The sequence below is a fragment of the Parabacteroides sp. merdae-related_45_40 genome (genome assembly GCF_001915675.1).
Window position 1 is genome coordinate 1 of the sequence record NZ_MNQY01000135.1, and the last position, 50,791, is coordinate 50,791.

Below are 50,791 nucleotides of genomic sequence, written 5' to 3' on the forward strand. Positions count from 1 at the left end.
TGGGCGAGCGTGAGGAAGAAGCTGAGTACTGTTTCAAGGACTTTCATAAATTAGAAGGATTTTTCAATTTTTAATTCTCAATCTTTAATTTTCTCGATCTGTCGGCAGAGCTTTATCAGCAAGATGCGGTAGGCTTCGCGGTTGTCGCCGTTGACTTCGCTGATGTAACGGCTGTATGAGATGGAACGGGCGAAAGCCTGCGGGTTGTTGCTGACGTCGGCCGCCGGGGTGTAGGCATGGCGGATCAGGCGGGCGTAGTCCATGAAGGAATCCTGCGGAGTGTCGTAGACACGGAAACGGAGGGAGTGGACGCCCAACTCGATACCTTCGCCTTTCCACCAGACGTTTTTCTTGCCGTAGGCGGTGATACCGAAAAAGTTGTGGTGCTCGCGTGCGAGGTCGCTCTGTCCCCAACCCGATTCGATGACCGCCTGTGCCAGGATCACTACCGGATTGATCCGGAAACTTTCTCCCGCCTTGCGGGCAAGAGGGAGATATGACGATATAAAATCAACCTGTTCTGCTTTCATTTTCTTGTTGTTTTTGGACACTGTTTTGATTTTTTACAAACAGCCCCTTTTAATTATATTCTTGTTGTTTTCGCCTGATGATTTGAACGTCTTTTCGGTCATATCCGCCCCTCTCTTCTTCGTCAGATAGCTCGTCTATCCTCCTCGTCAGAGTGACGGATCTGCCTCAAAAAGACTTCTCAAATCATCAGGCAGAAAAATCAAAACAGTTTCTTAGTCTGTTTGAATTTAGCTTCCGGCCTACAGTTCACCCGGTTTCTCCTCCCCGCCTCCGGAAGACGGTTTGTCACCGGCCGGGACCAGGTCGAGATGTTCGAATGTGACATTCTTTTTCACCTGCGTCAGCATGGTCCCCGGCGAGAAGACGATACGCGCCTTGTTGAAGAAAGACGTGTTGAAGTCTGCTTCGTTCTCCACCCCTTTGCTGCCTGCGACCATCCGGAAGTTACCCAGGCGGCCCAGCTGGATCACATCCCCTTCTTCCAACCGTTCCTCCATGACGGACAGGATGCCGTCGATGACCAGTTTCACATCTCCCACGAAGGCGGAGCTGCGCACTGCCACCATGTTACAGAACTTTTCGAATTTCAATTTCTTCAAGGAACGGACCTGTGCATAGTACAGCTTCGACCCCTCGGCTGCGTCTTTGCGCATATCCGGTCTTCTTACCAAGCGATAGTTTAATGACATAAGCGTGATTAGTTTTTAAATGAATACTTTTACGGAATCTTTTTTTCATTATCGATAACAAGACAAAGGTAAGGTCCCGGTACAGGCAGAAATACAGATTGGGGAACATCGGCGAAGATCGATGCGGAAACAGGTAGAAAGAAGTAGGATATAAATGTGATTATCTATTGAATATTGATTTTTATTCCGTATCTTTATAGGACAATGAAACGATGGGAATTATGATCGTAAACGAATTCGAAATCAGAAGTTACGGGTGGCAGGAATTGGCGGTCCTTTACGGGCCGGATTTGATGCCGGAATCGGCCGGGAAACGGTTGTCCAAATGGGTGGGGGCAGACCCGGTGTTAGAGACGGAGCTGCAGGGCTACGGTTGGCGGAAAGGGAAGAAGACGTTGACACCCCGACAGGTGAAGACAATCGTGCAGTTTTTGGGTGAGCCTTGAAACAAGGGACTTCTGTGTACGAAACAAGGGACTTTGACGTGTAAGACCAGGGAGCTTGGGAGACAAAAGACCGGACTTCCGGATGCGGAAGAGGGTACTTTTTCCCATCGATAGGGAGAGGATAAAGGCCGGCCGGCATTGCAGGCAATAAATAGATAAGCATATGAGCAAGTTAAAAAAAAGCGGAAAGGTGACTATTGCCGCTCGTACAAGAAAATCAGAAAAGAGGTACGGGACGCGTCCGATCCGCTGTACGAAATGATCGTTTATGCACTCTTCCTTACGGAGGAGGCCAAGGGGAAGCAGGAGAGGATGTGCGCCGTGGCGCAGAATTTCTTCCAGGAATTCGGGGATGACCTGCATCGTCTGATTTTCGGGATAGAAGAGAAAGCGTATAAGAACCGCATCCCGGTGTCGAAGCCGGAATTTCTGATCGGGATTTTTAAGACGCTGTGGTTGATGGAGGTATTCGGGGACGTACGGCCCCGGTATCTGATCGGTTTTATGTCGGAGACGTTCGATCTGGGCCTGGCGGAGTCTTCCATACGGACCATCTGGTATGACAAATGTGGGATGTATGACCAATTGAGGCCTGTTTTGCAGGAATTTTTTCGGAATTTGTATAGGAAATAACGTGTAAACCCGCTTGCAATGCGCCGCGCCGGCTTTTTTATCCGACATTTTTGGGTATTACAAAACGCCCCTTTCCTGTCGTACCTTTGCCCATGCCGATTGAAAAGGGCGCAAATTAATGAGCTTATATATATATTAATATATTTATTCTAAGATGTAGGATTGAACCGAAACTGACGGAAAACCTCTACAAGTAGCTGAAAATAAATTGTTTATATTGTGCTATTGACTGCACCGTTTTTATTTGGGGTAAAAATGTTTAATTTTAAATCCGTTCATTATGAAAAAGGATATGACGTTTTCGGCCGATTTTGCAAGATGCGGCTATACGAAAGTTTCCCGGCAGGCCATGCAGATTGCTTTTACGCCGGGAGACAAGTGTGAAAAAGAGGCAAAGGTGCTCCTGTGCATATTGGGTTTTGCCTATTTCAAAAAAGGAGAAGTCTCCTTTCATTTCAAAGACTATGCTTGTGAACGAGGCGAGTGGATCACCTCTTATTCGGAACTGGCACGGCGTACGGGGTTGATACGCAGGGCGGCAGTCACGGCTGTCGGACATCTTGTCGAGGCAGGATGGTTGACGGTCACGGCGGTGGGCAGGATGACGAAGTTCACCTTGACCTTCTATGACGCGCCTCCCCAGCCCGACGGCCACGGCTCTCCGCAGGGGGGCGGCGGCGACGGTTTGTCGCTTGCGACAGCCCTCTACATGTACCAGAACGGGACGGTCTATAACACCGGGGAGACTGTCTGATGGGGTTGAATGCCGTACAATCGTATCCGGCGGAGCGGGTCTTGGTGGCTGCTCTGCTGGGACGTCCCGCCTCTTTCCACGAATTGGGCGGACGGGTGACGGAAGAGATGTTTACCGAACCGGGGCTGCGCCTGGTGTTCCGTGCCTTTGCCGAGCTGGCCTCGCGCGGCGAACGGATCGACATGGCGACGGTCGAGGCGGAGATGTTCCGGCTCGATCACCGGCTTTATGGCGAGCTGAACGGAGTCTCTTTCCTAAGCGCCATGTTGCAGGCGGTGCGCAACGACAGCCACATCCACGAATATGTGCGTCTGGTACAGCGCGAATGGATGTTGCGCGGCTGTGTGGCGAGCCTGAACAAACGCGGCCTGGAGGCGCAGCAGCCGGATGTCGACGTGATGAAGCTCCTCGCCGGTGTCACGGACGACATGGACGGCTTGCGTGAACACGCCTCCGGAGGCGTGGATGTCCGGATGGCGGCCGAGGTGGCACGCGAAGTCCTGGCGCGTTCGTTCCGTAACCAGGAGGCACGCGAAAAAGGGGAACATATACAGGTGCGTACCGGGTTCGACGAACTGGACGACTTGACGGGCGGCCTTTACCGGGGCGAACTGGCGGTGCTCTCCGGGCGGCCTTCGATGGGAAAGACGGCGGTAGCTTTGCACATGGCGCTTCAGGCGGCGCGTGCGGGGCGGAATACGCTTTATTTCAGCATCGAGATGAGCGAGGAGGAGGTGACGGAACGTATCCTTTCGATGCTGAGCGGCGTGGAGGCCGGCAAGATCCGTTTCAAGGGGACGAACCGCGAGGAGCGTGCGTTGTTGGAGAAAGCGGCGGCTGAGCTGGCGGGGTTGCCGTTGAGGATCGTCTATTGCGGTTCGCTCGCCATCGACGAGATCCGTGCCGTGCTGATGACGCGCAAGGCACGCCGGGAGCTGGACATCTTCTTCATCGACTATCTGAACCTGATCCATATCCCTTACACACGGGGCAGCCGCAACGAGACGACCGATCTGGCCTTGGGCGATGTGGTGCGGAAGGTGAAGCTGATGGCGGTCGAGCTGGATGTGCCTGCCGTTCTGTTGGCGCAGATGAACCGCGACAGCGACCGGCGCCTGGCTCCTTATCTGCCGATCTTGAGCGACCTGCGTAACTCCGGCGCGATCGAGCAGGTGGCGGACCAGGTGATCTTCGTCTACCGGGCCGAGAAATACGGCATCTTGTACGACAAGGATACGAAAGAGGACCTGCGGGGCGTGGGCTACCTTTTGGTCGCCAAGAACCGTAACGGGGCGACCGGACGGGCGCGTTTCCGCTACAACGTTTCGATGACACGGTTCCTGTCTTATGAAAACCGGTTGTTATGAGAGGCGATTCGTTGAAAGAGAGAATCCTTCGGGTGGCCACGATCGAGGAAGTGGTGGCTGCCTATGTGCCGTTGCAGCGCAGCGGTGCGGGATATGTCGGCTTGTGTCCTTTCCATGCAGACAAGCATCCTTCGTTGCACGTCCATCCGGGAAAACAGTTTTTCAAATGTTTCGCTTGCGGCGAAGGCGGAGACTTGTTCGCTTTCGTGCAGAAGATCGAGGGATGTTCGTTTACGGAAGCGATGGGAATGCTGGCGAAACGGTATTCGATTGACAGTAGGGAGTGGACAGTAGACAATTATGCAGGGAAGAAGAAAAGGACGGACGGAAAGGGGACGACCGGAAAGAGGACAGCCGGCTCCCCGGACAAAACGGCAAATGAAAACAGTGACGACCAATTGTCTGTTGTCAATTCTCAATTGTCCATTCGGACGATTGGCGCCGCCAATCGTCTGTTCGCCTCCCTGTTGCAGCCTTACGTGCCGGAAGACGAGGCTTTGAGGGAGACGTACCGCCTTTTCGGGGTGGGGATCGCTCCTCCGGAAGTGCCGGCGGATTACCGGAAGATGCGGTCGCGGCTGATCTTCCCGATCCGGGACGAGAAGGGAGGGCTGGTGGCGTTTGCGGCCCGCAGGCGGACGGATGGTGAGGAGGGAGCCAAGTATGTCAACTCGCCGGCCAGTCCGGTCTATAGCAAGAGCCGGGTGCTTTATGCGCTGGACCTGGCGGGGGAGGCGATACGGGAGAGGCGGTTCGTCTTCGTCACCGAAGGCTACAAGGACGCCCTGGCGATGCATGCTGCCGGATTTACGAATACGGTGGCGCTCTGCGGGGTGGCTTTCACTGCCGGGCATCTCCGGTTGCTGGCGGGATATACGCAGCGGATCGTCCTGCTGCTGGATGCCGACAGGGCCGGGGAGGCGTCGATGGAAAAGATCGTGGCGATGCTTTCGTGCGGGACAGACTCGGAAGGGGAGCGGTTGGAGCCGGCCTGTTTGTTCGAAGTGAGCCGGATGCAGCTTCCTTACGGAGAGGACCCGGACAGCCTGCTGCATGGATCGGGCTTCGTCTCTTTCCGCCGCCAGATCACCGCTTCCCTTCATTTGGCCTTGCTGGAAACCTACGAACACCACCTGCTTCGGCAGATTGCAAAGACCGTGAGCGATTTATCTCTCTGTCTTTCATGTGAAGACCGAATATCTTTGTTATCTTTGCTCGCAAAACAGAAATCCCGCCTCTCACGTGTGACGATGCGGCTGGGGAGGAATGTGGTGGTGTAAACAACCGGTCACCGATGAATTTGCCGGAGTCATTCGCGGGAGACGGATTGTTAAGTTAAATGGAACATAGTCATAATTATATGCAGTTACAACCTACATTTTCAATCATAACGATTACCTATAATGCCGTGCGCCTGGTGGAGCAGACGTTGTTGAACGTGTTGAGCCAGTCCTATCCGAACATCGAATATATCGTGATAGACGGCGGTTCGACAGACGGAACGGTGGATATCATCAGACGGTATGAATCGGGGCTGGCCTATTGGGTGAGCGAGCCGGACAAGGGGATATACGATGCCATGAACAAGGGGCTTCAAAAGGCGACGGGCGATTATGTCTGGTTCATCAACGCCGGCGATACCCTCTGTTCGTCCGATACGGTCCAGTCGGTCGTTTCCAGGTTGCAGAAGAGGAAGGCTTTGCCGGATATCATCTATGGGGAAACGAATATCGTGGACGAGGAAAGGCGGTCGCTGGGACTGCGCCGCCTCAGGGCGCCGCGGAAGCTCTCGTGGAAGAGTTTCCGGATGGGGATGTTGGTTTGCCACCAGTCGTTCATACCAAAACGTGCGATTGCCCCGTCATATGATTTGCAATATCGCTATTCGGCCGATTTCGACTGGTGTATCCGTTGCATGAAGCAGGCCCGTTCATTCTGTAACACGCACCTCACCCTGTCCGACTTCCTGGACGGCGGTACGAGCACGACGCAAAGAAAAGCATCCTTGCGGGAGAGATATGCGATTATGTGCAAATATTATGGTACTTTTGTTACGGTTTTGCTCCACGGCTGGTTCGCCATCCGTTTTTATACGGCGAAGTGCCTGAAGGGGCGGGTGTAAAGAATATGAATTTTAATGAGACATATATGAAGGATTTGCTGAAGCAATGGGGGAAACATGTTGTTGCCCTGATTTTGTTTTTGGGACTGGTGATGACCTATTTTTCACCGGCGGTGTTTGATGGGAAAGTAATCATGCAGGGCGATAATATCAAGGCGACCGGAATGGGATCAAGCCAGATGGATCAATACGCCGAGACGGCACAGCCGGGTGAGTTCAGTGTCTGGTCGGATGCGATGTTCGGAGGGATGCCGTATGTGACAGGATATGGGCAGGCCGCACCGAGTATGCCTTCTTATTCGATTGTGGATGGTTGGTTGAAAAAGGTGGGATATGGCGATGCGGCTATGGTATTTGTCGGATTGGTGTGTTTCTACCTGCTGATGTGCGTCATGGGAGTAAACTGGTGGCTTGCGATTGCCGGGGCATTCGCTTTTGCATTCGCATCCTATAATATCATTATTATCGAGGCGGGGCATATCGTGAAAGCCTATGTGATCGGTTATATGCCGGTGACGTTGGCCGGTATGGCTTTGCTTTTCAGGCGCTCCTATCTGTGGGGAGCCGTCTTGTTCCTGCTGGGGGTAGCCTTATCCTTGGCGAACGGGCATATCCAGATCACCTATTATCTGGTCCTGCTTTGTCTGCTGATCTATATAGGATATGCAGTCAGAAAGATCAAGGAGAAAGCCTATGGCGAATGGTTGAAGACCTCCCTGATTATGGCCGCTTGCGTCGTATTGGCCGTATTGCCTAATGCGCAGGGGATGTATTCCAATTGGGATCTGGGGCAGCACTCCATCCGTGGCGCTTCGGAGCTGACGCCGAAACCGGATGCTTCGGGCAAAGTGGAGAAGGCTTCCACCGGCTTGGATAAGGATTATGCTTTTCAATGGAGTTACGGCTGGAAAGAGTTGATGACCGTTCTTGTGCCGAATGTATATGGCGGTGGGTCGGGAGGAACGTTGGACAGCTCTTCCGAGTTATACAAGGAGTTGAAGAAAAACGGGGCCCAGGTGGGGAAAGAAGTACAGACCTATACCTATTGGGGAGATAAGATATTCACTTCCGGGCCGGTCTATTTCGGGGCGTTGGTCTGCTTCCTGTTCGTCCTGGGGATGTTCGTGATCCGGAACCCGATGAAATGGTGGCTGCTGGCTGGATCGGTGTTCCTGACATTCCTTGCGTTGGGACGTAATTTCGATTCTTTCAACGACCTGATGTTCCATTATCTGCCTTTGTACAATAAGTTCCGTACAGTCGAGATGGCGTTGGTGATACCGGGATTGGTATTTCCGATCGTCGCTATTTGGGGGTTGCGGGAAATCTTGACCGAAAAAGTGGAGGAGGCTCGTTTGAAAAAAGGATTCCTTTGGGCTTTGGGGCTGACCGGAGGACTTTGTGTGATCCTTTGGCTGATGCCTTCCTTGTTGTTGGATTTCCGGTCTGCATACGATGCGCAGTTCCAGAGCCAGGTTCCGGAGTGGTATTACACGGCCTTGTTGATGGACCGTGCTTCGCTGGCTTCGGCCGATGCGTTGCGGTCTTTGATCTTCATCCTGTTGGGAGCCGGGTTGCTTGTCTGGTTCTGGAAGGCGAAGAACAAGAAGACTGCGGCGACTTTCGTAAGTGCAGGGGTGGCAGTCCTTATTTTGATTGATCTTTGGACGGTGGATCGTCGTTATCTGAATGACAGTAATTTCGTCAGGCAGCAGCCGGCGGAGATGTACAAGGAAACGGTTGCCGACAAGGCGATTTTGCAGGATACGGGTTCGACTTTCCGTGTGTTGAACATCAATAACCCGTGGCAGGAAACGAATACTTCCTATTTCCATCATTCTATCGGAGGGTATCATGCCGTCAAGCTGCGCCGTTACCAGGAACTGATCGACCATCGGCTGGACGGTGAGTTGCGTGGGATTATCAGTGCTTTGCAGAAGGCACAGACGGCTGAAGACGTGATGTCTGCGTTGGCAGCCTGTCCTACCTTGAATATGCTGAATACCCGCTATGTCATCTATAACCCCGAACAGCAACCGTTGAAAAATCCGTATGCATTCGGGAATGCCTGGTTTGTAGACAAGCTGGATATGGTGGACAATGCGGATGCCGAGATAGAAGCCTTGAATACGATCGATCCGCTGAGAACCGCTGTGGTTGATAAGCGTTTCCAAGAAGATTTGGAAGGATTTGTGCCGCAGAAAGATTCAACCGCAACGATCGTGTTGGAAGAATACCGTCCGAACCGTCTGACCTATAAGAGTAAAGCGGATAAGGAACAATTGGCAGTCTTCTCCGAAGTATATTACCAGCCGGGTTGGAAGGCTACGGTCGATGGCAAGGAAGTGCCTCATTTCCGTGCGGACTGGATATTGCGTGGCATGCGTGTTCCGGCAGGCGAACATACGATCGTATTCGAGTTCCGTCCGTCCGGTTATGTGACGGCTGCATACGTTTCTTCCTACAGTTCGTTCCTGATCTTGTTATTGCTGATCGCTGCGATCGGTTGGTCGGGATGGAAATATTGGAAAAAGAGTAAAAATTGATATTGTTCAAAAGCATCACTTTTGACGGTCGTCGTGGTAATAAAGACGATCGTCTTTATCCCGATGAAATCAATGTTCGTATGGGATGAAGACGGTTGTCTTGACAATGACTTTTGGGAGTCTTTTTATTTGTAGAACGTCTTTTGGAATGCCGAAAACTCTTCCTTTTTCAAAACCAGCCTGTTCCAGGCAGCATCTAAAAATCCACAACCGTATCCTGACAGTTGGATAAAGGAGGCGATAATCGACAGGAAGCCGATTTTGATGCTTTTATTCTGAATCGAAGAATCCGCAAAGATAAGCAAACAGAAAAGTCCGAGCGGCAATAAACTCCAAGTGCAGAAGAGGCTTCCGACCAGGAAAAAGAGTACTCCTAATGTAAAGGCCGCCGGCAATAGATGTACCAGTTTAAGCGAGTCCGGATATTTCTTGTACAAATTGATACGGGCGATGCCGGAATTATAAACCTGGCGGAAGAACTTGTGCCAATCCGTACGTCTTTTGTGATATACCCAGGCGGAGGGAAACAGGCATACTTTGTTGCCGTTCTTGAACAGGCGGATACTGAAATCGATATCTTCCCCGAAGCGCATGGGGGAGAAGCCGCCTAACGCTTCGTAGGTGCTTTTCCGGATTCCCATGTTGAAGCTACGGGGGTAGAACTTATCCATCTTCTTTTTTCCGCCACGAATGCCGCCTGTCGTAAAGAAGGAGGTCATGGAGTAGTTGATGGCCTTCTGCACGTCCGTAAAGCTGTCAGAAGCCTTGTCCGGCCCTCCGAAAGCGTCCGCCCCGGTTTCCTTCAGTTCCTTGTTTACCGATTTGATGTAGTCGGGAGGCAGGATGCAATCTGAATCGAGAACGATCAGGTAATCGCCTTTGCTCTGCTTCGCCCCGTAGTTACGGGCATTGCCCGGACCGCCATTAGGAATATAGGAATAGGAAACATCCAACTTATCTTTGAAAGCTTCGACTACATGCTGGCAAGTCTCCTTCGAGCCGTCTTCGACGATGACGACTTCGAAGTTTGTTTCACTCTGCCGTGTAAGGCTGTCCAATAACTCCTCTACCTCGTTGGGACGGTTGTAGACAGGGATGATAAGGGATAAATGGGATGTTGCCATATTTATGAATTCTTTAAGATGTAATATCCGCAGGTTGTATAGAAGTTACGGATATACGGGATATTCAGGAATCTCCATAGTTTTCGAGGATGGAGATTGAATTTCGTTTCGTAATTAGGGTTGATGAAATAGAGGACTTCTTCGACTATCCGGTATTTTTCTTTGTGCACGATCGAGAGAAAACGTTCCAATGAAATGCCGGTATCTTTGATTTCCAAAAGTCCTCCAGGATTGACATTCCCCCATTCCAGCACTTTTTTATATACGGGGCGGGGCAATAGATGGAACCAGGGCAAATGGCTTAGGAGCTTGTTGTTGCAAATCTGCTGGTGACCTCCGAACGGATTTTGCCAGGGTGGAAAGGCTACGAAAATAATACCGTGAGGACTTAAGAACCTCTTTATAAAAGGCAAGAATAATTCTTGGTTGGGGATGTGTTCTATCACATCCCGGATGATGATAATGTCGAACTTGTTGTGCAGTTCGGTTACTTTGTAGATATCCTCGCAGATCAATGTCAAGTTTCTGTTGTTGGGATGTACGCTGTAGATTTCTTTTGCGATTGCAATCTGGCCTCCGTTGATGTCTATGCCGGTCACTTGGCAACCGAGATCCAGAAAGGGCTTTATGTTTCCTCCTTCCCCGCAACCGATTTCGAGAATGTGGGAATCTGCCGTAATCGGTTTATGCTTTTCAATGAAAGGTATTACATATTTTTGTGTCGTAATACTTTGTTCGTTGAAATATAGTTGTCTGTCAGCGTGTCTTTTTTGCATATCTACAAAATAAAAATGAGGGTGTGCCGAAAGCCATCATACTTTTGGGCACACCCTCAGATATATTAATATCTGTAATGTTCGGCCTTATAAGGTCCTTCGACCGGTACGCCAATGTAATCGGCTTGCTTCTGAGTCAGTTTAGACAGTTTGACGCCGATGCGCTCCAAGTGGAGGCGGGCAACTTCTTCGTCCAGGCGTTTCGGCAGGCGGTAGACACCTACCTCGTAAGGCATTGTCCACAAATCCATCTGGGCCAAGACTTGATTTGTGAAGGAGTTGCTCATTACGAAAGAAGGATGGCCTGTCGCGCAACCCAAGTTCACCAAGCGGCCTTCTGCCAACAGGAAGATAGAGTTGCCTGTCGGGAACGTGTACTTGTCAACCTGCGGTTTGATATTGATGTGCTTGATGTTCGGATAGTTCACCAGCTTGTCGACCTGGATTTCGTTGTCGAAATGGCCGATGTTGCAAACGATGGCCTGGTCTTTCATCTGGGCCATATGTTCGATGGTGATGATGTCGCAGTTACCGGTGGTCGTAACGAAAACGTTGCCTTCCTTGACGGCTTCTTCCATTGTCGTCACTTCGAAGCCTTCCATGGCGGCTTGCAGGGCGCAAATCGGATCGATCTCCGTGATCAGGACACGGGCTCCGTAAGAGCGCATGGAGTGGGCACAGCCTTTCCCTACGTCGCCATATCCGGCTACTACCACGACTTTGCCGGCGATCATCACGTCGGTAGCGCGCTTGATGCCGTCGGCCAGTGATTCGCGGCAACCGTACAGGTTGTCGAATTTCGATTTCGTAACGGAGTCGTTGACATTGATGGCCGGAACCAGCAGTTCACCTTTTTCCATCATTTGGTACAGGCGGTGTACGCCGGTAGTCGTTTCTTCGGAGACACCTTTCATTTCGGCGATCGTGCGGTGCCAACGGGTATTGTCTTCAGCCAGGATACGGTTTAAGGTATCCAGGATGACCTGTTCTTCGTGATTGCCACCTTTGCGGTTGATCGTTTCGGCATCGTTCTCTGCCCGGTAACCCATATGAACCAGCAGGGATGCGTCGCCACCGTCATCCACAATCATGTGCGGACCTTTGCCGTCGGGGAAACGGAGTGCCATGTCGGTACACCACCAGTATTCTTCCAGTGTTTCACCCTTCCAGGCGAAAACGGGAACACCATCGGCAGCGATGGCTGCGGCAGCGTGGTCCTGTGTAGAGAAGATGTTGCAGCTTGCCCAGCGAACATCTGCTCCCAACGCAACTAATGTTTCGATTAACACTGCGGTCTGAATCGTCATGTGCAGTGAGCCGGTGATACGAGCTCCTTTCAGAGGTTTCTGATCGGCGTACTTCTTGCGAAGTGCCATAAGTCCCGGCATTTCGTGTTCGGCGATCTCGATTTCTTTACGACCGAATTCAGCCAAACTCATATCTGCCACTTTATAAGGCAGATTAGTTGGAAATAATTGTGACATAAATTGATACTAAAATGTTAATGCTGCAAAGGTAGTAAAAAAAATCATACCGGAGTGATTCCCTGGTCGGCCAATAACTTCAATCCTAAATCCTTCAGTTTGAACTTCTGGATCTTTCCGCTACCGGTCATGGGGTAGGTGTCGACAAAGAATATGTATTTCGGAATCTTATGCCGGGCGATCTTTCCGCGACAGAAGTCCTTGACGATATCTTCCGTCATGGTGACGCCTTCGTGCAGGATGATAAAGGCTCCCACTTCCTCCCCGTATTTCTTGGAGGGAACGGCAGCGACCTGCACATCTTTCACGCCTTTCAGGTGATAGAGGAATTCCTCCAGCTCACGGGGGTAGATGTTTTCTCCTCCCCGGATAATCATGTCCTTGATGCGTCCGGTGATGCGGTAGTTGCCATGTTCGTCTTTCACGCCCAGGTCGCCACTGTGCAGGAAGCCGTCTTTATCGATGACTTCGGCTGTCGCGGCCGGGTTGTTGTAATAGCCTTTCATGGTATTGTAACCTCGGTTGCACATTTCACCTTGTACGCCTACCGGACATTCTTCTCCCGTTTCCGGATCGATCACGCGGACTTCGGTAAATTCGTAGTCACGTCCCACCGTATTGTAGCGGACTTCCGCCGGATCGTCGATGCGCGAATGTGTCATGCCGGGCGATGCTTCCGTCAACCCGTATACGCTGGTCACGCGCATGAACATTTTTTCTTCCACCTGCTTCATCAGTTCCACAGGGCAAAGGGAGCCTGCCATGATGCCGGTGCGGAGGGAGGTCAGGTCGAACATGCTGAACATCGGGTGATTGAGCTCGGCGATGAACATGGTCGGAACGCCGTAAAGGGCCGTGCACCGTTCCTTGTGGATGGAGGCGAGTACGACCAGCGGATCGAATTTTTCGACCATGACTTGTGTGCATCCATGCGTCAAGACGTTCATGGAGGCGAGCACGACACCGAAGCAGTGGAACAGAGGCACGCAGCAGCATAGTTTGTCGTCTGCTGTGAATTTCATGTGTTCTCCTGTCAACAGCCCGTTGTTGGCAATGTTATAGTGCGTCAGCATGACCCCTTTGGGAAAGCCGGTCGTGCCGGATGTATATTGCATATTCACGACATCGTGCGGGGTCACCAGCTTTTTGGCTTCCACCAGTGTCTCGTCACTGACGTTTTCGCCTAAAAGCAGCAGTTCGGGAGTGTTGTACATTCCTCTGTATTTCTCCTGCCCGATGTAAACTACATTCTTCAGAACCGGGAAACGTTTGCTTTTCAGGTAGCCACGTTGTGATTCCTTCAGTTCGGGCAACATGGTATATACCATGTCGACATAACTTCCGTCGAACACGCCGTCGGTAATGCATAATGTATGGATATCCGCGTTTTCGACCAGGAATTCCAGTTCGCTCTGCTTGTAGTTGGTATTGACGGTAACGGCCACTGCTCCGATCTTGGCGGCAGCATACAGGAATGTAAGCCAGTCAGGGACATTGGTCGCCCAGATACCGACATGCGTGCCATGTTTGATCCCGATCGAAAGCATGCCTTTCGCCATCCGGTCTACACGTTCGTTGAATTCCTTCCAGGTGAAACGGAGGTCGCGGTCGGAATATACCAGATATTCCTTGTCGGGGGTCGTCTCGGCCCAATGTTCCATCCACTGGCCGAGCGTCCTGTCTTGTAATTGTATTTCCATAGAGACGGCAGATTAATAGGGGGTGTAGATGACTCCGAGGATTTTCGCCGTATTGTCGGCAGCGGCATGTACGTGGTGGGCGACGATGGAATCGTAGTAGATGCTGTCGCCTTCTTCCAGGATATAGGTATTCTTGCCGTAGTTGATTTCGAGGATGCCTTCCAGTACATAGATGAATTCTTCCCCTTCGTGTGTGGAAAGTACGAAATCCACTCCGTCTTCGCTCGGAGCGACATCGATCAGGAACGGTTCCATATGGCGTCCGGACTTGTCTTGTGATAGGGAATGGTATTCCATGTGCTTGCGTGCTTTGCTGTCGTTGTTGCTAAAACCGATGCTGTTCGTGTCGTTGCTATCTTTCTTGCGGCAAATGACGGGGCCCAGTTCTGCTTGGTCGTCCAGGAATGTGCCCAGGCGTACGCCTAATACGCGGGCTATCTTGATGAGCGGGGCGAGAGACGGAAAGTCTATATTGCCCTCGATACGTTCTATTTGTTCGATGCTCAGACCTGAGCGTTCGGATACTTCCTGGGTGGAAAGTTGTTTGGATTCGCGGATGCTTTTGATTTTAGCTCCTATGATTTTGTTGTTTCCCATGAGCATTATATGTTTATTGTTTATTGAATCTTTTAATTTGTAACAGAACGGCGCAAAATTACATTAAATTTTCATTAAACAAAGGCATTAGGTAAAAGAAAAAAGGATGACCCCCGTGGAGACCATCCTTTTGAACTTCTTGCGAAGAAATTGTTTCTTACTTTCTGATGCCAAGCTCTTTGATGATAGCACGATATCTTTCGATATCAACCTTGATCAGGTAATCCAGTAAACGACGACGCTTACCTACCAACATTTTCAGAGCTCTTTCAGAGCTATGGTCTTTGTGATTAGCCTTCAAGTGTTCAGTCAAATGTGCGATACGAACTGTGAACAGTGCGATCTGGCTTTCTGCAGAACCTGTGTTGGTTGCAGACTTGCCATACTTTTCGAAAATCTCTTTTTTCTTTGCTGAATCTAAAAACATGATTCTTGTGTACTTTAATAAATTAATACTATGTTATCTAAGCGGGGACAAAGGTAGGGATTCATTTTTGATTGACAAATCTTTTTATGTATCTTTTTTTATTTTGAAGTGTCAATGTCATATACTTCTCGCAAATTTATTGTAATTTTGCGGCCAATAAATTAGTTTTCAATGCAAAAGATTAGAAACATCGCGATTATCGCGCACGTAGACCACGGTAAGACAACGCTCGTGGATAAGATGTTATTAGCCGGTAAGCTTTTCCGTGAAGGACAGGCAGAGCCGGATCAGTTCCTGGACAATAATGACCTGGAACGCGAACGAGGGATTACGATCCTTGCCAAAAATGTATCTATTAATTATAAAGGTTATAAAATCAACATTATCGATACTCCGGGACACGCCGACTTCGGAGGTGAAGTGGAACGCGTATTGAATATGGCTGACGGTTGCTTGTTGCTGGTCGATGCTTTCGAAGGCCCGATGCCGCAGACTCGTTTCGTGCTTCAGAAGGCTATCCAGTTAGGCTTGAAACCGATTGTGGTCATTAATAAGGTAGACAAGCCGAATTGTCGTCCGGAAGAGGTGCAGGAAATGGTGTTCGACCTGATGTTCAGTCTTGATGCAACGGAGGAACAGCTCGACTTCCCGACGATCTACGGTTCTGCCAAGCAGGGTTGGATGTCGGAAGATTGGAAAGAGCCGAAGGAAGATATTACCGCTTTGCTGGATGCTATCATCCAGTATATTCCGGAACCCCAGGTATTGGAAGGCTCTTCCCAGATGTTGATCACTTCGTTGGACTATTCCAAGTATGTAGGCCGTATCGCTGTGGGGCGCGTGCATCGTGGCGAACTGCGCGAAGGACAGGAGATCATGCTTTGCAAGCGTGATGGCTCGATGGTGAAATCGAAGATCAAGGAAATCGACGTGTTCGAAGGGCTGGGGCGTACGAAAGTAGATGCTGTCCAGTCCGGCGATATCTGTGCGATTATCGGTGTGGAAGGTTTTGAAATCGGTGAAACGATTGCCGATGCCAATGATCCGGAACCGCTGCCGACGATTGCTATCGACGAACCGACGATGTCTATGTTGTTTACGATCAATAACTCTCCGTTTTTCGGGAAAGATGGCAAGTTCGTGACATCTCGCCATATATATGATCGTTTGATGAAAGAACTGGACAAGAACCTTGCCTTGCGAGTGGTTCCGACAGATTCTGCCGATTCTTGGTTGGTGTATGGACGCGGTGTTCTCCACTTGTCTGTCCTGATCGAAACCATGCGTCGTGAAGGTTACGAGTTGCAGGTTGGTCAGCCGCAGGTCATTATCAAGGAAATCGACGGTGAGAAATGCGAACCGGTCGAACAGTTGACGGTCAATCTGCCGGAAGAATGTTCCAGCCGTATCATCGATATGGTAACCAAGCGCAAGGGTGAAATGACGATGATGGAAAGCAAGAACGACCGTATGCATCTGGAATTCACGATTCCTTCCCGTGGTATTATCGGTTTGAATAATGCTGTTTTGACTGCGTCAGCTGGTGAAGCGATCATGGCGCACCGTTTCCTCGAATACCAGCCGTGGAAGGGAGAGATCGAACGCCGTACGAATGGTTCTATCATCGCGATGGAAACAGGTACTGCCTATGCTTATGCTTTGAATAACTTGCAATCCCGTGGACGTTTCTTTATTGCTCCAGGCGATGAGGTGTATGCCGGACAGGTTGTTGGCGAGCATACGAAAGACAATGACTTGGTGGTTAATGTGACGAAGTCGAAGAAGCTGACGAATATGCGTGCTTCCGGTTCGGATGATAAAGTGTCTTTGGCTCCTCCTACGGTGTTCAGCCTGGAAGATGCTTTGGAATATATCAAAGGCGATGAATATGTAGAAATCACCCCGAACAGCATGCGTATGCGTAAAATCATCCTTGACGAACTTGAACGTAAGCGCCAGGGAAGATAAAAGCTATCACAACATAATCGCGCCGATAATGCAAATCATACTTGGACTTGCGTTATCGGCTTTTTTTGTTTTAATTCCAAATACATGCACTACTAATCCTATTTATATCGGGAGGGCAGTTTGTAAATCGTATTCAAACGTGGTACGGTTGTCGATTGTCAAATTAATAATGAATAATATCAAAAAATAAGGGGAGGCATTTGCGTATACTGATTATTTTTGTCCTATTAAGTAAAAAACTTTAAAGGAAAATGAAGAAAAAAGTATATACAGCGTTCATATGCCTTTGTTGTGCTGTGGTGTCTCTCTTTGCTCAGGAGCGCGTAGTGGAATTAACGAATCCGAACGAAAGCTGTACGAGTATTGCAGCTGGCAAATTGGCGACGACTGATGGTTCGGTCATGACATCGCAGACGTGTGACGGGACTTCTCGTACTTGGATGGAGATTGTGCCTGCCCAAAACTGGCCGGACACCGCAAAACTTGATCTTTATTGGGATCTCCGTCATACGGAAAGCAAAAACGACCGTTTGGGTGTGAAACTGAAAGGTTCTATCCCACAGGTTCCTTATACATTTGCTTATCTGAATACCGGTTATCCTTGTATGAACGAGAAACAGTTGGCGATGGGAGAAACGACTATCGTGGGACGTAAGGAGCTGCGTAATCCCAAAGGCTTGTTCCATATTGAGGATTTGCAGGGGATTGCTTTGCAACGTTGCAGTACGGCACGCGAGGCGGTCTTGCTGATGGGACGTTTGGCAGAACAATATGGCTATCGTGATGGAGGGGAATGCCTGACGGTTGCCGATAAGAGGGAACTCTGGTTTTTCGAGATTACGGGTGCAGGTTCGGAAGATATGGGGGCTTTATGGGTTGCCCGGCGCATACCGGACGACCATGTGACGGTTTCGGCTAATACACCTCGTATTTCCGATGTCGATTTCGGGGACAAGGATAATTATATGTATAGTGAAGGACTGAAGGAGAAAGCACGGAAGTTAGGGTATTGGGACGGGAAAGAGCCTTTCAAGTTCTGGAAAGTAATCCATGAAACGGGGAAGAAGCCTTTTACCATCCGGGATTTTTTTGTTTTGAAAACGCTGGCTCCTTCTTTGAACCTGACGATGGACATGGAGGAGTTACCTTTGTCTGTCAAGCCCGAACAGAATGTTTCTTTGGCGGATATGAACCGTCTGCTGCGTGAAACATATGAGGGAACAGAATGGGATATGACAAAAGACATGATGGTTACGAAGAAAATCAAGGATAAAGATGGAACCGAGCGCGATACGATATATAAAAGCCCGTTGGCACAAAACTGGATGACGAATGATATGTTTGAATTCCTGAATGCACAGCGAGGTGAAAAGAAGATAGAGAAACAGCGGACGATATCGGTTGTCTGGTGTGCTTATTCGTTTGTGATCCAGTGCCGAGATTGGTTACCGGACGAGGTTGGAGGCGTTTGTTGGTGGTCGGAAGATAATCCGGGTGAAAGTCCCCGTGTCCCGTTATTTGCCGGAATGACGGATGTCCCTGAAAGCTTTAAGGTATGCGGGCATAAACGATATCGTCCTGATGCCGCCCTTTGGACCTATCGACGTACAAACCGTTTGGCGCAAGTGAGTTGGGGGCATGGTCGTAAATTAATCGAGCCTGCCGTCCTCTCTTTCGAGCAGAAGGCTGCCGACGAAATGCCTCTGATAGAAAACAAGGTATCGGTCCTTATTCGGGAAGGCAAGAAAGATGAAGCCCAAGCTTATCTTACCCGTTATTCCTTCGATTTTATCTATTCGACTTTGCGTTGTTGGGAGGAAATGGAAGGACAGCTATGGCATAAGTTTGGACGGGGTTTCTGATTGAGGGCTTCTTTTAGTGTGAGTTTTTCTTGGCTTTTTCCCGCTGCTTTTCGATTTCTTTTCGGTAGGAGAGTGGGTTTATGCCTGTTTTGCTCCTGAAAAAGTAAGAGAAATAGTCGGCCGATTCAAAATTGAGCTTCATTGCGATGTCTTGGATCGACATTTCCGTACTGCTCAGTAAATCTTTGATCTTGCTGAGCTTCAGTTGCAGCATGTATTGATGGGGAGCGATCCCAGTGTATTGCTTGAATGATTTCCTGAAATTGGAATAGCTCATGTTGATGGATTCGGCAATATCTTCCGGTGTAAACTTGTCGTAAATGTTTTCCCGCATCAATACGCATGCTTCCTGTATCTTCTGCATAGAAACCGGTCCACAATCCTGATTTTTGTTGATCGAATAGATCAAGCCGATCGTATGCATCGTAATTCCCGCCAAAACAGCTTGGAACCCGGATTTCTGTGCCCTGGCACAGTCAAGCATTTCCCCGAAATGCTTGACGATTTGGTCATTCATGCCGATATGAAATATGGGATTTGCGCGATTAATAATTCCGTTTAATAATTTTTCAAAATAATCACCTTGAAAGGTTACGTAATATTCATCCCAACCTATATTGGCGATAGGTTGGTAGCTATGCCATTGTCCGGGGAAAATAAAGAATGCGTCTCCTTTTGATATTTTCTTTTCAAAGCAGTTGATGGAAGCAAAAGTTCCTTCTCCTTTTACAATATATACCAGGGCGAACTCGTCAATAATTCTGCCCCGGTCGGGATTAAATGTATATCCGATTGGGTGACCTTTAAGGGGATAACTGCCTTTTGGATCAATAGACTGAAATCCTATGCCGCTAATAGACATTCCCCAGATGTTCTCATCATTGTTTGTCGGTAAGTACTTTATGACATTATGTTTACTGCGATCAAAATCCATTTGGTGATTATTTTGAGTATTTCAGAATAAAATGTTTCTCGCTTGAGAGATTACATTTATCTCTGTTTACAAAGATATTAAATTTATTACATCTGTCAAAAAGCAAGGGAAAAATATCATTTTTTCATGATTATAAAGATAATAAAGGCAGACATTTGTGAAAATAAATATCGTTTAACCTAATAAGTTTGGAGATTATGAGAAATCGAATTCTATTTTTGCTATGTTTCCTATGTATAGGATTGCAAGCATTTGCCCAGATTTCTATTTCAGGAAAAGTGGTTGATGCAGGAGGGCTTGAACTTCCAGGCGTAAATGTGATGGTAAAGGGAACAACTATCGGTACATTAACCGATGGTGATGGAAGGTTTACGATTCCAGATGTTCCGGGTAGCAGTAATGCCGTATTGGTATTTTCTTATGTCGGTTTCCAGACACAAGAAATAAAAGTAGGAAATACCAAAAATTTAACTGTGAAATTGCAGGAAGATAATATGGCATTGGATGAGGTTGTGGTGGTTGGTTATGGTACATCCCGTAAAAAAGATTTGGCAGGCTCTATTTCTAGTGTTAAATTGGATGATTCTCCGTTGACGCAGTTGGCAAACGTGAATGCTTTAGTTGCGTTGTCAAGCAAGATTCCGGGTTTTAATTATTCCCCGACAACAGATGCCGGTGGTGATAATACGGCTTCAATGACGATTCGTGGTATGAATTCTATTATTACAGGTCCTTCGGAGGCAAGCTTGAACAAGCCGTTGTTGGTTGTCGATGGTTCTATCTTTAATGGTAGTATCAACGAAATTGCCATGACGGATGTTGAATCCATTGATGTTCTGAAAGATGCCAGTTCTGCTGCCATCTACGGTTCACGTTCTGCAAATGGTGTAATTATTATTACAACAAAGCGTGGTCGTTCTTCCAAACCTACGGTTAATTTGGATGCTTATTACGGAATTCAGAGTTGGACAAGAAAGCCTCAGATGGTAACGGATCAAAATGAATTTTTGAATCGTCGTCGTGAAGCGATGATTGCTGCCGGTTCGATTGATCCGAGCGTAGGTTTGGACCCCGCACAGCTATTGAATGCTGAGGAACTGGAAGTTTACAATGCTGGTGGTTGGGTTGATTGGATTGATGAGGTCTCTCAAAATGCGCAGATTCAGAATTATAATCTGAGTATTTCAGGAAATGCTTCCGATAAAGTGAATTATTATTTGTCGGCCGGTTATATGAAACAGGATGGTCTGATTGTTGGCGATGACTATAAAAAGCTGACTTTTATGGCTAAAATGGACGCAAAAGTTACAGACTGGTTGACGGTCGGTATGCGCGCATCTTATTATAATGCCTCTAATCCTGGTCAGATCGCAAATATTCAGTCTGCAACATGGCTGTCGCCCTATAGCCATAAGTATGTACGTTATGATGGCTATACTGATTGGTATGAAAGATATGCAAATGGAAATGTCGCCAGCCCGTTTTGGAGTTCTTCCGAAACTACTTCCTATTTGTGGACAGATCGTGAGAAGAAATATGATAACCTAAATGGAACAGGATTTGTACAGATCGATTTCCCGTTTGTAAAAGGTCTGAGCTATAAGTTTACCATGAATGCTGTAAAAAATACGAACAATGTTGATATGTTTGTAAATCCCCAGTATTTCTTGGATACGAGAAAAGTTGAGGAATTGGCTGATCCGTATAAGTATACGGCGGAGGCAAATGGTAAATCGGAGATTAACCAGACTTATGCGTGGACAATGGACAATGTGTTCACTTATACGAAAGATTTCGGAAAGAATCATTTGGATGCAATGCTCGGTTATACGCGTGACGCCACTCATCAGAATCAGTTGAAGACTGCTTATAGTGGTTTCAAACTGCCGACTGTATTAGGCTCGTACGGACAAAATTTGGCAACGACTCAGCAGATTAACAAGACATTGAAGGAATGGCAGAATGTCGGTTATATGGCTCGTGTCAATTATAACTATGCAAACAAGTATTATCTGACGGCGAACTTCCGTCGTGATGGTTTCTCTGGATTTGCAAAAGGTAGTAAATGGGCTAACTTCCCAGGTGTGTCTGCAGCTTGGACATTGTCCCAGGAAGATTTTATGCAGAATGTAATTCCGGGATTGAGTTTCTTAAAGCTGAGAGGATCCTATGGTTTGACCGGTAATCAGAGTATCGAAGCCTATGCTACATTGGCTACAGTCGCTTCCGGTTATACTTGGTATGATGCATCTTCTTTGTATATCTATCAGAATTCGTTGGCAAATGAGGAATTGACTTGGGCGACAACTAAAACAGGAAACTTCGGTCTTGATTTCGGATTCTTGGACGGACGCATTTCTGGTTCTATCGATGTTTATAAATCAAAGACAAATGATATGTTGTTGAACCGTTCATTGCCTTATATGACTGGTTTCTCGGAAGCAAAGTTTAATGCGGGTGAGGTGATGAACCGCGGTGTCGAACTATCTTTGAATACGGTTAATATAAATGGAGACGGTAAAGATAATTTCCGTTGGGAAAGCGGATTGACTTTTTATCGTAACAAGAACAAGATTGTTCACCTTTTTGGCAAGGATGCTAATGGCAAGGAAGCGAACGATACGGGTAATGCGACAACAAATGGTTACGAAACTGCTCGTGCGTTGGTTATAGGCGAGTCGATCAATGCTGCATGGGATTTGAAAATGTTAGGTATCTTCCAATCTCAGGCTGAGATTGATAGCTATGTAGACGCGAATGGTAATAAGATTCAGCCGGATGCTGTACCTGGTGACATCAAGTTCCTGGATTATAACGGTGATGGTAAGATCAGTACGGATGACCGTCACTGTATTGGAGATATGGACCCATTGTTCACGATCAATTTTAGCAATACGTTAAGTTGGAAGAACTTCTCTTTGTATTTTAACTTCCGTTGGGATGCAGGTAACAGTTCTCATTTTATCGGTAGTGATCCGTTTGGTAATTACCATAATACGGCAACGACATCAGGTGCTCAGTTGAAAGTTGCTCCATGGAGCGAAAATAATCCAACAAACGAGCATCCACGCTTGGGCTATGTAAATACTTATTCCTATTATTTTTGGTCACAACGTCAGTATCTGAAACTGAAAGATTTGAGTCTTTCCTATACTTTCGATCAGCCGTGGGTAAAGAAAGCCAATATTCAGAATTTGCGTCTTTATCTGAGTGGTACGGACTTATTCACAATTACCGGCTGGTCTGGTCTGGATCCTGAAACAGGTGGTACGATTGCTGCCGGTCCTGGTAGTAGCCGTTATGGAAGCAAGCCTGCTTATCGGACACTTACAATTGGTGCTAATATAACATTCTAAAAATTGAACGGATATGAAAATTAAAAATATATTGTTAGGAACGGTTGTTGGCTCTTTGTCCCTATGTGGATTGGTTAGCTGTGACAATGATTTTCTAGAAGAAAAGTCATATGAATATACGTCTTCGACTTCGTATAATACACCTGAGGAATTGGACATGGCAATCGGTTTTCTGCATGGGCGCATCCAGTATTTGTTTTTTGGTGTATGGGGTAATCATAACTATTTTATGACAGGCATGGGACTGGACACCTTTGCTGCAACAGACCAAAATTATATTACAAGTAACTGGAAGACATTTACTCCTGACGAACCGGGATATTCACGTCACTGGTACGATAATTTGTGTCAAATAATCCAACAATCGAATATAATTATCGATGCTATCGATACTCGGGATATCAAATGGGATAGCGAGACTCAAAGAAATGAGATTAGGGCGGAAGCGATCTTTTTCCGTGCGTGGGCTCATCGTTGTTTAGCCGGTATGTACGGTGACACTCCTATTATATTGGAACCGGCTCGCTCTGCAAAAGTAGATTATGAACGTTCTCCCCGTATGGATGTTTGGAAACAGTGTGCCGCGGATTTTGAATGGGCAGTTCAGAATTTACCGTTGACAACGACGAAAAATGGCCGTATCGTAAAAGCGGCTGCAGACCATATGTTAGCTGAAATGTCTATCTGTATCGGTGACTATGATAAGGCGATTGCGGCGGCAAAACGTGTAATTGATGGAACAGACGGAGATTACCATCTGATGACCGAACGTTTCGGAACACGGGCTGGTGAGGCAACGGACCGTTATGGCAATCCTCATAGCTCTTATTGGGATCTGTTCCGTATGGGTAATTTTAATTATCAGGAAGGAAATAAAGAAGCAATCTGGGTAGCTCAATATGATTATGAAGGACGCATCAGTAATACTGGTGGCGGTGGTGTTGTAAGTTGGGGATCTGCTCCAGCAAAATGCCATATCGAACAGGCTTTTGTCTCTAATTTCTATAATGTGGACAAGAAAAGGACTTTGTCAAATGGTGACGTTATTCAGATATTTGGTTGGGGGGCTGTAACTTTTACAAATAGTAAAGCGGATTATGATGCGAATAAGAATAAGTCGAATGTAGCAACCGACTCGACGGGGTATGGTGGCGGTGGAACTTGCCATCCGACCGAATGGTTCTTAGGTGATCTATGGAATAATTGTGGAAGTGATGTCCGTGGCTCTGAAGAGATGATTCAACGTAATCTATATCAGTCGGGAGGTAAGCCATGGAGGCAGGCCATTGATGAGGCGAAGGCTTTATATGAATCTAAAAAAGCGTCCGGTGATCCGGATGCCGATCTTTATAAAATCACGGCTAATGATACGGTCACTCTTTTCCCGCGTATCTGGAAGTTCGGTACGGATAAGCATGTGGATGGCGACTATCGCCGATATGATCCGGATTGGTATGTAATTCGTCTGGCTGAAACTTATCTGTTGTTGGCAGAAGCATATTTGAATAAAGGAGATAAAGCAAGTGCGGCAGATGCTATCAATGTTGTTCGTGCCCGTGCCAAAGCTCCATTGTGTACGGCTGCTGATGTGACGATTGACTATATTCTGGATGAGCGTGCCCGTGAATTGTATGGCGAAGAACATCGTGCAGTAACACTCTCTCGTCTGTCGACAAAAGAAAATCCGGTGTTGGTACAGCGTACCCGCAAATATGGATATCGTTTCCCGGCAGCTACAAACGAATTGAAGGATGCAGGTCCCAATATTCAGGATTATCAATGGCAATATCCAATACCATTACAGGTAATCGAAGCTAACTCTGGGGCTAACTTCCCGCAGAATGAAGGTTATTGATTAAATCTATCTGTATAAAAATAGAAAGCCTGGATGCAGAAATGCTTCCGGGCTTTTATTTTGTGTCGAGTTTAGGCGGTACGGATAAATCCATAATACCAATAGGTGTTTCCGTATTTTTGCCGGAGTACATGATCCGTATTCGGACGTTGTGACATCAGTACGCCGAAGTCTTCGAAAGCCAGCCTGCAGGTTGGGGTAACCGGGTAGTTGCGGGTGGCTTCCAAATGAGGAAACATGAGGTCGACCACTAACAGAGCTTCCTGATAATGAATCGGTATCGCTTCACCTAGTGGAAAGTATTGCCGGAATAAATTATAAAAGCCTTTCAAGTCTTTATCCAAAAGGACGCCGCATAACAAATAGTCGAGTGCTTTACGGTTGGTCGTATCGGCTTTTACCGCTTGTGTCAGAAGAATGAGGGGGGAAGATGCGTCGATAATGAAATCTTCCTTGTATGCTTCTTTGGAAGTTGTTAGGGACTTGGAGATCCGTTCGGTTCGTTCTTTTATCCATTGATTGTGACAGGTGGAGGTTTGTAAGATGTCCATATATTTCTGGGCCAGAGGAAGATTTCCGGATTCTGTTTGCCAATCAATCAATCTTCTGAGCCGGGAGAAAGAAAGACCTTGTGGAGACATGGCATTGGCTTGTGCAAGTTGGTGGAGAGCTTCGTGTTTCAGTCCGAGAGCATAGGCGAAAAGGCTGTTAAAATTGGCTCCGCCCAATTCGTTTGCCGGAAAATAAATGCGGTCTGCTGACTGTACTGGATAGTGGAAGAGTTGCTCCGGCAGGATACCTTTTTCATTAAGGGCAAGCATCAGGTAAGGATGATAGTAGGCTTCGCTGCTGTTACTGGTATGGATCGTTTGTAGTACCCGATCCCATTGTTGTTCTTCCGCATACCGTTGTACAGCCAGGCGTTTCTCCCTTTCCCGGTTGGGGGAAGAATAAATGCTGTAACAACTGAATGCGATTAAGAGAAGGGGGAATGCGATAGAGATATAGCGGTTTTCTTTTCTGCCGGAGAGGAAAACAGAGCAGAGCGGAATTAGGAACAAGGCATAGTATACGTAAATATATCGCATTCCATATTCAGGATTAATGAATGTGTACAACTGATTGACCGGGGTGTAAAAAACAAAGTTTTGCCATAACAGAGGCCATACGGCAACAAGTACCAGATTTATAACCGGTAACATAGGGAAGCCTTTTTGTTTGAAGAAAATTCGTTCGAAAACAATTCCATACAGATACAATAAAAGTAAGCAGTTTCCCGGTAAAAGAAGATATAAGAAAGGAATAGCGATCAAAGCGCTGGTATAGCGTATTACTTTGTTCTGGATGAAAAGATAAAAAACGAGTGTCAAAAGGAATAGATTGTATTGTAATAGTGCAGATAAGTTCCAGGCATATTGATAGATGCAGAACATGATGATCGGTACGGTGATTATCCATCCGTGCAGTGCTGCTTTCCATTGCCTTAAGTAGAGGAGGAGGATGGCTGCGGTAATCAAAAGTAAACCTGTTTCCACGAAAAGTCCCAGTGAGAGCGGATGGTAGAACTGAGACAAAAAGTTCGTTATCAGACTGTTCCATCCGGTTGGAGCAAGTAGATAACCTTGCAGGTAGTCGTTTGTCATCAGGAATAATCCGCCTGCCTCCTGATAACGAATATATTCGGGATAGAACATATATTCGATAACGAGTGTATAAATACTTGACAGGACCAGAAGTATGATGTTTCCTTTTTTCATTTTTATGTACGTTTTAATCGGTTACGGTATGATCCAGCTGAGATCTGGTGATTGTGATTTTATCCTTGATAAATTCCGGGATGTTAAATGACTTCATCCGGAGGTTGTTCTCGTCGGGATCTTTCTGCGGGAGTAGGAATGGTTTGCTGAACTTTTTGTTCTTGTCTAGGTGGGCGATGAAGAAACGGGTGTAAAGCCCGTCAAGGCGTCGGCTGCTGAATATGATCCATCTTCCGTTTGAAGACCAGGAGTGATAGCTTTCCACGTCTGTGCTGTTTAAGATATCGGTATCCACGGGGGCAGAACCTTGTAAAGATATCATTTTCAGATCCGCTTCCTTATGCCAGATCGGGAAAGTTGCATAATCCGATTCGGTGAAAAGCAGATATTGGTTATCTGGTGAGATACGGGGGAATGAAGCGCTTTTATTGTGTGCCGTATAGATCGTGTCGATTGTCTCTCCGAAAGAGCCGTTGTCCGGGTTAAAGGAGACACTGCAAATAGAGTATTTAATCTCTTTCAACCTCTTGGGCAATTGTCTGGCAGGAGTTGTGCAGTAATATAGGCGTTTCCCGTCAGGAGCCCACGCTGGAAATGTTTCGAAAGATGCCGGACCGTTGAAACGGGGATCCGTTATGACTGTGTTATGGACCAAATCATATAAGACCAGGTCTGATTCCAGATCGTAGACTTCTATTAGGTTCGGGTTTCGGCTATAAAAAGACTGACGGGTGGTATTGGTTGAAAATATGATATATTTGCCAGATGGATGCCAGTGGGGATAAGTTCCTTCTTTGGATGATCCGAGTTGCGATAATTGCACTTTGGTAGGCTGGTTATTTTTAATAATGATTGTCCCTCCCGGAGAAGTCCGTGCATGAAACATGAAATCTGTAGGGGAATAATTGCAGAATGAGTGGCAATTGACACATCCTTTTTCATTCATATTGCTGGATATGATAATATCCTCTTTAAAACAGTTTAAAGCTCTTTGGCGGATATCCATTTCATGCCAAGATTCATAACCTGGTTCGATTAATCGGTAGGCAATATAAGGGTCGATAGAGTCTGTTGTAATATAAACAGGAAAAGATTTGTATTGTATACCTTCCGGATAAGATTCATTCCATACGGATATGGATATATCTATTTGCTTGCCAGTATTATCGGATAACATATGTTGCCATTTCTTTAAGGGTATATCGATTTTGTTTTTCCCTTCGATGCTAAATAATGGTTGGTTATTGTTGGAAAAAACAGCTTTTATATGAGAGGAATTTCTGACAGTAAAGTTTAAAGGTGCAATATTGATGGGGATACTTATTCCTTTATAATCCGGAAATATATCCGGATAGGTATTTCCGAGTTTAGATGCGACTTTATTTTCTGTGCATCCGATGTAGAGAAAGAAGGTCAATAAAGATAATAATAATTGTTTCATGGCTCATTCTGTTTATGATAGCACTCTGCAAAGATGTATCAAATTTTTAATTATAAATATCAAAAGCATAGATAAAATTTGTGCGAGGGTGAATATTTTTGTCCATTGTGAAAGACACATGGGAACATGGATTAATCTTATTTTTGTAAATACCGTATTATGATGAACAGATACAGATTTTTCTCTCTTTGCCTAGGTTTGATGTGTGGACTGCACTTGTCGGCCAAAGATTATTATGCCACGGATTTCGGTGTGAAAGCGGATGGTAAGACATTGAACACGAGTTCCATTCAGAAAGGAATCGACTTTGTGAATGCACAAGGTGGGGGGCGCTTGGTCTTTACTGCGGGTAATTATCAGACTGGGACGATTTACCTGAAGTCGAACGTGACACTCCATCTTGAAGAAGGAGCGACTTTATTGGGATCGACCAATCCTTGGGATTACGAAAAAGATCCGTATATTCGTTGGATGTCTATGATTTTCGCAGTTAAGCAGCAGAATATTGGTATAACGGGGAAAGGGACGATTAACGGGCGTGGTTTTCAAACAGCCAACAATATGGTGGACTATATCCAGCGGGGTATCTACGAAGATCCACTGAAACTGGGCCGTCCGAACGAGACGAACCGTCCGCAGAACATCTATTTCCGTGAATGCGAGAATGTGACAATCAAGGATATCACCCTGCGGGACCCGGCAAGCTGGAACCAGACATACGACCAGTGTAAGAATCTTTATGTCGACGGAATCCACGTGGATAGCAAATCCTATTGGAATAATGACGGTATCGATGTGGTAGACTGTGACGGCGTTGTGCTGAAAAACTCTTTTATCGATGCGGCGGATGATGCGCTTTGCTTTAAATCGCATGATGCGAACAGCATGTGTCAGAACGTGGTTGTCGAGAACTGTGTGGGACGTTCGAGTGCCAGTGGCTTGAAATTCGGGACGGTATCGAGAGGTGGTTTCCGTAACTTCAAAGTGAAAAACATCAAGATATATGATACGTATCGTTCGGCCATAACATTTGCAGCAGTCGATGGTGCTCTGATCGAAAACATCGAAGTAGATGGCGTTCGTTCCATTCATACGGGAAATGTGATCTACCTCCGTATCGGTGACCGTTGGAGTGCAGGGAAGAAGCCGATTATGAAGAATATTACGATCAAGAATGTCTATGCCGAGATCCCGATGGACAAACCGGATGCCGGATATAATTATGAAGGACCGATCGAAGATCTTCCCCGCAATATCTCACCCGCCAGCATTGTTGGATTGCCGGAATATAAGATTCAGAACGTGACACTCCAGAATATCGAGATTGTTTCTCCCGGAGGTGGTAATCCCTACTACGCTTACCGTGGATTGGCACCGGCCGAGCTGGACAGTATTCCTGAAATGGCGACTTCCTATCCGGAGTTTTCGCAGTTTAAGGAATTGCCGGCTTGGGGCTTCTACATCCGTCATGCCGAGGGAATCACTTTTGATAATGTGACGTTTAAGGCTTTGAAAAAAGATTACCGTCCGGCTATCGTGATGGATGATGCCGGGGAGGTGACATTCAAGGATGTCCGGTTTATCGAGCCGGAGGGCGAGGGAAAGAAACAGATATTCCCTTATAAGTCAAAAGTGATAAAATGAGAGTACGATATCGGACTGGAAGGATGTATAGGATTAAAAACAAAAAAGTGAGACGATATGAATAAAAATAAATTATTTGCAAGTGTGATAGGCCTTTTGGTCTTTGTGGCGGGACTTTCAGCTAAAGATTACCAAGTCGCGATGTTTGGAATCAAATCGGACGGAGTGACACTCAATACCCGTTCTATCCAGCGAGCTGTCGATTATATCAGTGAACAGGGAGGCGGCCGGCTTATTTTTTATGTGGGCCGTTATCTGACTGGTTCAATCGAACTTAAGTCGAATGTGACGATCCGTATCGAAGAGGGAGCCGTCTTGGTTGCAGTTCCCTCCGTTTATGATTTTAAAGGGGTTGGAGGATGTAATGCGATTATTTACGCAGACAAGCAAAAGAATATCGGTATCGGTGGAAAAGGCATTATCGATGGCCGTAGCATCGTTGTGCGGGCAAGCGTGGAAGAGCAATTGCAAAAAGGGCATATCGAAGGAAATGTATCCGATTATGCACCAGCTTTGATCTGCATGGAAGGCTGCGAGGATGTGAAAATCGAACAAGTCACCCTGCAGGATGCAGCGAACGTAGCCGAAATATATAAGGACTGCCATAATGTGACAGTAGACAGAGTCGTTGTGAATGCCGGTGCATCGGACCGGAAAGCAATCTCGATTTCTGGCTGTGACGGAGTGAAGATGACAGATTGCTACTTTAATATGGCGGGGAATCCGTTGGAGAGTGCTGGGACATCCCGTAATCTAATATTTACAAATTGTATAACACCAGACGGCAAAGCTGTCTCAAGCGATCAATAAGAAGGAGGAGAAAACTATGCAGAGGAGATCTTTTATCAAACAGAGTGTTTTATGGACAGCCGGTTGTGCCGTCGGTAGCCGTATGTCGCTATGGGGTACGGTTAGTGCAGCCGATGAGGTGAAGGGGACGGTTTTGCGTTCCGGTGAGCTATATAAATTGTTTCGTGATCCACAATCCATTTACCGTCCGTTTGTCCGTTGGTGGTGGAACGGAGATAAAGTAGAAGCGGATGAATTGAAACGTGAACTGCATATATTGAAGGAGGCGGGTATCGGAGGAGTGGAGATCAATCCGGTAAAATTTCCCGGCAATGACACGGACGATTTGGGAAAGAAGTCGTTACCTTGGCTGAGCGACGAATGGATTGACATGTTGAAGGTGACTTTTGACGAGGCGAAGTCGCTCGATATGACCTGCGATCTGATTGTCGGTTCCGGCTGGCCGTTCGGGGCGGAGTTCTTGAAGGGAGATGAACGGGCGGATGTTGTAGTGAACTATTCCGAGAAGCTGAGTGGTCCGATCGACTATGAAGTCTCTCGCGACGGTCTGTTCTGTGCGGCCGATCCTGCTATCAGTTCTCCTTTTCTTGGAAAGAAGATGGAGCTGGTTTCCCTGCAGCTGGTTCCTGAGCCGTTTGGCAGTCTTGACCAGGCTATCGATCTGATGGATAAGGAGGTCGATGGAACGTTTAAGTTCAAAGTGCCTGATGGGAAATATGTCTTGTTTGCCTTGGTCAAGATACGCGGTTTCCTCGAAGTGATCAATGGTGCTCCCGGTGCTACGGGACCGGTGTTGAACCATTTCAACAAGCTGGGTCCGTTGTCCGGCAATATCCGTTCCCTGTTTACCGATAGCATGGAACTGGAAGGATCGAACTGGTCGTATGATATGGCGGAAGAATTCAAGAAACGCCGGGGATATGACGTGCAACCCTATCTGCCCTTCATCCTATTTAAGATGGGCAGCATGGGGAATGTGTTGACCTATGAACCAAAGGTTCAGTTTACACCCGAACTGGACGATACGATCCAGCGTGTGCGTTATGATTTTGAATACACGAAAGCCGAACTGCTGCGCGAGCGTTTTACACAGACTTACCTGGACTGGTGTAAGGGGCTGAATGTGAAATCGCGTGCACAGGCCTACGGACGTGGTTTCTTCCCGCTTGAAAGCAGTCTGGATTATGATATACCCGAATGCGAATCCTGGACGATGACTTGGTTGCGCCATCGTCTGGGCGAGGAGATGTCGGAAGAGGATTATCGCCGGGGTCGTGCCTATACGATGGTTAATAAATATGTGTCTTCTGCTGCCCACTTACGTGGAAAGCGCTTGGTGAGTTGCGAGGAGATGACCAATACTTATACCGTGTTCAATATGACATTGGAGTTGTTGAAGATTGGAGGTGACCAGACGGCTATCTCCGGTGTGACGCATTCTATCTTCCACGGTTTCAACTATTCTCCTAAAGAAGCTCCGTTCCCCGGATGGATTCGTTACGGGGCTTATTATAACGAAAATAACAACTGGTGGCCGTATTTCAAATATTATACCGCTTATAAAGGCCGTATGGCTTCCGCTCTGCAACATGGAACCATGTATGCGGATATCGCGATCTTGCATCCGATAGCCGATATGTGGAGCACGTTGGGAATGCAGAACGAACCGTTCCCCGCTACTACCAATGTGAAATATAAGACATTGGTATGGGAAGCGATCCATAAGAACGGCAGCGGTTGCGACTATGTTTCCGAATCGATCATCCGGGATGCCGAGATGAAAGACGGTTACTTGTGCTATGGTCCCCGCAAATATAAAACTCTTTTCCTGATCGAAGTGGAGAGTATGGAACCGGCTACCGCGCATAAATTATATGATTTTGTGGCCTCTGGCGGGCGTATTTTCTGTATAGAGGCTTATCCGCATAAATCGGTCGGCCTGAAGGATCATGACAAGCATGATAAGGAAGTGCAGGAATGGGTGGCAAAGATGAAGCAGATGGACGGGCGTTTCATACTGCTTCATAAACCGGAAAAAGACTTTGTCGGTTGGTATCAGGGTGTGCAGAAAGACTATGGATTGACACCGTATATGACGATTGAAAAACCTGATCCTTATCTGATGCAGAACCGTTATCAGGGTGATAACAAAGAAGAGATGTTCTTTTTCAGTTATGCACACCGCTATAATTCGCATCAGACCCGTATTTCCTTCAGCAACGAGGTAGTAAAAGGACGTCAGGGTTGGGTGTGGGATCTGGAAACGGGTGAACGATACCGGTTGCCGCTGGATGCAGCCAACAGTTTCCTGTTCGACTTCGGTCCGGCTGACTCTCTCCTGATTGTGTTCGATAAGCAAAAGAGAGGAAATGATTACAAGCCGCTTCCGGTTTCCGGTGAGGATTTGAAAGATCTTTCGTCTGATTGGGATGTGGAGTTCCGTCATAGCCGTGAGAATACGGTGCAGAATACTCATTTCGACAAACTGAAGGATTTAAAGGATACGGACTATGTGAATTTCTGCGGAACGATTGTTTATAGAAAGAAAGTCAACGTCTCTTCGCCTGTCGGGATGGTGCTCAACCTCGGATTGGTACATGGCGTGTCGGAAGTATTCGTGAACGGGCAGAGTTGTGGTGTCAAATGGTATGGCCGCCGTATCCATCCGGTCTCAGCCCGGTTGAAACAGGGGGAGAATTCGGTAGAGGTACATGTAGTAACTGTTATGGGAAACTATATGAAGACGCTGAAGGATAATAAGATCGCTCAGGCGTGGACCCGGAGGCAGGATGTTGTGCAGCCGGCGGGATTGGTCGGACCGGTAACCGCTTATAGAATTAAAAATTAAGAATTAAGAATTAAAAAATTAAGAAGCTGAAATTAAGAAATTGAAGAATTATGAATGTGATTAGAAAAATAATGATCCTGTGCTTGTTGGCAGGAATGCTGATGCCGGTGTGGGCAAAAGATTACCAGATGACTATGTTCGGGATCAAGTCGGATGGGACGACCATGAATACCCGTTCCATACAAAAGGCGATCGACTTTATTTCCGAGAGCGGGGGGGGACGTCTGGTGTTTACTGTCGGACGTTATTTGACCGGCAGTATTCATCTGAAGTCAAATGTGACGATCCATTTGGGAGAGGGGGCCGTGTTGGTCGGTTCCACTAATCCTTATGATTATGATATGGAGCTGAATGCTTGGTATGGTTTGATCTTGGCGAATAAGCAGGATAATATCGGTATCACCGGCAAAGGGGTGATCGACGGTCGTGGACGTGAGCTTGCCAATAACTTCATCAACCAGGTTTATTCAGGGGTGATCAAGGATAAGTTGCAGTTGGGACGTGTGGCCAACCGTCCGAAGCTGGTCTATTTCCGCGAGTGCAAGAATGTGGAGATAAAAGGTGTGACGATGATGAATCCGGCTTTCTGGACACAGACCTACGATCAGTGCGAGAACCTGTTGATCGATGGTATCACGGTGCATAGCCGTGCTTACTGGAATAACGACGGGATGGATATTGTCGACTGTAACGGCGCGTTGATCCAAAACTGTTATGTGGATGCGACAGACGATGCGATCTGTCTGAAATCCCATAGTGCCGATGCCATTTGCCAGAATATCGAGGTCCGCAACAATACGGCTTGTTCAAGTGCAAGCGGTATCAAGTTCGGTACGGCTTCGACTGGTGGCTTCAAGAACATAAAGATCATCAACAATACTATATTCGACACGTTCCGTTCGGCTATAACGATCCAGGCGGTTGATGGCGGACTGGTTGAGAATATAGTGGTGGACAGCCTTCGTTCCATCAATACCGGAAATCCTATCTATTTGGTCGTGGGAGAACGTCGTGAGGGACGTCGCAGCCGGATGGACAACGTGCATATCTCGAATGTTTATGCCGAAGTCCCGGCAACGAAACCGGATGCAGGATATGACTACGAAGGGCCGACGGAAGATAATCCGCGTAATGTCTCGCCTTCCGGCATTGTCGGCTTGCAAGATAACAAGATTACGAATGTCTCTATCGAGAATGTCGAGATCGTCTATCCGGGCGGTGGTAATCCGTTGTATGCTAAAGTTGGATTGGACGAACTGGATAAAGTACCGGAAATGCCGAAAGCTTATCCTGAATTCTCTCAGCATAAGGAGTTGCCTGCCTGGGGATTTTATGTCCGCCATGTCGATGGGGTCACTTTCAAGAATGTGAAGCTGACTGCTTTGAAGAAAGACTATCGTCCGGCTATCGTCTTGGACGATGTGCACAACGGGGCATTTACAAAGATCAAAGTGGTTGAACCGTCTGCCGGAAAGAAGGAAAAGATACACGTTTACAAGTCTACGAAGATAAAAAAATAGAACGGGAGATACGGGAGACACATAAAAGGGGAGGGAATGCAAAATGTGCATATCCCTCCTTTTTTATGTAGCGGAACAGACAATACTCCCCCTTCCTTCCTCAGAGCAGGATAAGAAGGAAAAAACTGTTTAAGAAAGACTGAACCAATCAAATGATGGTTTATCTGGCAATTACTGAATACGACTAGGAAAGACTGGGCTTATTTAAGTGACGATCGCCATGCTTCTGTTGTCAGACAGCCTGGTCATAAACCTTTTGCCTTTGGTCGAATACGTTTTCGCCCTTAGTCGAAAAGGTTTTTGACGAGTGTCGAAAGGGCTTTTGACCAAGGGCGAAAAGTAAAGGTGTGGTAGTAATGGCTGTAAAATACCTGTATGTTTTTGTTTTCTTTTCGTGATAAAGACGGCTTTAGAAATACCCGTGCGTTTCCACATCTCCATATTTGAGGGCTATCTCTACCCGTTTGACAGTGAATGCACCGTCATCTTCGGACTGGAACCCGATGCGGTTGTATCCCTGTTTGAGAACTTCGTCGGGTAGGATAAAGGCATATTCCTTTTCTTCTTTTTCCAGCCCTCGTTCCCTATCGTATAGGTGGGTGTAGGCCGGCATTTCTTTCTCAACGGCTTTTCCGTTTACTGTCAACCGGCAGGATGCCGGCCGACTGGTGCGGATGAATAGGATTGCTTCTTCCGGATATCCTTCCTCTACCGAATCGCCGATATAAAGATTGACTTCTTTCTCTTCTCCCTTGCCTATTTTTAGCGGGAGTGGAGAGTCCGGCTTTATATTATACTGGACAACCCCGTCAGACAGTGCATATATCTTATTCCTGCCTTTTAAAGTTTCCAACGATCCTAATTCCTGAAGCAGTTCCGGCATCATGACCCGGCAAACCTGGCCGCCGTCTTCCAGATACAGTTTCCCGTCATGTTCGGTATTGAGCGTGCCGAAATAATAATTGAACAGGTAGATCCCGTCTGCCCCCTGTGAGAGGATATGGGAACACATCCCCCTGTGCATGCCGTGTGACCAGAATTCCCGCGGGCGGTAGCCTCCGTCGTCGATCGAACTGTAGAACGGAATGTTGAGGTCTTTCCCCATTTCTTCCCTGAACTTGGCTACCGGCATGGCGGGATCGCCTCTCCAATGGACACCTGTACTGATAAAGTCCAGCAATCCGAGGCGTAGCCATTCGCGTATATCCAGTCCTTTCATCATGTTTTGCTCGACCGTCGGCGCTACACGTGCGGAGAGTAGGATCTTTCTGCCTTGTTTGGCTGAAATTTCATCCACCTTCTGACGGATGTCTTTCACCAACTGTGTCATCAGCGGTGCGTTCTGCGGCCCTGTGCCAGACTTGAAGTAAACGATAAAGCGCATGAAGTCGAGATCGTATCCGTCGATTATGTCGGCGTAATTTTCCAATTGCTCGGAAATAATCGCCAATTTGCGGTCGCGCACTTCCTTTATGGCAAAGTCAAAAGCCCCGCCGCTGTTATAACCTTGTGTCGTGTCGTTCAGCCAGTATTCAGGATGCTGAATCCAGAAATCGGTATACCAGATCGGACAATGGGTAGTCGTATCATTGAAATGCAAGTCGTTCATCCGGTAGGTGATGAAGGCTTCCATCCCTTTCTCCTTGGCTCTCTTTAAGGTATAAGCGACCAAGTCCGTCCCCTCTTTTTCCAGGTTCAGATGGTTCCGGTAGTATTTTCGGAAAGAGTTGTATTGAGCTGTGTCGCAACCGCAATCCAACGTTCCGTTCAGATCGTCTCCCATCACATGGCCGTATTTGGAACGAACATAGAAGAAATCGCTGCCGGAACACATCATATAGGTCGTGACCTGTGAGTTCGCCACCATATCGACGCAGGAGTCCAAGTCGGCAAGCGTAAGCGGACGATACTTGAACCAGCGGTTTCCTAACAGGTCGGAACCGTCGTTGTTATGAATGATCCGGAATGTCCGTTCGGGAGTCTTTTTTACATCGGGTGCACAGGCAAAGAAAGCCTGTGCACATAAAAGAATCGAGAAATAGTTAATTATAAGTGATTTCATGGTGTGTTGTGTGTTTATTCGACTAATGAGTACGGCTTTTCTTCTGTTGTGAACTGCCTTCTCTTATTGGGGCTTGAAGTCATTTGGAAGACGAGTTCCCCTCCGTTCATGATGTCCTGATGGGTGATGTAGGCCTTTTTGTAAGGTTGACCGTTTAGGGTGACAGATTTGATGTAGCGGTTCTTGTCACTGACCTTGTCTGCTCTGACTGTAAATGTTTTTCCGTTTTCCAGGTTTACCTGCATATAGGGCAGGTAAGGAGCTCCGATTACATACTGATCGGTTCCTGGGCATACCGGATAAAAGCCCATGGCTGAGAAGATGTACCAGGCGGACATCTGGCCGCAGTCGTCGTTGCCGCATAAACCGTCGATATTGTTGCGGTACATACGGTTCATGATTTCACGAATCCAGTATTGCGTTTTCCACGGTTCGGTAGTCCAGCTATATAAATAAGGGATATGGTGGCTCGGTTCGTTACCGTGGACATAAGTGCCGAGCAGGCCTTCTCGTGTCACATCTTCGGTTTGGGCGAAGAATTCATCCGGCAGATGCATGGTAAACAAGGAGTCCAGCTTGTTGATAAAACTGCGGTTTCCACCCATCAGGCGAATCAGATCGGACGGAGCCTGCGGAACATAGAAAGAGTAGTTCCAGGCATTTCCCTCGATAAAACCTTGTCCGTGTGTGCTGAGCAGATCGATCTTCTCTTTCCAGCTACCGTCTTTGTAACGCGGACAGGCAAAACCGAGACCGGGTTTGAACACGTTCCGGTAGTAGAGGGCACGTTTCTTGTAAGTATCGGCAATCTGTTTGTCTCCCAGCAAAAGGGCGGTGTGATAGACCGTCCAGTCTTCATAGGCATTCTCCAACGTGATGGAGGCGGAAGTGGGGGATTGGTCGAAAGGGACATATCCTAATTGTTTATACTCATCCGTATGATCATAATAAGGCACGTTTGAACTGCTGACCATCGCTTTGACTGCTTCCTGCTTGTCGATTGGCAAGCCTTTGGTGATGGCATCGGCCAGGACGGAAACCGAGTGATAGCCGATCATGCACCAGTTTTCGTTACCCATATGCGACCAGACCGGCAGCAGATGATGCACGCTTTGGCTGTAATGGGCGAGCATCGACTTTACAAGATTCGTACTGACATCCCGTTTGATGATGTTGAACAGCGGATGTAAAGCCCGGTACGTATCCCAGACTGAAAATACGGTATAGTTTGTAAAGCCCTCGGCCTGGTGGATGTTGTGGTCGATCCCTCGGTATTTCCCGTCTACATCCATATAAACGGACGGGTTGATCATCGTATGGTACAAAGATGTGTAAAGCATGGATAGCTGGTCGTTACTGCCCTCTGCATCGATGACGGACAGTGCGTTCTCCCATTTCCCATTCGTTTCCTGGCGGATCGTGTCAAACGATTTACCGGTAGCCTCTGCTTGCAGGTTCTTTACGGCTCCGTCTGTTCCGACAGCCGAAAGAGCCACTTTGATTTCGAGCGGAGCGCTTCCTTCTTTGAACTCGAAATAGGAAACAACTTTACGTCCTCCGATCTCCGGGAAGTTCTCTGCTGTATTGAAACGCCGGAAACCACCCGGATAGTTGACTTTTTCCCGGTCTGTATATCCGTAACGGGTGACCGGCTGGGAGAACGAGATGGCAAAATAGGTATAGTTTACGCGACTCCATCCGTTGGTAATGCGGTAGCCCGTAACCAAAGTGTCGTTTTCGACCCGGAGGTTTGCCCATAACACCTTGCCATCGTAATTGTAGATACCGTGGTTGAGGTCGAGTATCAGCTGTTTCTTCTGATCGGCCGGATAGGTGTATTTATGAATACCGGTCCGTTCGGTTGCTGTCAGTTGCACTTTGATCTGATCGTCGGTCAGCAACACTTCGTAGTAGCCTGGACGGGATATTTCGGTGTCGTGGCTGAATCGGGAACGATAGCCGCTGTCCGGATTATCAGCCGTACCAGGGTTGATCTGCAATTTTCCGGTGAAGGGCATCAGCAGAATATCACCGAGGTCGGAATGCCCCGTTCCGCTGAAGTGGGTATGGCTGAAGCCGACGATGGAACTGTCTTTATGTTGGTAGCCGGCACAGTATTCATACACGCGAGGCTGATAGACACCGTCGATGTTATGAGGAATGGTATCGGTATCAGGACTTACTTGTACGATACCAAACGGAGCGCAGGCGCCGGGAAATGTATGTCCCATCCCGTTTGTTCCGATGATCGGGTTTACCAGATCGGTCTTTTGTGCCATAATCGGCATGCTCATGTAGGCAAAGGCGACGATCAGTGATTTCATTAGTTTTTGCATATGTGTGTTTTTCTTATTTTCTAGGATGTCCAAAAGTAAGCAAAGTCGCAAATATGCAAATGTATTTTTTGTCGGATTTATTTAGATATTTGGCTAAATGGTGAAAAGCGGACGCTGGTCCTAACCGGCCTGTTTCCCTTGCGGACGCGATTTGCCTGTTACGGCCATCAGACTGACGATTGGGAAATAGATCAGTTTCCTCATGGCAATCACTGTTTTAATTCTTACGAAAATGCGTTTCCTGGTAAGAACAAAAAGGCCGCCTTTTTTTACAGAGGCGGCCTTTCGGATATATGGAATAAGTTTGTTATTACTTAACTAATGCAGCGAATTCGCTGTTAGTTGCATATTTTGCAAATTCCAGGTCGATAGCAGCTTCTTTAGCCATAGCCTTATCAGCAGCGATAGCAGCTTTCAGGTTGCTGATAACTGCGTTAGCGTCGTTTGTACGAGCAGCTACGATAGCTTTCAGGTAAGAAGTTGTAGCGTCGGGTTTAGCAACTGCGTTCAGAGTTTGAGAAGCTTTGCTGTAATCCTTAGTCAGGATCTGAGCCAAAGCAGCGTTGTTAGACTTAACTGAACCGAAAGAGTTAGCAGCCTTAGCCCATTCGCCCTGTTCCAGATACAGAACACCCAGAGCCTCGCCTAATTCAGCAACGCCTGCTGCGCTACCGAACAACTGTTGAGCCTTAGCCTGGTCACCCTTAGTCAGAGCGATCAAACCTAAGTTCATGTTAGCTTCCGGATTAGCTTTTACAGAGTTTGATTTGTTGAACATCTGTTCTGCCTTAGCCAGGTCGCCGGCACGGAATGCCATCATACCGATGTTGTTCCAAGTGCGGTAGCAGTTAGGATACAGTTCAGAAGCTTTTGTATAGATAGCCATCTTTTCTGCGTCGTTGTTAGTCAGAGTAGCAGCGTACAGAATTTCTTCGATGTTCAGTTCAGAAGGATTGCTCTTGGCTAATGCGCTGATTTCGTCATCAGACTTGCCGATGATTTCGATGTTGGCAGTCAAACGAGAACGACGAAGTTGCGGCAAGATTGTTTCTGCCAGATCAGAGTAAACAGCAGAGATATTCTTGATTTCTTTTTCTCTTGTTTCGGGATCCTGGTACATAGAGATAACTCTCAGTACGAGGTCTTTATCTTGCAAGTTAGATGCAGCTACCAATTCTTTGAAGCCTTCCCAGTCCTGAGCAGTGTAACGAGCGTCAACCGGAGCGTCAACCTTCATCTTCTTCAATTCTTTAGACAGGTATTTGCTTGTGTTGCCTTCACGTCTTTCAGCCAAGCCAGTGTTCAGTTTAACACCACCATCAGGAGAAGCGTAAGCAGAGATTTCGATTGCTACGTTCTGGTTAGGAGCTTCGTCTGCATTCTTAACAAGTTCTTTCCATTCTTTGATTGCGTCAGAGTTCAACTCTTGAGCACGCAGGTTAGCTTGCTGGATAAGGAACATGATGTTTGCGTCGTGAGCTTCTTTGATGATACGTTGGAATTTGTCTGCTGCAATAGCTGCATTAGCAGTAGCTGCGTCAGCCAGTTCGGATGTAGCGATCACACCTTCTCCGATTTTTACATCCGGCAATTTAACTGTCTTGTTCTTGATCTTTGCGTCGAAAGTCAGATACAATTCAGATTTCTTCATTTCCGGTTTGTAAGTGAAAGCAGATTTCATGGTTACGTTAGCACCTTCTTTCTGTGGGATAACTTGGTTGTTGCCCTTTACTTTTTCACCTTGGTAAGTGTAAGATGTTCCCCATGCTTCACCACCGGCATAACGAAGAACCGGAGTCACAGTTACAACTGCTTTTTTGTTGAACCATTTTGCAGGGAATGTGGCATTAATAGTCACAGGAACTTTGCCTCCGATGGCCTCAAGCGGCTGCGGTTCAGCTTTGATGTACTCTTCAGCTAACGGTTTCAACTTGTTTGAACAAGAAGAAAAAGTCAGAATTGCTGCCAATACGAGGAAAGGCATTAAATACTTTTTGTTCATAATTTGATGTAAGTTTAAAATGTTACTATGTTTATATATTCACTTTCAAATATCCCTTAGCCATCAAAGTGCAAAACTAAAGCATTTTTTTGTTATGAAGAGCAAACAAGAGATAAAATCTTTCCAATTAATACTTATTAATGAATCTTGTCTCCATTTTTTTCAGTCTGATGTCAAAACAGATAGGAAATGAATCCGGTGAATCCTTTCGGATTTTGTCTAACCCTTATTGTCAAATTTTAATCAAAACAGGGCTTTTTGAGTATAAAGTTTGTTATTGTAAACAATTTTCACAATATATATGCCGGCCGGGATCGAACCAATCGGCAAGGTCGTTTGTTGCCCGGTGATGGAATAATTGCGTATGGCCTTTCCTGTGAGCGAAACAAAGGTGAGGGAGGCCCGGCTGACGGGAACTGCAAAGTCGATGTGGATCGTATGCCGGTATCTGTCGACAGACAGGCTGACATCTGTTGCCGCTTCTATGTGCTCGTTGGCCGTTCCGCTTCCTTCGTTCGGATCCATTCCGTTGCAACTGCGAGCTGTTACTCCGATAGGATCGAGCCAGTATTTGAGCTGCTTGCTACTATCGGCCGGTTCGGACCAGCTTTTTTGTATGGAGAAAAAGAAGTCTTCGACCGGATTGAGACAGCTGGAAGCACCGCCTGTCAAGCCTCCGATGATCCGGTTGTCGCTATCAAAAAGGGGAGAACCGGACGAGCCTCCGGCTGTACATCCTGTCGCCCAACGGGCTACCTTCCAGTGTGAATTTTCATTGAAGTCGGTAACCTGTATTTTATAGGTCGTCAGCTCTACGTTTCCTTCGGCGAGGTTAAGCCTCTTGAGCGATCCACCCGGATGGTGGATACACGTATAAGGAGCTGTCCCCGCATCCAGAGCGTTCCAGCCGGCATAATAGGCTCGGTAATCGGCGGGTGGTGTGTCCTGCAATTCCAGTAATGCCATATCCGTTGATTCATTCACAGCCCGGAAATGGGCCGAAGCGATTGTCTGGTCAGTATGTCCAGGTTCAACCGGACTGCATTGGGGGCTGTTGTAATTGAAGTAACAGACAATATTGCCTGCCACCTCTTCATAATCTGGGTTTTTGATCTGGAACTGGTTATTCAAGCAATGCGAGGCTGTAAGGAGGTAAGGTTTTCCGTCGTTAGCCGTGTTGTTGACAAGCGTTCCCGTGCAACCGGTCGTCCCGTTGATAATCATCAGGACTACGCTGCGTTCGATAGCGTCGTAACGGGTTGTCGAATCCTGGTAGCAGGCGATGACCGGCATACATCTGAAAGCCGCAAAGTCGGGCTGCGGTTCCGAGAGTCTGAGGTTTCGATAGCCGTGGTTCACCTCGCCGACCGCGAGTTTTCCAGAGAAAGCGGTTTTCGCCGGTTCTTGGTATTCGATGATCAACTCGTCTCCCTGGATCGGGGCCACGGGCAGAATGCCACGTTCCGAATTGTTCAGGTGGTTGAACGAGCCCAAGACTTCCGATTGGTCGCTATTGTATAGGAATACGCGTGCGCCTTCGGGCAGATGGTATTTACTGAACATTATATTGAGGGAGAGCGCACCTTCGGAACGTATCCCGAGTCGCCAGACCTTTGTCCCGTCGGACAGGGTGAAACGGACTCCGGAATTCTCCGGCGTATAGTCTGTCACGAACTTATAGGCAAAGCGGAATCCATTCCGTAGGCCGGTTGCTTCTAGCGAATCGAGCCGGAGCTGTTCCGCCAGGTCGAATGGGGGCATTGTAATAAACATATCCTCTGTCAGGCTTTTGGTGGCCGTGAGAGGGAGTGGCTGTCCTCCGTGACTGATCTGTGCCTTGACGGAAACACCGAGAAACAGGCATAATCCGAAATATATTATAATAATAAGATGCTTTGCCATAATAGCGACAAATATACGATTTTAGGAAAATAATCAGCTATTTCAGATTCATTTTAAAATTGCTCCTGATATTTGTCCTGTCAAAAGATTAGACAGATAAAAAGTAGAACTATAAAAGATGAATGAAATGAAGAAAATTTTAGCACTGTTAGTTTGCCTGCTTACCATAAGTACGGGCGTTCGCGCGGACGATGACCGTCCGGTTCGTTTCGACCAGCTGCCCGCTAAGGCACAGGCATATGTAAAGAAATATTTCCCACAGGAAAAGGTGGCACTGGCAAAGATGGAAAAGGATTTTTTCGACAAGAAGTATGAAGTGATTTTTGCCAACAGCAGCAAAGTGGAGTTCTTTAAGGACGGAACTTGGAAAGAAGTGGATTGCAAGTATTCCACTGTTCCCGAAGCTGTCATTCCCGAAGCCATCCTACGCTATGTAAAGGCTACTTATCCCGATCATAAGGTCGTTAAGATCGAAAAGGAAGACCGGGGGTATGAGGCGAAACTTGCCAACGGTATGAAGCTGGAGTTTGACAATAAGTTTAACTTGATAGATATAGACAATTAATTAAGAACCGATTTTAAATAGAAATGGTATGATTAAAAATGTATTTTTACTTGCGGCACTATCTCTGTGCCTGTTCCAAAGTTGTGACAATGATGATAACGAACCGGTTCCCGGTTATGTGAGTGCCGAAACCAAAGCTGCTTTTGACGAAAAATATCCTGCGGCAAAAGATGTGGAGTGGGAGACGCGTAACGATTATTTGATTGTGGATTTCAAACAAGATAAAGTAGAGAAGGAAGCTTGGTTCGACAATAGCGGAACTTGGTATATGACGGAAACGGATATCCCTTTTGCACAGCTTCCCGATGCGGTGAAGACTGCTTTCCAGCAAGGTGAATATTCGACTTGGAAAGTGGACGATGTGGATATGATCGAACGCCGGGATGTCGAGACCGTCTATGTGATCGAGACGGAACAGGGCAATAGTGAGGTGGATCTTTATTATTCTCCGGACGGTATCTTGGTGAAAACCGTTCTCGATGCGGGTGGGAACGATGGATATGAAGATTTCATCCCGTCACAGCCTTCCTCTTCCGTAGATGCTTATGTCAAAGAACATTATCCTTCTGCCCGTATCTTGGATATCGACCGGGAAAAAGGTGTTACGGAAGTTGAAATATTGGATGGAACAGTTTGCCGCGAACTCCTGTTCGACGATGGAGGCGCTTGGATGCAGACTAAAACGGAACTTCGTATTACAGCGCTGCCGGACGCGGTAATGGCTGCTATCAAGGCTTCGCAATATGCAACCTATAGGATCGACGATGCTGATTTCATCGAGACTCTGACTGGCGAATGGTATCTCGTTGAACTAGAATCCGGCAAGCAGGAAGTGAAACTTCGCATAGACGCTACCGGAAAGATATTGTAGAAACCTACCGTTATCGCTTTCAGGTTCGTGAGAGAAAATTGGACATGGTATCCGGTATATCGGAGATAATCCGGCTTTGTTTTCCAGCCACCAAACAGGTGATAGCCCGTTCCCATGTCCAAAACTTAGTATTTGCAGTCGTGTAGGAGATGTGCAGTAGCATCCAAGGTAATTAGTGCTTCGGAGAAACGGACGCATGTTGCTTAATCCAATTCCAGCCTGATGACCGTTCCGTATGAAGGGACATTTTTGAATGCTTCTTTCAAGTCATATTCTCCGGCATAGACACGGGCACAGGTCAAGACTCCGCCATGTGCGAAAATGCATACTTTCTGCAGGTCACTTTCTCTTATTTCATTTAGGAAATGACTGACACGGGTATATTGATCTTGCAAGGATTCGCCCGAAGGAGCCGGAACATTGATCCAGTCGTTGAACCAGGCTTCCGATCGAGGATCGGAGGATAGTTCGTCCCAAGATTTCATTTCCCATTCCCCGAAGCTGATTTCCTTAATGCGGTCTTCCTTTTCTGCGTCCGGGTAGCCGCAATAGGCGGCGAGGCGGGTACAGCGTGTAAGCGGGCTGCTCCACACTTTGTCGAATGTATGGCCGGATAAGTTTTTTTTTACGGCTTCGGCTTCATCTTCGAATGAAGGACGAAGGGGAACATCGGTTTGTCCGTATGCATAGCCGGCGGGAATGTCGACGGATGTATGTCTGACCAGATAAATTTCCATGTAATATATGTTTTATATGATTGTCGTATAAATAACGGCTATCCCTAAATAGAAACTCAGTTCGCAAAGCAAAAATGTTGCTCCGCAGCAGTCACCTGTATAGCCTTGTATTTTCTTTTTCATTAGAGAGGTGAGAAAATAAAAGACAAGAACAGGCAGTAGACCTGCCAGGAGATAAACGGGTTCCGGCAGCCAGAACATCGGAATCAGAGCGGAGAAAAGGCAACATGTATATTCACTTGTAGTCATCCGGCTGTAGACCGTTTTGTTTTTGGCCTCTTCTTCCTTGCGTGCGTAGGGAAGCCTATTGATGATCATTCCGGCAACTCCTTTGGAAAAAGGATCGCCTGCCAGTATCGCACTTCCGGCAAGAGTCAGTGGCAGGCTGCTCAACAATGTATATAGAAGTGCAAAATAAAGAATCAACCCGATCACCCCGTAGCTTCCTATATGTGAGTCTTTCATAATTGAAAGGATACGTTCGCGCGAAGTCCCTCCCCCGAAGCCGTCGAAAAAGTCGGCAAGTCCGTCTTCATGTAGGCAACCGGTTATCAGCAGCCGGGTGACGATTGCCAATAGTACGGCAACACTTGCCGGCAGTATCAGTGAAGCTGTGTAAAGTACGATTACGGAAAGCCCGGCTGTGAGCCAGCCGACTAACGCCCAGCGGCTGACTACATTCTTGAAATATTCCGAAGGAACTTCAGCCAGTCGCCAGAATGGTAGCCGGGTGAAAAATATAAAGGCGGCAAGGATACGGAGCATGGATTGGAAATTAATAATTAAAAAGGAGTTAGAAATATTTGGTGATGGAGGCTTGCTGGAAGCTGTGCATCTCGTTGATCATGCGGACTGCCGAGTCCACAATCGGATAGGCGCATACGGAGCCGGAACCTTCACCCAGGCGTAAGCCGAGATTTAGCAACGGCTTGGCTTGTAGGATATCCAGTACACGTTTGTGTCCGGCCTCGTCTCCGCAGTGTCCGAATATGCAGTAGGGAAGCATTTCCGGATACAAGTGTGAAGCAGCCAGTACGCAGTTTGTCATGATAAAGCCATCTACCAGAATAACCATCTTCAATTCTGCCGCGCGGAGCATGCCTCCCACAGCCATCACCATCTCGTAGCCGCCGAAATAGCGGATTACATCCAACGTGCTGTTGTCTCCCTTGTAGTTCTCGAGTGCCTTTCTTAAGACATTATATTTATGTTTGACCCCTTCGTTATTCAAGCCGCTTCCGGCGCCTACGCAATCGATCAGCGGGATTCCCGTCAAGCAAGTCATCCACATACTTGATGCAGCGGTGTTTCCGATTCCCATCTCACCAAAACTGATCACGTTGCTCCCTTTGTCGTAGCAATCTGTGACAATGTCGGCTCCATATTGGATTGCCAATTCCATTTCGTCTTGTGTCATGGCCGCTTCATACAGGAAGTTACGGGTCCCTTTCCTGATTTTCCGGTTGATCAACTCTGGGATGGCAGGGAAATCGAAATCCACACCTCCGTCGACGATCTTGATTTCGAAGCCATGCTGGCGTGAAAGGAAACAGATGCCTGCTCCCCCGTTCAGGAAGTTATGTATCACCTGGCGTGTTACTTCTTTGGGGGATTTGCTGACGCCTTCATCGGCGATTCCGTGGTCGGATGCGTATATAACGTTGACCGGATGATGGAGCACCGGGGATAATGTTTGCTGGATCAGACCGATTTGGAGTGCAATTTCTTCAAGTGTACCCAGTGACCCTTTGGGTTTCGTCAGATTATCGATTTTGTCCTGCAGGGCTGTGGTGATAGCGGTGTCAGGTTTTTGAATGTTGAAAGAGATCATGGTATAGTGTTTTTATTATTTTACCTTCATGGGAATACCGCTCACCATGAAGACAACTTCGTCGGCACGGGATGCGATGTATTGGTTTAACCACCCTTGCAGGTCCGTGAACCGGCGTTGGACCGCATCGGGAGAAACGCCGCCTAATCCGATTTCGTTTGTGACGAAGATCAGGTAGGCATCCTGCTCTGTAAATTTATTAAATTCTTCTTTTAACTCGGCCAAGGAACGGTTCGTGTCACCTTCATTGTCGAAGAAAAAGTTCGTTCCCCAGAGAGTAACACAATCGATAACGACCACACGGCCGTTCAGATCGTGGCGGCTCAGGTATTTTTCTTCTTCGATATTCGTCCATTCCGGTCCCCGGTTGGCCTGATGGCGAAGTACACGCTCGCGGAACTCCTCGTCCCAGACACGTGATGTCGCCAGGTAAACCGGATTAGCTGTCAGTGACAAAGCAAGTTTTTGCGCATATCCGCTTTTTCCGGAACGTTGGCCGCCTGTCACTAAAACGATATGCTTTTTTCCCATTGTCTTATTCTCCTTTCGGTTTATTGCGGGCGGCAGCGCGTTTTGCCTTGTTGAGCGGGTTGTTCTTGCTTGTCTTGCGCAACGCTGCCGATTTTGGAGAAGAAGCCAAGCGTTGTGCAACGGCCGACCGTCCTAATGATTTGCCGAATTTGGGGCGCAAAGCTTCTTTCAGCATCTCTTTGTCGATGCCAGTCACCTTTGTTTCTTTTTTCGTGCTTTCTCCATTGCGTGCAGCATGGCGTGCGGCTGCGTATTTATTGTATTTTACATATTTGCCGGGGCGTAGGCCTTTTGAACCAGCTGCTGGAGAAGTTGCCTTCTTTTCGGAAGTCGCCGTAGACGAGGGCTTTGTCTTCTTCGCCTTTTTTTCTTGTCCGGCAAGTTCCAACTCTTGGATATTGATCCGTGCGGAAGATGTTTGTTTGCCCGTATGCTTTCCGATTCTAACTTGTATATCATCCAGCATGACGATATCGGCTTCGGTTACTTTCTGCCCGATATGAGGCAGGCTGCCGTTTACGGTGACACGTCCTTCTTCGATGAATTTGTCCGCTTCCCTGCGTGAACAAAGGCCGGAATCACTGATGAGCTTATTTAATCTTACTTCCATTTTGTACGTCTTTATTTAGTGGATAATTATTGATATTAAACAAACAATAAGCCCCATGAGAAGTTCGGCATTGTTGTTTGTTTTGATGGCAATCAACATGTCTTCTGTTGTGAAAGTCCGTTCGTTGGTCCCGATATAAGGCTTTTCCACCGGCTTCCCGAAATAATCGTGGGTCCCCCCAAAACGGCAATTCAATATAGCGGCAAGGGCAGATTCCGGATAGCCTGAGTTCGGGCTGGCATGAGCCGGACCGAAGCGCTTAACGAAATCCGTTTTGTTCAAGTTGCCGGAAACAGCCAGCATCAACCATGCTGTCAACCGGGCAGGGATATAATTGGCAAGATCGTCGAGCCTTGCGGCAATCTGCCCGAATTCTAAGTAACGTTCGTTTTTGTAGCCGATCATCGAATCGAGCGTATTCACCATTTTGTAAGCCATCATGCCGGGAAGTCCGAGCAGGGCAAACCAAAACATGGGAGCTATCACTCCGTCGCTCAGGTTTTCCGCGAGCGTTTCGAGAGCGGCGGCCCGTATCTCTTGTGGGGAGAGACGGGAAGTGTCGCGGCCTACGATCCGCCCGACCTGTTTGCGTCCTTCTTCCGTGCTGCGGTCTACTGCTTCGAAAACGGCTTTCACTTCTTTGACCAGCGTTTTTCCCGCCAGGCAGTAAAAGACGCCTATCCCGGATAGAATAGATGCTACTATCGGGTGAAAGTATCCGGCAAGCGCCAGTATCCGTTCGCAGAGCAAATACGTTCCGGCAACCAGTATGAGTGCCATGACGCCTCCTTTGACAGCCCGGTCGTTTCCTTTGTTCAGCGTCTTCTCTCCTAAAGAAATCACTTTGCCGAAACCAACAACCGGATGTGGCCATCCTTCAGGATCACCCAACAAGCGGTCTGCCAGCCATCCGCCGATGAACGGGAAGGCTTTTGCCATATAAAACGATTGATGGAACCAATAATACATAATAGTGGCAAAGGTAAAAATATAATTTCAGTTATGGAATCCATCGCCTATATTCCTTATGATTTATCGAGGTAAAATTGAAGGAGGAAGATATGCTCTTCACCCTGATACCGGTAGGAGATGTGCAACCCGTATTGACGACAAATCGCTTCGGCTATGGCGAGGCCGAGTCCGGTCGATTCCTTTTTCTTGCTCCCCTGGTAGAAACGTTCGAAGATATGCTCGCTGTCGAGAGGTACGGTTTGCCCTGTGTTGGCGATAGTCAGCGAGTCTGCCTGGATCGTGACACGGACGTGTCCTTTTTCCTTGTTATGGATAAAAGCGTTTTTCAGCAGGTTGGAGATGAGTGACTCCGCCAGTGTCTCGTTCATCGTTATCTTCAGTAGGCCCTGTTCCTCCAGTGAGATCTGGGCTTTGTAGTGGCTGAATATCTCTTTGTAATCATCTAACAGCCGTTTGACGATGCTGTTGATTTCGACCGGACGGCTGTCGGTGAATTGTCCGTTGTCGATCCGGGAGAGAAACAGCAGGGATTTATTCAGCCGGACGATGTAGTTCAGTGTATGCTTGGTCTTGAACAGTTCTTCCATTTGTTCCTCCGTCAGTTCCGTATTGTCGAGCAGCCATTCGATACGGTTGTTGCAAACGGCAAGTGGTGTTTGAAGTTCGTGCGATGCATTGCCGATAAATTGCTTCTGCTGTTTGAATAGTTGTTCCGAGCGTTCGACGGCTTGGGCTGCTGCTTCGTTCAACCTGCGGAATTCCGGAATACGGGTGTCGTTGGGAACAGGTCCGTGCTGTTTGCCCGGCAAATAACTGTCCAGCCAGTTCAGTAGCGCGTACAACGGGCGCAGGCTCCGATAGAACACCCAAATGCAGACCGTAAGCAGGGTGACCAGTAAAACAATATAAAGAAAGAGAATCCAGTTGGCGACGGCCTCACGTAAATCTTCTTTTTCAAAAGAGGGAGTCGAGACTTCCAGTAGGAAATAATTGTCATCTTTATCGGCGAAGATGGTCCGCAGCACACGTGCCGGTTCAGTCTCTTCCTTTTCCTTTATATATATGTCGGCATCGTAGTATTCGATCGCTGGGTATTGTCTGGCTTCTTCCCTTGTTATGGGACGGATGGAATAGCTGTTGTTACTCCCGTCGTTTTTCGAAGGAAGCTCTTTGCCGGCAAG

At 47.3% G+C, this 50,791-nt stretch carries 39 protein-coding genes; 17 read left to right on the forward strand and 22 right to left on the reverse strand.

Features of this window, described 5'->3' with window-relative positions:
• Window positions 1-77 precede the first annotated feature (77 nt).
• Together BHV83_RS19245 and BHV83_RS19250 are read right to left on the reverse strand one after the other, a co-directional pair.
• Window positions 78-530: a glycoside hydrolase family 73 protein gene (locus tag BHV83_RS19245; protein ID WP_005651418.1), complete on the reverse strand. Its 453-nt coding sequence runs from the start codon at window positions 528-530 to the stop codon at window positions 78-80.
• A 240-nt stretch (window positions 531-770) separates the two neighbouring features.
• A complete protein-coding gene (locus BHV83_RS19250) occupies window positions 771-1,220 on the reverse strand; it encodes an HU family DNA-binding protein (RefSeq protein WP_005645551.1) in 450 nt (149 codons plus the stop codon).
• A 221-nt stretch (window positions 1,221-1,441) separates the two neighbouring features.
• Here BHV83_RS19250 and BHV83_RS19255 point away from each other — a divergent pair, with 221 nt between their 5' ends.
• From BHV83_RS19255 to BHV83_RS19285, 7 genes are all read left to right on the forward strand, one after another.
• Complete coding sequence (locus BHV83_RS19255; RefSeq protein ID WP_005645553.1) at window positions 1,442-1,666, forward strand: DUF4248 domain-containing protein; 225 nt, start codon at window positions 1,442-1,444, stop codon at window positions 1,664-1,666.
• 258 nt (window positions 1,667-1,924) lie between these two features.
• Window positions 1,925-2,299 carry a hypothetical protein gene (locus BHV83_RS19260; RefSeq protein ID WP_005645556.1) on the forward strand — a complete coding sequence of 125 codons (375 nt, stop codon included), beginning with the start codon at window positions 1,925-1,927 and terminating at the stop codon, window positions 2,297-2,299.
• 280 nt (window positions 2,300-2,579) lie between these two features.
• Entirely contained in the window at window positions 2,580-3,053 is a 474-nt protein-coding gene (locus BHV83_RS19265) for a hypothetical protein (RefSeq protein ID WP_005635526.1), read from the forward strand.
• Window positions 3,053-4,420 (forward strand): replicative DNA helicase, encoded by a 1,368-nt coding sequence (locus BHV83_RS19270; RefSeq protein WP_005635529.1) that lies wholly within the window; start codon window positions 3,053-3,055, stop codon window positions 4,418-4,420. Before BHV83_RS19265 ends, BHV83_RS19270 begins: the two co-directional genes overlap by 1 nt.
• Window positions 4,417-5,700, forward strand: coding sequence for a DNA primase (locus BHV83_RS19275; protein WP_286757909.1), 1,284 nt, complete (start codon window positions 4,417-4,419; stop codon window positions 5,698-5,700). The genes BHV83_RS19270 and BHV83_RS19275 overlap by 4 nt, the downstream gene beginning before the upstream one ends.
• A gap of 80 nt (window positions 5,701-5,780) precedes the next feature.
• Window positions 5,781-6,542, forward strand: a complete 762-nt coding sequence (locus tag BHV83_RS19280) for a glycosyltransferase family 2 protein (protein WP_005651424.1) — start codon at window positions 5,781-5,783, stop codon at window positions 6,540-6,542.
• A 26-nt stretch (window positions 6,543-6,568) separates the two neighbouring features.
• Window positions 6,569-9,088 (forward strand): YfhO family protein, encoded by a 2,520-nt coding sequence (locus BHV83_RS19285; RefSeq protein WP_286757910.1) that lies wholly within the window; start codon window positions 6,569-6,571, stop codon window positions 9,086-9,088.
• A gap of 125 nt (window positions 9,089-9,213) precedes the next feature.
• Here the strand turns inward: BHV83_RS19285 and BHV83_RS19290 are convergent, their stop codons facing one another.
• The 6 genes from BHV83_RS19290 to rpsO form a co-directional block, all read right to left on the reverse strand.
• Window positions 9,214-10,212 (reverse strand): glycosyltransferase, encoded by a 999-nt coding sequence (locus tag BHV83_RS19290; RefSeq protein WP_005651426.1) that lies wholly within the window; start codon window positions 10,210-10,212, stop codon window positions 9,214-9,216.
• A gap of 2 nt (window positions 10,213-10,214) precedes the next feature.
• Window positions 10,215-10,988 carry a class I SAM-dependent methyltransferase gene (locus tag BHV83_RS19295; RefSeq protein WP_119215849.1) on the reverse strand — a complete coding sequence of 258 codons (774 nt, stop codon included), beginning with the start codon at window positions 10,986-10,988 and terminating at the stop codon, window positions 10,215-10,217.
• Window positions 10,989-11,053: 65 nt separating this feature from the next.
• Window positions 11,054-12,472: an adenosylhomocysteinase gene (gene ahcY / locus BHV83_RS19300; protein ID WP_270518133.1), complete on the reverse strand. Its 1,419-nt coding sequence runs from the start codon at window positions 12,470-12,472 to the stop codon at window positions 11,054-11,056.
• 44 nt (window positions 12,473-12,516) lie between these two features.
• Window positions 12,517-14,172, reverse strand: a complete 1,656-nt coding sequence (locus BHV83_RS19305) for an AMP-binding protein (RefSeq protein WP_119215848.1) — start codon at window positions 14,170-14,172, stop codon at window positions 12,517-12,519.
• A gap of 12 nt (window positions 14,173-14,184) precedes the next feature.
• The gene (locus BHV83_RS19310) at window positions 14,185-14,769 is read right to left on the reverse strand and encodes a helix-turn-helix domain-containing protein (protein ID WP_046452244.1); all 585 of its coding nucleotides are present in this window, start codon (window positions 14,767-14,769) and stop codon (window positions 14,185-14,187) included.
• Between the two features lie 157 nt (window positions 14,770-14,926).
• A complete protein-coding gene (gene rpsO / locus BHV83_RS19315) occupies window positions 14,927-15,196 on the reverse strand; it encodes a 30S ribosomal protein S15 (RefSeq protein ID WP_005635554.1) in 270 nt (89 codons plus the stop codon).
• 171 nt (window positions 15,197-15,367) lie between these two features.
• Between rpsO and typA the strand changes: the two genes are divergently transcribed.
• Complete coding sequence (typA, locus tag BHV83_RS19320) at window positions 15,368-17,164, forward strand: translational GTPase TypA (RefSeq protein WP_005635555.1); 1,797 nt, start codon at window positions 15,368-15,370, stop codon at window positions 17,162-17,164.
• Window positions 17,165-17,415: 251 nt separating this feature from the next.
• Entirely contained in the window at window positions 17,416-19,026 is a 1,611-nt protein-coding gene (locus BHV83_RS19325; protein ID WP_286757911.1) for a dipeptidase, read from the forward strand.
• A 13-nt stretch (window positions 19,027-19,039) separates the two neighbouring features.
• Here the strand turns inward: BHV83_RS19325 and BHV83_RS19330 are convergent, their stop codons facing one another.
• Window positions 19,040-19,960 carry an AraC family transcriptional regulator gene (locus tag BHV83_RS19330; protein ID WP_055284923.1) on the reverse strand — a complete coding sequence of 307 codons (921 nt, stop codon included), beginning with the start codon at window positions 19,958-19,960 and terminating at the stop codon, window positions 19,040-19,042.
• Window positions 19,961-20,157: 197 nt separating this feature from the next.
• On the opposite strand from BHV83_RS19330, the gene BHV83_RS19335 reads away from it, so the two are divergent.
• Complete coding sequence (locus BHV83_RS19335; RefSeq protein WP_005635561.1) at window positions 20,158-23,316, forward strand: SusC/RagA family TonB-linked outer membrane protein; 3,159 nt, start codon at window positions 20,158-20,160, stop codon at window positions 23,314-23,316.
• Between the two features lie 13 nt (window positions 23,317-23,329).
• On the forward strand, window positions 23,330-25,171 hold the full coding sequence (locus BHV83_RS19340) for a RagB/SusD family nutrient uptake outer membrane protein (protein WP_005635563.1): 1,842 nt from the start codon (window positions 23,330-23,332) through the stop codon (window positions 25,169-25,171).
• A 71-nt stretch (window positions 25,172-25,242) separates the two neighbouring features.
• On the opposite strand, the gene BHV83_RS19345 is transcribed toward BHV83_RS19340, so the two are convergent.
• Together BHV83_RS19345 and BHV83_RS19350 are read right to left on the reverse strand one after the other, a co-directional pair.
• Window positions 25,243-26,928 (reverse strand): DUF6057 family protein, encoded by a 1,686-nt coding sequence (locus tag BHV83_RS19345; RefSeq protein WP_122206016.1) that lies wholly within the window; start codon window positions 26,926-26,928, stop codon window positions 25,243-25,245.
• A 13-nt stretch (window positions 26,929-26,941) separates the two neighbouring features.
• Complete coding sequence (locus BHV83_RS19350; RefSeq protein ID WP_286757912.1) at window positions 26,942-28,105, reverse strand: TolB family protein; 1,164 nt, start codon at window positions 28,103-28,105, stop codon at window positions 26,942-26,944.
• A 426-nt stretch (window positions 28,106-28,531) separates the two neighbouring features.
• Between BHV83_RS19350 and BHV83_RS19355 the strand changes: the two genes are divergently transcribed.
• Genes BHV83_RS19355 through BHV83_RS19370 form a run of 4 tightly spaced genes read left to right on the forward strand, consistent with a single transcriptional unit; the run spans window position 28,532 to window position 35,191 of the window.
• On the forward strand, window positions 28,532-30,013 hold the full coding sequence (locus BHV83_RS19355; RefSeq protein WP_022322477.1) for a glycoside hydrolase family 28 protein: 1,482 nt from the start codon (window positions 28,532-28,534) through the stop codon (window positions 30,011-30,013).
• Between the two features lie 57 nt (window positions 30,014-30,070).
• Window positions 30,071-30,823 (forward strand): glycosyl hydrolase family 28 protein, encoded by a 753-nt coding sequence (locus BHV83_RS19360; protein ID WP_286757913.1) that lies wholly within the window; start codon window positions 30,071-30,073, stop codon window positions 30,821-30,823.
• A 16-nt stretch (window positions 30,824-30,839) separates the two neighbouring features.
• Entirely contained in the window at window positions 30,840-33,671 is a 2,832-nt protein-coding gene (locus tag BHV83_RS19365; protein ID WP_286757914.1) for a glycosyl hydrolase, read from the forward strand.
• 50 nt (window positions 33,672-33,721) lie between these two features.
• The gene (locus BHV83_RS19370; RefSeq protein WP_046452250.1) at window positions 33,722-35,191 is read left to right on the forward strand and encodes a glycoside hydrolase family 28 protein; all 1,470 of its coding nucleotides are present in this window, start codon (window positions 33,722-33,724) and stop codon (window positions 35,189-35,191) included.
• 409 nt (window positions 35,192-35,600) lie between these two features.
• Here BHV83_RS19370 and BHV83_RS19375 read toward each other — a convergent pair whose 3' ends face one another.
• The 4 genes from BHV83_RS19375 to BHV83_RS19390 form a co-directional block, all read right to left on the reverse strand.
• Entirely contained in the window at window positions 35,601-37,253 is a 1,653-nt protein-coding gene (locus BHV83_RS19375) for a glycoside hydrolase family protein (protein ID WP_286757915.1), read from the reverse strand.
• 14 nt (window positions 37,254-37,267) lie between these two features.
• Window positions 37,268-39,589, reverse strand: a complete 2,322-nt coding sequence (locus BHV83_RS19380) for a GH92 family glycosyl hydrolase (protein WP_286757916.1) — start codon at window positions 39,587-39,589, stop codon at window positions 37,268-37,270.
• Between the two features lie 310 nt (window positions 39,590-39,899).
• Entirely contained in the window at window positions 39,900-41,591 is a 1,692-nt protein-coding gene (locus BHV83_RS19385) for a tetratricopeptide repeat protein (protein ID WP_005635578.1), read from the reverse strand.
• Between the two features lie 243 nt (window positions 41,592-41,834).
• Window positions 41,835-43,493 (reverse strand): trypsin-like peptidase domain-containing protein, encoded by a 1,659-nt coding sequence (locus BHV83_RS19390; protein WP_286757918.1) that lies wholly within the window; start codon window positions 43,491-43,493, stop codon window positions 41,835-41,837.
• A 127-nt stretch (window positions 43,494-43,620) separates the two neighbouring features.
• Here BHV83_RS19390 and BHV83_RS19395 point away from each other — a divergent pair, with 127 nt between their 5' ends.
• Both BHV83_RS19395 and BHV83_RS19400 read left to right on the forward strand, forming a co-directional pair.
• Complete coding sequence (locus tag BHV83_RS19395; protein WP_005651441.1) at window positions 43,621-44,058, forward strand: PepSY-like domain-containing protein; 438 nt, start codon at window positions 43,621-43,623, stop codon at window positions 44,056-44,058.
• Between the two features lie 28 nt (window positions 44,059-44,086).
• Entirely contained in the window at window positions 44,087-44,929 is an 843-nt protein-coding gene (locus tag BHV83_RS19400) for a PepSY-like domain-containing protein (RefSeq protein ID WP_005635584.1), read from the forward strand.
• 203 nt (window positions 44,930-45,132) lie between these two features.
• Here the strand turns inward: BHV83_RS19400 and cobC are convergent, their stop codons facing one another.
• From cobC to BHV83_RS19435, 7 genes are all read right to left on the reverse strand, one after another.
• Window positions 45,133-45,666 (reverse strand): alpha-ribazole phosphatase, encoded by a 534-nt coding sequence (gene cobC, locus BHV83_RS19405; RefSeq protein WP_005635587.1) that lies wholly within the window; start codon window positions 45,664-45,666, stop codon window positions 45,133-45,135.
• 12 nt (window positions 45,667-45,678) lie between these two features.
• A complete protein-coding gene (locus tag BHV83_RS19410) occupies window positions 45,679-46,431 on the reverse strand; it encodes an adenosylcobinamide-GDP ribazoletransferase (protein ID WP_005635588.1) in 753 nt (250 codons plus the stop codon).
• Window positions 46,432-46,459: 28 nt separating this feature from the next.
• Window positions 46,460-47,497, reverse strand: a complete 1,038-nt coding sequence (gene cobT / locus BHV83_RS19415) for a nicotinate-nucleotide--dimethylbenzimidazole phosphoribosyltransferase (RefSeq protein WP_022322471.1) — start codon at window positions 47,495-47,497, stop codon at window positions 46,460-46,462.
• 15 nt (window positions 47,498-47,512) lie between these two features.
• A complete protein-coding gene (locus BHV83_RS19420) occupies window positions 47,513-48,028 on the reverse strand; it encodes a bifunctional adenosylcobinamide kinase/adenosylcobinamide-phosphate guanylyltransferase (RefSeq protein WP_122206012.1) in 516 nt (171 codons plus the stop codon).
• Between the two features lie 4 nt (window positions 48,029-48,032).
• Entirely contained in the window at window positions 48,033-48,638 is a 606-nt protein-coding gene (locus BHV83_RS19425) for a S4 domain-containing protein (RefSeq protein ID WP_022322469.1), read from the reverse strand.
• Window positions 48,639-48,653: 15 nt separating this feature from the next.
• Entirely contained in the window at window positions 48,654-49,607 is a 954-nt protein-coding gene (gene cbiB / locus BHV83_RS19430; RefSeq protein ID WP_122206011.1) for an adenosylcobinamide-phosphate synthase CbiB, read from the reverse strand.
• Between the two features lie 56 nt (window positions 49,608-49,663).
• A partial coding sequence (locus tag BHV83_RS19435; RefSeq protein ID WP_286757919.1) for a sensor histidine kinase occupies window positions 49,664-50,791 on the reverse strand: 1,128 nt, incomplete at its 5' end.

Coding starts and splice junctions, on each gene's coding strand:
- BHV83_RS19245 (WP_005651418.1), bottom strand. CDS start 530: ATGAAAGCAGAACAGGTTGATTTTATATCGTCATATCTCCCTCTTGCC.
- BHV83_RS19250 (WP_005645551.1), bottom strand. CDS start 1,220: ATGTCATTAAACTATCGCTTGGTAAGAAGACCGGATATGCGCAAAGAC.
- BHV83_RS19255 (WP_005645553.1), top strand. CDS start 1,442: ATGATCGTAAACGAATTCGAAATCAGAAGTTACGGGTGGCAGGAATTG.
- BHV83_RS19260 (WP_005645556.1), top strand. CDS start 1,925: ATGATCGTTTATGCACTCTTCCTTACGGAGGAGGCCAAGGGGAAGCAG.
- BHV83_RS19265 (WP_005635526.1), top strand. CDS start 2,580: ATGAAAAAGGATATGACGTTTTCGGCCGATTTTGCAAGATGCGGCTAT.
- BHV83_RS19270 (WP_005635529.1), top strand. CDS start 3,053: ATGGGGTTGAATGCCGTACAATCGTATCCGGCGGAGCGGGTCTTGGTG.
- BHV83_RS19275 (WP_286757909.1), top strand. CDS start 4,417: ATGAGAGGCGATTCGTTGAAAGAGAGAATCCTTCGGGTGGCCACGATC.
- BHV83_RS19280 (WP_005651424.1), top strand. CDS start 5,781: ATGCAGTTACAACCTACATTTTCAATCATAACGATTACCTATAATGCC.
- BHV83_RS19285 (WP_286757910.1), top strand. CDS start 6,569: ATGAAGGATTTGCTGAAGCAATGGGGGAAACATGTTGTTGCCCTGATT.
- BHV83_RS19290 (WP_005651426.1), bottom strand. CDS start 10,212: ATGGCAACATCCCATTTATCCCTTATCATCCCTGTCTACAACCGTCCC.
- BHV83_RS19295 (WP_119215849.1), bottom strand. CDS start 10,988: ATGCAAAAAAGACACGCTGACAGACAACTATATTTCAACGAACAAAGT.
- ahcY (WP_270518133.1), bottom strand. CDS start 12,472: ATGTCACAATTATTTCCAACTAATCTGCCTTATAAAGTGGCAGATATG.
- BHV83_RS19305 (WP_119215848.1), bottom strand. CDS start 14,172: ATGGAAATACAATTACAAGACAGGACGCTCGGCCAGTGGATGGAACAT.
- BHV83_RS19310 (WP_046452244.1), bottom strand. CDS start 14,769: ATGGGAAACAACAAAATCATAGGAGCTAAAATCAAAAGCATCCGCGAA.
- rpsO (WP_005635554.1), bottom strand. CDS start 15,196: ATGTTTTTAGATTCAGCAAAGAAAAAAGAGATTTTCGAAAAGTATGGC.
- typA (WP_005635555.1), top strand. CDS start 15,368: ATGCAAAAGATTAGAAACATCGCGATTATCGCGCACGTAGACCACGGT.
- BHV83_RS19325 (WP_286757911.1), top strand. CDS start 17,416: ATGAAGAAAAAAGTATATACAGCGTTCATATGCCTTTGTTGTGCTGTG.
- BHV83_RS19330 (WP_055284923.1), bottom strand. CDS start 19,960: ATGGATTTTGATCGCAGTAAACATAATGTCATAAAGTACTTACCGACA.
- BHV83_RS19335 (WP_005635561.1), top strand. CDS start 20,158: ATGAGAAATCGAATTCTATTTTTGCTATGTTTCCTATGTATAGGATTG.
- BHV83_RS19340 (WP_005635563.1), top strand. CDS start 23,330: ATGAAAATTAAAAATATATTGTTAGGAACGGTTGTTGGCTCTTTGTCC.
- BHV83_RS19345 (WP_122206016.1), bottom strand. CDS start 26,928: ATGAAAAAAGGAAACATCATACTTCTGGTCCTGTCAAGTATTTATACA.
- BHV83_RS19350 (WP_286757912.1), bottom strand. CDS start 28,105: ATGTTATCCGATAATACTGGCAAGCAAATAGATATATCCATATCCGTA.
- BHV83_RS19355 (WP_022322477.1), top strand. CDS start 28,532: ATGAACAGATACAGATTTTTCTCTCTTTGCCTAGGTTTGATGTGTGGA.
- BHV83_RS19360 (WP_286757913.1), top strand. CDS start 30,071: ATGAATAAAAATAAATTATTTGCAAGTGTGATAGGCCTTTTGGTCTTT.
- BHV83_RS19365 (WP_286757914.1), top strand. CDS start 30,840: ATGCAGAGGAGATCTTTTATCAAACAGAGTGTTTTATGGACAGCCGGT.
- BHV83_RS19370 (WP_046452250.1), top strand. CDS start 33,722: ATGAATGTGATTAGAAAAATAATGATCCTGTGCTTGTTGGCAGGAATG.
- BHV83_RS19375 (WP_286757915.1), bottom strand. CDS start 37,253: ATGAAATCACTTATAATTAACTATTTCTCGATTCTTTTATGTGCACAG.
- BHV83_RS19380 (WP_286757916.1), bottom strand. CDS start 39,589: ATGCAAAAACTAATGAAATCACTGATCGTCGCCTTTGCCTACATGAGC.
- BHV83_RS19385 (WP_005635578.1), bottom strand. CDS start 41,591: ATGAACAAAAAGTATTTAATGCCTTTCCTCGTATTGGCAGCAATTCTG.
- BHV83_RS19390 (WP_286757918.1), bottom strand. CDS start 43,493: ATGGCAAAGCATCTTATTATTATAATATATTTCGGATTATGCCTGTTT.
- BHV83_RS19395 (WP_005651441.1), top strand. CDS start 43,621: ATGAAGAAAATTTTAGCACTGTTAGTTTGCCTGCTTACCATAAGTACG.
- BHV83_RS19400 (WP_005635584.1), top strand. CDS start 44,087: ATGATTAAAAATGTATTTTTACTTGCGGCACTATCTCTGTGCCTGTTC.
- cobC (WP_005635587.1), bottom strand. CDS start 45,666: ATGGAAATTTATCTGGTCAGACATACATCCGTCGACATTCCCGCCGGC.
- BHV83_RS19410 (WP_005635588.1), bottom strand. CDS start 46,431: ATGCTCCGTATCCTTGCCGCCTTTATATTTTTCACCCGGCTACCATTC.
- cobT (WP_022322471.1), bottom strand. CDS start 47,497: ATGATCTCTTTCAACATTCAAAAACCTGACACCGCTATCACCACAGCC.
- BHV83_RS19420 (WP_122206012.1), bottom strand. CDS start 48,028: ATGGGAAAAAAGCATATCGTTTTAGTGACAGGCGGCCAACGTTCCGGA.
- BHV83_RS19425 (WP_022322469.1), bottom strand. CDS start 48,638: ATGGAAGTAAGATTAAATAAGCTCATCAGTGATTCCGGCCTTTGTTCA.
- cbiB (WP_122206011.1), bottom strand. CDS start 49,607: ATGTATTATTGGTTCCATCAATCGTTTTATATGGCAAAAGCCTTCCCG.